The sequence below is a fragment of the Mycobacterium sp. genome (genome assembly GCF_002863225.1).
GTDB lineage: Bacteria > Actinomycetota > Actinomycetes > Mycobacteriales > Mycobacteriaceae > Mycobacterium.
Window position 1 is genome coordinate 115344 of sequence record NZ_PKEK01000051.1, and the last position, 54879, is coordinate 170222.

61 protein-coding genes and 1 pseudogene (2 of these 62 running past the window's edge) are annotated in these 54879 nt (G+C 66.8%); 24 read left to right on the forward strand and 38 right to left on the reverse strand.

Annotation, left to right across the window (positions count from 1 at the left end; translation table 11 throughout):
• Positions 1-566, forward strand: partial view of an acyl-CoA dehydrogenase family protein gene (locus tag CYU59_RS17705; RefSeq protein ID WP_293000773.1) — the final stretch only. Its footprint begins 571 nt before the window's first position; 566 of the gene's 1137 nt are visible here — the last part of the coding sequence; its start codon lies beyond the left edge, outside the window; it ends in the stop codon at positions 564-566.
• Here the strand turns inward: CYU59_RS17705 and CYU59_RS17710 are convergent.
• The gene (locus CYU59_RS17710; RefSeq protein ID WP_293000775.1) at positions 563-2758 is read right to left on the reverse strand and encodes an MMPL family transporter; all 2196 of its coding nucleotides are present in this window, start codon (positions 2756-2758) and stop codon (positions 563-565) included. The genes CYU59_RS17705 and CYU59_RS17710 overlap by 4 nt on opposite strands.
• A gap of 74 nt (positions 2759-2832) precedes the next feature.
• On the opposite strand from CYU59_RS17710, the gene CYU59_RS17715 reads away from it, so the two are divergent.
• From CYU59_RS17715 to CYU59_RS17735, 5 genes are read left to right on the forward strand one after another with little or no spacing between them, the layout of a single operon-like run.
• Positions 2833-3684, forward strand: a complete 852-nt coding sequence (locus CYU59_RS17715) for an LLM class F420-dependent oxidoreductase (protein WP_293000777.1) — start codon at positions 2833-2835, stop codon at positions 3682-3684.
• Positions 3685-3704: 20 nt separating this feature from the next.
• Entirely contained in the window at positions 3705-4568 is an 864-nt protein-coding gene (locus CYU59_RS17720) for an LLM class F420-dependent oxidoreductase (protein ID WP_293000779.1), read from the forward strand.
• A gap of 21 nt (positions 4569-4589) precedes the next feature.
• Complete coding sequence (gene rfbB / locus CYU59_RS17725) at positions 4590-5585, forward strand: dTDP-glucose 4,6-dehydratase (protein ID WP_293000781.1); 996 nt, start codon at positions 4590-4592, stop codon at positions 5583-5585.
• Position 5586: 1 nt separating this feature from the next.
• Positions 5587-6189: a dTDP-4-dehydrorhamnose 3,5-epimerase gene (gene rfbC, locus CYU59_RS17730; RefSeq protein WP_293000783.1), complete on the forward strand. Its 603-nt coding sequence runs from the start codon at positions 5587-5589 to the stop codon at positions 6187-6189.
• Positions 6190-6236: 47 nt separating this feature from the next.
• Positions 6237-6464: a deoxyribodipyrimidine photolyase gene (locus CYU59_RS17735; protein ID WP_293000786.1), complete on the forward strand. Its 228-nt coding sequence runs from the start codon at positions 6237-6239 to the stop codon at positions 6462-6464.
• Positions 6465-6480: 16 nt separating this feature from the next.
• Here CYU59_RS17735 and CYU59_RS17740 read toward each other — a convergent pair whose 3' ends face one another.
• Entirely contained in the window at positions 6481-7866 is a 1386-nt protein-coding gene (locus CYU59_RS17740) for an HNH endonuclease signature motif containing protein (protein WP_293000788.1), read from the reverse strand.
• 116 nt (positions 7867-7982) lie between these two features.
• Positions 7983-8282: a PE family protein gene (locus CYU59_RS17745; protein WP_293000790.1), complete on the reverse strand. Its 300-nt coding sequence runs from the start codon at positions 8280-8282 to the stop codon at positions 7983-7985.
• 633 nt (positions 8283-8915) lie between these two features.
• Here CYU59_RS17745 and CYU59_RS17750 point away from each other — a divergent pair.
• From CYU59_RS17750 to CYU59_RS17760, 3 genes and pseudogenes are all read left to right on the forward strand, one after another.
• Positions 8916-10244: a PPE family protein gene (locus CYU59_RS17750; protein WP_293000792.1), complete on the forward strand. Its 1329-nt coding sequence runs from the start codon at positions 8916-8918 to the stop codon at positions 10242-10244.
• Positions 10245-10256: 12 nt separating this feature from the next.
• Entirely contained in the window at positions 10257-11654 is a 1398-nt protein-coding gene (locus CYU59_RS17755; protein WP_293000794.1) for a PPE family protein, read from the forward strand.
• 10 nt (positions 11655-11664) lie between these two features.
• Positions 11665-11988, forward strand: a pseudogene (locus CYU59_RS17760) (DUF732 domain-containing protein); the annotation flags it as partial.
• 110 nt (positions 11989-12098) lie between these two features.
• On the opposite strand, the gene CYU59_RS17765 reads toward CYU59_RS17760, so the two are convergent.
• On the reverse strand, positions 12099-12917 hold the full coding sequence (locus tag CYU59_RS17765) for an SAM-dependent methyltransferase (protein ID WP_293000798.1): 819 nt from the start codon (positions 12915-12917) through the stop codon (positions 12099-12101).
• Between the two features lie 7 nt (positions 12918-12924).
• A complete protein-coding gene (locus CYU59_RS17770; RefSeq protein WP_293000800.1) occupies positions 12925-13770 on the reverse strand; it encodes a helix-turn-helix transcriptional regulator in 846 nt (281 codons plus the stop codon).
• 94 nt (positions 13771-13864) lie between these two features.
• On the opposite strand from CYU59_RS17770, the gene CYU59_RS17775 reads away from it, so the two are divergent.
• From CYU59_RS17775 to mmsB, 3 genes are read left to right on the forward strand one after another with little or no spacing between them, the layout of a single operon-like run.
• The gene (locus tag CYU59_RS17775; RefSeq protein ID WP_293000802.1) at positions 13865-15385 is read left to right on the forward strand and encodes a CoA-acylating methylmalonate-semialdehyde dehydrogenase; all 1521 of its coding nucleotides are present in this window, start codon (positions 13865-13867) and stop codon (positions 15383-15385) included.
• A gap of 12 nt (positions 15386-15397) precedes the next feature.
• Positions 15398-16567: an acyl-CoA dehydrogenase family protein gene (locus CYU59_RS17780; protein ID WP_293001177.1), complete on the forward strand. Its 1170-nt coding sequence runs from the start codon at positions 15398-15400 to the stop codon at positions 16565-16567.
• Between the two features lie 11 nt (positions 16568-16578).
• Positions 16579-17460, forward strand: a complete 882-nt coding sequence (gene mmsB / locus CYU59_RS17785) for a 3-hydroxyisobutyrate dehydrogenase (RefSeq protein ID WP_293000804.1) — start codon at positions 16579-16581, stop codon at positions 17458-17460.
• Here mmsB and CYU59_RS17790 read toward each other — a convergent pair.
• Positions 17457-17969, reverse strand: coding sequence for a haloacid dehalogenase (locus CYU59_RS17790; RefSeq protein WP_293000806.1), 513 nt, complete (start codon positions 17967-17969; stop codon positions 17457-17459). The two genes, mmsB and CYU59_RS17790, sit on opposite strands and share 4 nt — an antisense overlap.
• A 92-nt stretch (positions 17970-18061) precedes the next feature.
• On the opposite strand from CYU59_RS17790, the gene CYU59_RS17795 reads away from it, so the two are divergent.
• Together CYU59_RS17795 and CYU59_RS17800 are read left to right on the forward strand one after the other, a co-directional pair.
• Positions 18062-18721, forward strand: a complete 660-nt coding sequence (locus CYU59_RS17795) for a response regulator transcription factor (protein ID WP_293000808.1) — start codon at positions 18062-18064, stop codon at positions 18719-18721.
• The gene (locus CYU59_RS17800; RefSeq protein ID WP_293000810.1) at positions 18718-19944 is read left to right on the forward strand and encodes a GAF domain-containing sensor histidine kinase; all 1227 of its coding nucleotides are present in this window, start codon (positions 18718-18720) and stop codon (positions 19942-19944) included. The genes CYU59_RS17795 and CYU59_RS17800 overlap by 4 nt, the downstream gene beginning before the upstream one ends.
• On the opposite strand, the gene CYU59_RS17805 is transcribed toward CYU59_RS17800, so the two are convergent.
• From CYU59_RS17805 to secY, 6 genes are read right to left on the reverse strand one after another with little or no spacing between them, the layout of a single operon-like run.
• Entirely contained in the window at positions 19941-20459 is a 519-nt protein-coding gene (locus CYU59_RS17805) for a MarR family transcriptional regulator (RefSeq protein WP_293000812.1), read from the reverse strand. The two genes, CYU59_RS17800 and CYU59_RS17805, sit on opposite strands and share 4 nt — an antisense overlap.
• A gap of 43 nt (positions 20460-20502) precedes the next feature.
• The gene (locus CYU59_RS17810; RefSeq protein ID WP_293000814.1) at positions 20503-21210 is read right to left on the reverse strand and encodes a zf-HC2 domain-containing protein; all 708 of its coding nucleotides are present in this window, start codon (positions 21208-21210) and stop codon (positions 20503-20505) included.
• The gene (locus CYU59_RS17815) at positions 21207-21740 is read right to left on the reverse strand and encodes a sigma-70 family RNA polymerase sigma factor (RefSeq protein WP_293000816.1); all 534 of its coding nucleotides are present in this window, start codon (positions 21738-21740) and stop codon (positions 21207-21209) included. Before CYU59_RS17815 ends, CYU59_RS17810 begins: the two co-directional genes overlap by 4 nt.
• A gap of 59 nt (positions 21741-21799) precedes the next feature.
• Entirely contained in the window at positions 21800-22600 is an 801-nt protein-coding gene (map, locus tag CYU59_RS17820) for a type I methionyl aminopeptidase (protein WP_293000818.1), read from the reverse strand.
• Positions 22601-22602: 2 nt separating this feature from the next.
• Positions 22603-23148, reverse strand: coding sequence for an adenylate kinase (locus tag CYU59_RS17825; RefSeq protein ID WP_293000820.1), 546 nt, complete (start codon positions 23146-23148; stop codon positions 22603-22605).
• Positions 23145-24470, reverse strand: a complete 1326-nt coding sequence (gene secY, locus CYU59_RS17830; RefSeq protein ID WP_293000822.1) for a preprotein translocase subunit SecY — start codon at positions 24468-24470, stop codon at positions 23145-23147. Before secY ends, CYU59_RS17825 begins: the two co-directional genes overlap by 4 nt.
• Positions 24471-24783: 313 nt before the next feature.
• Here secY and CYU59_RS17835 point away from each other — a divergent pair, with 313 nt between their 5' ends.
• Entirely contained in the window at positions 24784-25695 is a 912-nt protein-coding gene (locus CYU59_RS17835) for a class I SAM-dependent methyltransferase (RefSeq protein WP_293000824.1), read from the forward strand.
• A 12-nt stretch (positions 25696-25707) separates the two neighbouring features.
• Complete coding sequence (locus tag CYU59_RS17840; protein ID WP_293000826.1) at positions 25708-26628, forward strand: class I SAM-dependent methyltransferase; 921 nt, start codon at positions 25708-25710, stop codon at positions 26626-26628.
• Between the two features lie 7 nt (positions 26629-26635).
• On the opposite strand, the gene CYU59_RS17845 is transcribed toward CYU59_RS17840, so the two are convergent.
• On the reverse strand, positions 26636-27499 hold the full coding sequence (locus CYU59_RS17845; protein WP_293001179.1) for an AraC family transcriptional regulator: 864 nt from the start codon (positions 27497-27499) through the stop codon (positions 26636-26638).
• 77 nt (positions 27500-27576) lie between these two features.
• Here CYU59_RS17845 and CYU59_RS17850 point away from each other — a divergent pair, with 77 nt between their 5' ends.
• The 4 genes from CYU59_RS17850 to CYU59_RS17865 all read left to right on the forward strand — a co-directional run bounded on the left by CYU59_RS17850 (position 27577) and on the right by CYU59_RS17865 (position 31061).
• Complete coding sequence (locus CYU59_RS17850; RefSeq protein WP_293000828.1) at positions 27577-28233, forward strand: class I SAM-dependent methyltransferase; 657 nt, start codon at positions 27577-27579, stop codon at positions 28231-28233.
• Positions 28234-28297: 64 nt separating this feature from the next.
• On the forward strand, positions 28298-29230 hold the full coding sequence (locus CYU59_RS17855) for a class I SAM-dependent methyltransferase (RefSeq protein WP_293000830.1): 933 nt from the start codon (positions 28298-28300) through the stop codon (positions 29228-29230).
• A 9-nt stretch (positions 29231-29239) separates the two neighbouring features.
• Positions 29240-30139 carry a class I SAM-dependent methyltransferase gene (locus CYU59_RS17860; protein WP_293000832.1) on the forward strand — a complete coding sequence of 300 codons (900 nt, stop codon included), beginning with the start codon at positions 29240-29242 and terminating at the stop codon, positions 30137-30139.
• Positions 30140-30146: 7 nt separating this feature from the next.
• Positions 30147-31061: a class I SAM-dependent methyltransferase gene (locus tag CYU59_RS17865; RefSeq protein WP_293000834.1), complete on the forward strand. Its 915-nt coding sequence runs from the start codon at positions 30147-30149 to the stop codon at positions 31059-31061.
• 28 nt (positions 31062-31089) lie between these two features.
• Here the strand turns inward: CYU59_RS17865 and sppA are convergent, their stop codons facing one another.
• Positions 31090-32862 (reverse strand): signal peptide peptidase SppA, encoded by a 1773-nt coding sequence (sppA, locus tag CYU59_RS17870; RefSeq protein WP_293000836.1) that lies wholly within the window; start codon positions 32860-32862, stop codon positions 31090-31092.
• A gap of 38 nt (positions 32863-32900) precedes the next feature.
• Between sppA and CYU59_RS17875 the strand changes: the two genes are divergently transcribed.
• Both CYU59_RS17875 and CYU59_RS17880 read left to right on the forward strand, forming a co-directional pair.
• Positions 32901-33827, forward strand: coding sequence for an LLM class flavin-dependent oxidoreductase (locus CYU59_RS17875; RefSeq protein WP_293000838.1), 927 nt, complete (start codon positions 32901-32903; stop codon positions 33825-33827).
• Positions 33828-33940: 113 nt separating this feature from the next.
• Positions 33941-35173 carry a serine hydrolase domain-containing protein gene (locus tag CYU59_RS17880; protein ID WP_293001181.1) on the forward strand — a complete coding sequence of 411 codons (1233 nt, stop codon included), beginning with the start codon at positions 33941-33943 and terminating at the stop codon, positions 35171-35173.
• Positions 35174-35182: 9 nt separating this feature from the next.
• On the opposite strand, the gene rplO is transcribed toward CYU59_RS17880, so the two are convergent.
• The 11 genes from rplO to CYU59_RS17935 all read right to left on the reverse strand — a co-directional run bounded on the left by rplO (position 35183) and on the right by CYU59_RS17935 (position 40728).
• Positions 35183-35623 carry a 50S ribosomal protein L15 gene (gene rplO, locus CYU59_RS17885; RefSeq protein WP_293000840.1) on the reverse strand — a complete coding sequence of 147 codons (441 nt, stop codon included), beginning with the start codon at positions 35621-35623 and terminating at the stop codon, positions 35183-35185.
• Complete coding sequence (gene rpmD, locus CYU59_RS17890) at positions 35620-35835, reverse strand: 50S ribosomal protein L30 (protein WP_293000842.1); 216 nt, start codon at positions 35833-35835, stop codon at positions 35620-35622. Before rpmD ends, rplO begins: the two co-directional genes overlap by 4 nt.
• A 2-nt stretch (positions 35836-35837) precedes the next feature.
• Positions 35838-36512, reverse strand: a complete 675-nt coding sequence (gene rpsE / locus CYU59_RS17895; protein ID WP_293000844.1) for a 30S ribosomal protein S5 — start codon at positions 36510-36512, stop codon at positions 35838-35840.
• Between the two features lie 49 nt (positions 36513-36561).
• Complete coding sequence (gene rplR / locus CYU59_RS17900; protein WP_293000846.1) at positions 36562-36966, reverse strand: 50S ribosomal protein L18; 405 nt, start codon at positions 36964-36966, stop codon at positions 36562-36564.
• 2 nt (positions 36967-36968) lie between these two features.
• The gene (gene rplF, locus CYU59_RS17905) at positions 36969-37508 is read right to left on the reverse strand and encodes a 50S ribosomal protein L6 (protein WP_293000848.1); all 540 of its coding nucleotides are present in this window, start codon (positions 37506-37508) and stop codon (positions 36969-36971) included.
• Between the two features lie 14 nt (positions 37509-37522).
• Positions 37523-37921, reverse strand: a complete 399-nt coding sequence (gene rpsH, locus CYU59_RS17910; protein WP_293000850.1) for a 30S ribosomal protein S8 — start codon at positions 37919-37921, stop codon at positions 37523-37525.
• A gap of 189 nt (positions 37922-38110) precedes the next feature.
• Complete coding sequence (locus CYU59_RS17915) at positions 38111-38296, reverse strand: type Z 30S ribosomal protein S14 (protein WP_293000852.1); 186 nt, start codon at positions 38294-38296, stop codon at positions 38111-38113.
• 4 nt (positions 38297-38300) lie between these two features.
• Positions 38301-38870, reverse strand: a complete 570-nt coding sequence (rplE, locus tag CYU59_RS17920; protein ID WP_293000854.1) for a 50S ribosomal protein L5 — start codon at positions 38868-38870, stop codon at positions 38301-38303.
• Positions 38867-39190 carry a 50S ribosomal protein L24 gene (gene rplX, locus CYU59_RS17925; RefSeq protein WP_293000856.1) on the reverse strand — a complete coding sequence of 108 codons (324 nt, stop codon included), beginning with the start codon at positions 39188-39190 and terminating at the stop codon, positions 38867-38869. The genes rplE and rplX overlap by 4 nt, the downstream gene beginning before the upstream one ends.
• Positions 39191-39559: a 50S ribosomal protein L14 gene (gene rplN / locus CYU59_RS17930; RefSeq protein ID WP_045373371.1), complete on the reverse strand. Its 369-nt coding sequence runs from the start codon at positions 39557-39559 to the stop codon at positions 39191-39193.
• A 251-nt stretch (positions 39560-39810) separates the two neighbouring features.
• Positions 39811-40728 carry a DUF4436 domain-containing protein gene (locus CYU59_RS17935; RefSeq protein WP_293000865.1) on the reverse strand — a complete coding sequence of 306 codons (918 nt, stop codon included), beginning with the start codon at positions 40726-40728 and terminating at the stop codon, positions 39811-39813.
• A gap of 339 nt (positions 40729-41067) precedes the next feature.
• Between CYU59_RS17935 and pstS the strand changes: the two genes are divergently transcribed.
• A complete protein-coding gene (gene pstS, locus CYU59_RS17940; protein WP_293000867.1) occupies positions 41068-42165 on the forward strand; it encodes a phosphate ABC transporter substrate-binding protein PstS in 1098 nt (365 codons plus the stop codon).
• Between the two features lie 8 nt (positions 42166-42173).
• Here pstS and CYU59_RS17945 read toward each other — a convergent pair whose 3' ends face one another.
• The 6 genes from CYU59_RS17945 to CYU59_RS17970 all read right to left on the reverse strand — a co-directional run bounded on the left by CYU59_RS17945 (position 42174) and on the right by CYU59_RS17970 (position 50204).
• Positions 42174-43049 carry a formylglycine-generating enzyme family protein gene (locus CYU59_RS17945; protein ID WP_293000869.1) on the reverse strand — a complete coding sequence of 292 codons (876 nt, stop codon included), beginning with the start codon at positions 43047-43049 and terminating at the stop codon, positions 42174-42176.
• 4 nt (positions 43050-43053) lie between these two features.
• The gene (locus tag CYU59_RS17950; RefSeq protein ID WP_293000871.1) at positions 43054-43749 is read right to left on the reverse strand and encodes a hypothetical protein; all 696 of its coding nucleotides are present in this window, start codon (positions 43747-43749) and stop codon (positions 43054-43056) included.
• 105 nt (positions 43750-43854) lie between these two features.
• On the reverse strand, positions 43855-45441 hold the full coding sequence (locus CYU59_RS17955; protein ID WP_293000873.1) for a PPE family protein: 1587 nt from the start codon (positions 45439-45441) through the stop codon (positions 43855-43857).
• A 480-nt stretch (positions 45442-45921) separates the two neighbouring features.
• The gene (locus tag CYU59_RS17960) at positions 45922-48273 is read right to left on the reverse strand and encodes an arylsulfatase (protein WP_293000875.1); all 2352 of its coding nucleotides are present in this window, start codon (positions 48271-48273) and stop codon (positions 45922-45924) included.
• A 57-nt stretch (positions 48274-48330) separates the two neighbouring features.
• Positions 48331-49893 carry a PPE family protein gene (locus CYU59_RS17965; RefSeq protein WP_293000877.1) on the reverse strand — a complete coding sequence of 521 codons (1563 nt, stop codon included), beginning with the start codon at positions 49891-49893 and terminating at the stop codon, positions 48331-48333.
• Positions 49894-49895: 2 nt separating this feature from the next.
• A complete protein-coding gene (locus CYU59_RS17970) occupies positions 49896-50204 on the reverse strand; it encodes a PE family protein (protein ID WP_293000879.1) in 309 nt (102 codons plus the stop codon).
• A 742-nt stretch (positions 50205-50946) separates the two neighbouring features.
• On the opposite strand from CYU59_RS17970, the gene CYU59_RS17975 reads away from it, so the two are divergent.
• A complete protein-coding gene (locus tag CYU59_RS17975) occupies positions 50947-51849 on the forward strand; it encodes a bile acid:sodium symporter (protein WP_293000881.1) in 903 nt (300 codons plus the stop codon).
• Here the strand turns inward: CYU59_RS17975 and rpsQ are convergent, their stop codons facing one another.
• The 7 genes in view from rpsQ to rplB are tightly spaced (at most 21 nt apart) and all read right to left on the reverse strand, a layout consistent with a single transcriptional unit that may run on beyond the window.
• The gene (rpsQ, locus tag CYU59_RS17980) at positions 51850-52179 is read right to left on the reverse strand and encodes a 30S ribosomal protein S17 (protein WP_293000883.1); all 330 of its coding nucleotides are present in this window, start codon (positions 52177-52179) and stop codon (positions 51850-51852) included.
• Positions 52179-52421, reverse strand: coding sequence for a 50S ribosomal protein L29 (gene rpmC, locus CYU59_RS17985; RefSeq protein WP_293000885.1), 243 nt, complete (start codon positions 52419-52421; stop codon positions 52179-52181). Before rpmC ends, rpsQ begins: the two co-directional genes overlap by 1 nt.
• Positions 52421-52837 carry a 50S ribosomal protein L16 gene (rplP, locus tag CYU59_RS17990; RefSeq protein ID WP_293000887.1) on the reverse strand — a complete coding sequence of 139 codons (417 nt, stop codon included), beginning with the start codon at positions 52835-52837 and terminating at the stop codon, positions 52421-52423. The genes rpmC and rplP overlap by 1 nt, the downstream gene beginning before the upstream one ends.
• A gap of 2 nt (positions 52838-52839) precedes the next feature.
• Positions 52840-53685, reverse strand: coding sequence for a 30S ribosomal protein S3 (gene rpsC, locus CYU59_RS17995; RefSeq protein WP_293000889.1), 846 nt, complete (start codon positions 53683-53685; stop codon positions 52840-52842).
• Positions 53685-54269 (reverse strand): 50S ribosomal protein L22, encoded by a 585-nt coding sequence (gene rplV / locus CYU59_RS18000; RefSeq protein WP_293000891.1) that lies wholly within the window; start codon positions 54267-54269, stop codon positions 53685-53687. The genes rpsC and rplV overlap by 1 nt, the downstream gene beginning before the upstream one ends.
• A complete protein-coding gene (gene rpsS, locus CYU59_RS18005) occupies positions 54266-54547 on the reverse strand; it encodes a 30S ribosomal protein S19 (protein ID WP_006245110.1) in 282 nt (93 codons plus the stop codon). The genes rplV and rpsS overlap by 4 nt, the downstream gene beginning before the upstream one ends.
• A 21-nt stretch (positions 54548-54568) precedes the next feature.
• Positions 54569-54879 carry the end of a 50S ribosomal protein L2 gene (gene rplB, locus CYU59_RS18010; protein WP_293000921.1) on the reverse strand. Its footprint extends 529 nt past the window's final position, so only the last 311 of its 840 coding nucleotides appear in the window; the start codon falls outside the window, past its right edge; it ends in the stop codon at positions 54569-54571.

Here is a 54879-nt window from a genome sequence, read left to right on the forward strand (position 1 = left end):
GCCTGTCGGTCAGCCCGCTGTGGACCAGCCCGGCGCTGGGCGCCGCACAGACCCATGCGGTGAACTTCGAAAACGTCTTCGTGCCAAGCGATCTGTCGATGGTCAGCGACATCGAAGATCCCGACGGCCGCAACGAGAAGTCCGGTTACGTGCTGTTCGGTCTGATCATCACCGCCGGTTATGTCGGCGCCGCGACACGGCTGGCACTCAAACTCGTCGAGCGGCCCAACTTCACCGAGGCTGACTTCGTCGAACTGTTCTCCCCGATCGAGGGAGTGTGGCGGGCGTTGCGCATGGTCGCGGCCCGCTACGACGGCGGCGACCGCAGCGACGACTTGTTCGCCGACCTGTTGTGGATCCGGCTCGGTCTGCGTGACCAACTGCAGAGCAGTGTGGCCCGCCTGGTGTCGCGGGTCGGCGGTGTCGGATTCGCCACCGACCCCGAAGTCGCCTACCTGGTCGGGTGCATCAGCGCCTACTCGTTCCACCCGCCCAACCTGCGCGAGGCGGGCACCTTCCTGATCGACCACGAGTTGGCCGGCAAGATCGACCTGGCGCGCAGCTAGCTTTCGCTGATGCCCACGGCCGCATGAAGTTTGGCGAGCGGCCCGGGCGCCCACCAGTTCCATCTGCCGACCAGCTTCATGAACGCGGGCACCAGCACCATCCGGACCAGCGTGGCGTCGACGATCACGGCGAGCGCCAGGCCTATCCCGATCATCCGCATGAACGACACCTGCCCGGTGCTGAGCGCGGCGAAGACGATCACCATCAGCAGCGCGGCGGCGGTGATCACCCGGCCCGCGGTGGCGATGCCCATCGTCACCGCTTCGGCGTTGTCCTGCGGCCCCTGAGCGGATTTCAGCCAGTGCTCCCGGATGCGCGACAGCAGGAACACCTCGTAGTCCATCGACAGACCGAACGCGGTGGCGAACAGGAACACCAGCACGTCGGCGACCAGAGTGCCGGTCGCCGTGGTACCGAGCCCGCCGAGGTGGCCCTCCTGGAACACCCAGACCAGCGCGCCCAGCGTCGCCGACAGCGACAACGTGTTGAGCACCAACGCTTCCAGCGGCAGCACCAGGCTGCCGGTCAGCAGGAAGATCAACACGAAAGTCGTTGCGGCAACCAGCAATAGCACTATGGGCAATCGCCGGACGATCTCGTCGACCGAGTCCCGGTTCAGCTGGTCGGCTCCGGTGAACAACGCCTCGGCGCCGTGCGGCACCGGGACACCCCGGAGCTGGTCGATCGCCGTGCGGTACCGCGAGTCCAGCGACGAGCCTGGCACCGACACCGACAGCCACAGGCTGCCGTCTTTGGCTGCCGTCGGCGACATCGGCGGCCCGACATTGTTACCGGCGATAAACGAACCACCCGGCGCGGCAACGGCTTCCACGCCCGGGACGTTGGACAGCGCGGTCGCGTAGTCCGAGACGTCGCTGTCGCTCAGGTTGCGCGCGTCGGGGATCACGATCGACGTGGCCATCGCCGGGTCGGCCGGGAACTGGCTGCGCATGATGTCGCCGACCTGCCGGGACTGGGCCGTGGTCGGAAGGACCCGGTCGTCCGGAAGCCCGAAGCGGGCGCGGGCGAATGGAGACCCCAGCAGAAGCAGCAGCGCCACGACGGCCAGGGCGCAGGGCAACGCGTGGCGCATCACGAACGTCGCGACCCGGTAGAGCGCGCCGTGTCGGACGTCCGGGTCCGGTTTGGTGCGGCGGAACAGCGCCCGGATGTTCAGCGATTCGATCCGGTCGCCCAGCAGCTTGATCACCACGGGGGCGACCACGACGGCGTACAGCCCGGCCAGGGCCACCACCCCGCACCCGGCGTACGCCATCGAGCGCAGGAAGTACATCGGAAACACCGCGAGCGCGCTGACGGCGAGGAACACCGTGCATGCGGAGAACAGGATCGTCCGTCCCGCCGTGGCCACCGCCCGGCGCAACGCGAGGTCGCGATCCCCGAGGTCGAGGTACTCCTCGCGGTACCGGCTGATCAGCAACAGCGTGTAGTCGATGGCCAGCGCCAGGCCCATGGCGGTGGTGAGGTCGAGGGAGAAGATCGACACGTCGGCGAACAGCGTGATCACGCGCAGCATCCCGAGCGTGCCGACGATCGCCAACCCGCCCACCACCAAAGGCAGCAGGGCGGCGAACAGTCCACCGAACACCCACACCAGGACGATCAGCGACAGCGGCAACGTGATGGCCTCGGCGGCCAGCAGATCTTTTTCGGACTGGTCGTTGATCTCCGAGGCCACCGTCGCCGTCCCACCGGCCAGCACCTCGACTCCGTCGCGTCTACCGGTGAAACGGTCAGAGATCGTCTTCGCGTGCTTGGGTGCGTCGTTCTCCGATCCGGTGATACCGGTGATCACCAGACCCGTCTTGCCGTCCTTGCTGACCAGGCCGGCGCTTTGCGGGGTGCCGTCCCAGGGCGATTCGACGTCGTTGACGAATTCGGATCGGCGTAAGTCCTCGACGAGCTTGCGTCCGGCGGCCGCCGCTCCCGGGTCCTGCACGCTGCCCGGTGCACGCACCACCAGCGTCAGGTCCATGTCCCCCTGGCCGAATTTGGTGGTGAGAACTTTCATGCCGCGGGCCGACGGCGAGCTCGGATCCTGAAAGCCCGCAGCGCCAAGGTGTTCGGTGACGGTGGCGCCGAATGCCGCCGCGACGACGGTGAGCAGCAGCACGCCGGCAAGCACTCGCTTGGGGGCTGCGATAACCAGACGAGCCAGCAGCGAAAGCATCCAGGCGATGCTACCCAGGGCAACCCGCCGCCAAACCCGGAATAGCGGCGGTCGGGCGGTAGGTTGGAGCAACCATGACCGATTCAGCGACAGGCAAACCCGATCTCGGACGCTTCGGATCATTCGGACGCGGCGTCACACCCGCCCAGGCCAAGGACATCGAGGCGCTGGGCTTTGGATCCGTATGGGTGGGTGGTTCGCCGCCCGCCGAGCTGGCCTGGGTGGAACCCATTCTGGAGGCGACGACGACGCTGCAGGTCGCCACCGGCATCGTCAACATCTGGTCGGACAAGGCCGGACCCGTCGCCGAGTCGTTCCACCGGATCGACCGCGCCTATCCGGGCCGGTTCCTGCTCGGCATCGGCGTCGGGCATCCCGAGGCGATCGCCGAATACCGCAAGCCCTACGACGCGCTGGTGGAATACCTCGACCAACTCGACGAACACGGCGTGCCCGCCAACCGCCGCGTGGTCGCGGCACTGGGGCCGCAGGTGCTGAAGCTGTCGGGCCGTCGCAGCGCGGGCGCGCACCCGTACCTCACCACCCCCGAACACACCGCGCAGGCCCGCGAGCTGCTCGGGCCGTCGGCGTTTTTGGCGCCCGAGCACAAGGCCGTCCTGACCACGAACGGCGAAGAGGCCCGGGCCATCGGCCGCAAGGTGCTGCCGGTGTACTTCAATCTGGCCAACTACCGCAACAATTGGAAGCGGCTCGGGTTCACCGACGCCGAAACCACCTTCCCGGGCAGCGATCGACTGCTCGACGCGCTGATCGCGTACGGCACTCCGGAGGCGATCGCGGCGCGACTCAAGGAGCACCTGGACGCCGGCGCCGACCACGTGCCCGTGCAGATCTTGACCAAAGATGAAAACCTGGTGTCCGCGTTGGCCGAACTCGCCGGGCCGCTGGGACTGACACCGGCTTGACGAACCAGAGAGGGATGTAGATGACCGAGGGCGTTTCGCTCAAACCCGATCTGGGTCGTTTCGGCGTCTGGCTTCCCGGCAGATCCGTCAGCCCGGGCGTCGCGCAGCAGATCGAATCGCTGGGTTACGGCGCGGTGTGGGTGGGTGGATCCCCCGACGCCGATCTCAGTTGGGTGGAACCGGCCCTCGCCGAGACCGCCACGCTGCAACTGGCCACCGGCATCATCAACATCTGGTCGTCGCCGGCCGCCGAGGTGGCCGAGTCGTTCCGCCGCATCGAAAGCGCTTACCCCGGAAGGTTTTTGCTGGGCGTCGGGGTGGGCCATCCCGAGCACACCGACGAATACAAGAAGCCCTACGACGCACTGGTCGAGTATCTGGACGTGCTCGACGGCGCCTCGTTGCCGACCAGTCGGCGGGTGCTCGCGGCGCTGGGGCCCAAGGTGCTGGCGCTGTCCGCCGAGCGCAGCGCCGGTGCCCACCCGTACCTCACCACGCCCGAACACACCGCGAACGCCCGCGAACTCGTCGGCAACACGGTGTTCCTGGCCCCGGAGCACAAAGTCGTGTTGACCGAGAACGCCAACGAGGCCCGCGAGATCGGCCGGCGGACCGTCGAGTTCTACCTCGGCCTGAGCAACTATGTGAACAACTGGCGGCGGCTCGGCTTCGCCGACTCCGATGTCGAAAAACCCGGTAGTGACAGGCTGATTGACGCCGTGATCGCCCATGGCACGGTCGAGCAGATCGCCGCGCGCCTGGTCGAACACCTGGATGCGGGCGCCGATCACGTGGCGATCCAGGTGCTGGGTGGGCCCGACGGCAAGCTGCTCGGCGCGTTGGAAGCGTTGGCCGGACCGCTGGGGTTGACGCCTCCGCGCTGATTGCCGGGCTAGGGTTTCTGCATGCGGCTGCTGGTCACCGGTGGCGCTGGGTTCATCGGCGCCAACTTCGTGCACGCCTGCGTGCGCGATCACCCCGATGACGCGGTGACCGTGCTGGACGCCATGACCTACGCGGGCAGCCGCGAGTCGCTGGCGCCGGTGTCCGGTGACATCCGGGTGGTGCAGGGCGACATCACCGACGTCGACCTGGTTTCGCAGTTGGTCGGCGACAGCGACGCTGTGGTGCACTTCGCCGCCGAGACCCACAACGACAACTCACTGGCCGACCCGGCGCCGTTCCTGCGGGCCAACGTGATCGGGACGTTCACCATCCTGGAGGCGGTGCGCCGGCATGGAGTCCGGCTGCATCATGTGTCCACCGATGAGGTGTACGGCGATCTGGCGCTGGACGCCGCGGATCGTTTCACCGAATCCACCGCCTACAACCCGTCGAGCCCGTACTCGTCGACCAAGGCCGCCGCCGACATGCTGGTGCGTGCCTGGGTGCGCTCCTACGGGGTGCGCGCGACACTCTCCAACTGCTCCAACAACTATGGGCCGTATCAGCACGTGGAGAAGTTCATTCCCCGGCAGATCACCAATGTGCTGACCGGGCGACGTCCGAAGTTGTACGGCACTGGTGCCCATGTGCGGGACTGGATTCACGTCGACGACCACAACGTCGCGGTCCGCCGCATCCTCGACGACGGGCGCGCTGGGCAGACCTATCTGATCGGCGCCGACGGTGAGCGCGACAACCTGACGGTGCTGCGAACTCTGCTGGTGCTGATGGACCACGATCCCGACGACTTCGATCACGTGGTCGACCGCGCCGGCCACGACCTCCGTTACGCGATCGACCCTTCGCGGGTGCGCGACGAGTTAGGTTGGGTACCAGAGCATGTCGACTTCGACGAGGGCCTGCGCGCAACGATCGACTGGTATCGCGGCAACGAATCGTGGTGGCGGCCACTCAAAGACGCCGTCGAAGCGCGCTACGAAGAGCGGGGACAATGACGTGGACGTCCGCGAACTCGCCATCGCCGGCGCATGGGAGATCACTCCTGCAATGCATCCTGATTCGCGCGGCCTGTTCTTCGAATGGCTGACCGATCGGGAATTCACCGCCTTCGCCGGCTACCGGCTCGATGTTCGTCAGGCCAACTGCTCGGTGTCGGCGGCCGGCGTGCTGCGCGGGCTGCACTTCGCCGAGCTGCCGCCGAGCCAGGCCAAATACGTGACCTGCCTGTCCGGCTCGGTATTCGACGTGGTGGTCGACATCCGGGTGGGATCGCCGACGTTCGGCCGGTGGGACGCGGTGGTGCTCGATGACCGCAGCCACCAGTCGGTGTACATCTCCGAAGGGTTGGCGCACGGTTTTCTTGCACTGCAGGATAATTCGACCGTGATGTATCTGTGCTCGACGGAATACAGTCCGCAGCGCGAGCACACCATCGCCGCGACCGATCCGGCTTTGGCCATCGAATGGCCGAGTGGGCACGAGCTGGTGATTTCGGACCGGGACGCCTCGGCGCCGTCGCTGGCCGAGGTGCGTGCCGCCGGGCTCCTCCCGACGTGGGACGAGGCCCAGGCGTTCACGCGCCGCCTCCGGGGCGATTAGAGCCGGGCCGACCGGGGTACCTCCACTTCCTCATCGAGGAGGTCGCCATGCTCCACCAACTATTGCTGGCCAGCTATAGCCAGCCCGAGGCCGCGGGATTCATTCTGCGGGGCATCAAAGGCATTTTCGTCCTCATCGGCGGTTTCATCGCCGCCATCATCTGCGGCGTCATCGCTGCATTCAAGGGCCGCAACCCCTTCGGCTGGGGCATTCTCGGCTTCTTCTTCAGCATCATCACGCTGATCGTGGTGAGCGTGATCCCGTCCAAGAAGTAGTCGCGCGCCCGTCGTCCTAGAAGGGCGGCGGCTCGTCATTGGCGACGACGAGCCCGTCCTCGCCCGGTTGTCGGGCGGCCCGGTTGTGGCGTCGTTGGGCGGCAACGTAATTCGCGCGGTTCTGGGCGCGGGTGCGGCGGCGTTTCGGCATCATCGCGGTCCGGCTGACGCAGCGCATGCGGCCGGCAAGCTGCTCGAGCCCGCCTGTGGGCACACACAGCTGGGGGAACAGCATGGCGCTCCCCGGCGTGGTGACGTACGTCTGACCCGAGGGCGATGTCCAGATCAGGGTCCCGTCGGGAAGCTGTCGATCGCTCCAGCCCCAGAACGTCTTGATCAAATGATGAAGTCGGCACAGGGCTTTCAGATTGGACGCATGAGTAGCTCCGCCGTCGCCGTATGGCGTCGTGTGGTCGAGGTCGCAGGCGATGGCGGGCTGGTCGCAGCCGGGGAATCGGCATGTGAGGTCGCGGCAGCGGACGAAGTCGGCCAACGCGTGCGACGGCACGTAGCGGTTCTCCGGCGGCGCATCCCCGGGATGGATCAATGGCCGCCGCGTGGCAGATCGCGCGAGGTCGGCGAGGAGTTCGGCGGGGATCAGCGCGTCGCTGCCGATCAGCGAGCCCGGCGTCGATTCGGTGCCGTCGAGCGCGGTCTGTTCGGCGATCACATGGATCACGACCGGGCTGGGCACCGGCGCCGTGGCGGCGGGGCAATGTGGTTGTCCGCAAAGGCAACTCAGCCGGTTGGCCCCGACGGCCATGGCGCCCATGGCATCAGCGCGGCGCTGGTTACGCGTACGCGGATCGTCGGCACACACCGTGGCGGCCAAGGCATCCAGGCGCGCATCGACGGCGTGGGCGTCAGTGGTGATCAGGCGCCCGAACACCTCGGTGAGGCCGGCCTCGTCGCCCCAGATGGCGAACTCGCGATCGCCGCGACTCTCCCGTCGACGCCGGACCGCATCACGATCTGCGCGCGCCACGACCTGGTCGACGTATCCTCCGAGCCGCCCCTGGGTGATGCCACGCCATCGCGCGAGCCTGACCGCCAACGACGCATCGACCGCGGCCAGCAGGTCAGGGTCGGTGATCAGATCGGTCCGATAGACGATCGTCTTGAACGTCCGGTAATCGATGTCGCCGGCTACCAGTAGCGCTCCCACCCGGGGCAACCGCAACCGCATCGCCCGGGAGTATTCGAGGTAGCTCGTCGCCAAGCCGCGGGTGATGCTCAACGCCGCAGCCACTTCCGCGGTGATCGCCTCTTGCGTGTCGGTGCACCACGTCTCACGCTCACCTACTTCGCGCAACCGCATGGCGTCGAGTTCTCCGATGACAGCCAGCCGCTCACCGGCCGCGCGATTCTCCGACCGCACCGCGGCTTGAAGCCGCTCAATCACTGGACCAGACTCGAACATACATTCGATGCTAGATAAAGGGTCTGACAACTATGCCCGTCAAAGCAATCGGCCGGACACCACCAGGGTGTCCGGCCGACAGATGAAGATTGGTGGTACTAGCCCGCGGATGCGGCGTTCGCGGCCTCGGTGGCTGCGTACGAACCGGCGCTGGTCCCGAGCGTGTTGACGAACTGCTCGTGGATCGCCTGGGCCTGCGCGGCGACGGCCTGGTACAGCTGCGCGTGCGCGGCGAACTGCGCGGCAGTCAGCGCCGACACCTCGTCGGCGGCGGCCGGCACTACACCGGTGGTGGGCGCAGCGGCAGCGGCATTCTGCGCGGAGAACGACGAGCCGATCCCGCCGAGGGCGGTTGCCGCCGAGCTCAGGGCTTCGGGCTGGGTGGTCACGAATGACATGGCATGTCTCCTCAGGTGCGAACTCCACGCGGTCGGCGGAGTGGATAACCGTGGCTTGTGGCCAAGACTGTATGACCAACTATGCCGGAAGACGACGCGACGGGTCCAGGTTCGATGGCCATGTCGGCGACGTCGCGTCCGTCACTTGCCGCAGAAAGGGCTGTGAGCTGGTAAAACGCCCGGTCTTGGAGATGCGGGCGCATACGGCATCGCGCGGCCGAAATTAAGAATCTTCCGGTGCAGAAACGCTGGTCCGCGAGTCCGGCATTTTGGATGTCCAGATTTTTAATCTAGGCCACCGTGCGTTCACTGCGGACCTTCGCGCCGGCCACCACCGCCTGAACGGACCTTTCTGCAGCTCATCAGCGCTTTTTCAGGTCAAATTCATCACTTCGGCGTCCACCCTGTGAGGCGCCTGACCGGTGGTGTCGGGGTCGGCCGAGCGGCGTTGGCGCAAGCCGGTTTTCGCGAACGTCGATAACCTTCCATCTGCGAAAAGATCCAGGCAGCTGCCAGCCGGTTTGTACTGAATTGCCAGCTGTCTCGGGCGTTTCGTCAAGCCAACCACCGCTCAGCGCTAGGACAGCGCGAAGCACTCACTGACGACCCACCCACCCGGAGCGAGGGACACGCATGGTTTTCGATTTTGGGGCGTTGCCGCCGGAGATCAACTCCGGTCGGATTTACCTGGGACCAGGATCGGCGCCGCTACTGGCAGCCGCGACGGCCTGGAATGCACTGGCAGCCGAACTGCAGGCTACTGCGGCGTCGTACACGTCGACCATCACCGAATTGTCGACCAGCTGGCAGGGGCCGTCGTCGCAGGCCGCAGCCAGCGCCGCAGCGCCCTACACCGAATGGCTGAGCAACACCTCTGCCCAGGCCGAACAGACCGCAGCCCAGGCGCAGGCCGCGGCCGCGGCCTACGAGGCGGCGTTCGCCGCGAGCATCCCGCCGCCGGTGATCGAGGCCAACCGGGCGCTGCTGGCCGCGTTGGTCGCCACCAACTTCCTGGGTATCAACACCCCGGCGATCGCTGCCACTGAGGCCGCCTACGCCGAGTTCTGGGCGCAGGACGCGGGCGCAATGTACGCGTACTCAGGTGCGGCGTCTACCGCCAGCCAGCTGACGCCGTTCACCGAGGCGCCGCAGACCACCAACGCCAGCGGCCAGGCGAGTCAAGCGGCGTCGACTGCCCAGGCGGCGGCCGCGCAGCCGGCTGACGCAGCCAGCGACCTCTTGGCGTATCTGACGCAGCTGAACACCCAGCTGGGGACGCTGAACACCGACATCTTGAACTTCGGCACGCAGTTGACGAATGCGCAAACCGCGTTCATCAACTCGCTGGGCATACCCGCTCTCACGGCGTCGCTGCCACCGGACGTGACGGGCGGGCTGTCCAGCATCTCGAAGTTCTTCACTGCCATCAACGGCAGCATCAGCACGTTCCTCTCCGGGCCGTTCACCCCGCTGGGGTATACCGGCGGTGTACTCAGGAGCTTCTACCAGGCCTCGATCAGCATCCCGAACCTCGGAGTCGGCATTCAGGGCATCGGCCCGCTGATCCACCCGACCCCAATCACGGGAGCGCTGTCGCCGCTGCTGCACAGCGGATTGCTGAGCGGCTCCACCCAGGGTTACGCCCCGGCAACGGCTTTGGCGGGCCGGGCCAGCACCATCGGCGCCTTGTCGGTGCCGCAGAATTGGGCGGCCGCGACGCCGGCCGTCCGTTCGGTTGCCGCCGAGATGGAAGCCAGCGCGGTCGACGCGGCCCCGGAGATGGGCCTCGCTCAGCCCGGCATGTTCGGCCAGACGGCGCTGTCCAGCCTCGCCGGCCGGGCCATCGGCGGCTCTGCCACCCGGGCGGCTGTCGGCCAGGGCTACCGCGTTCCCGGCGCGGTGGCGGCCGACGAAATCGCCACCACCGCCACCATCATCGTCATCCCGCCGAGCGCGGAATAAGGAGATTCAGCAATGGTTTTCGATTTCGCAGCGCAACCGCCGGAGCTCATCTCCGCCAAGATCTACTCCGGTCCCGGTGGGGAGTCGTTGCAGACTGCCGCGGCGGCCTGGGATGCCCTGGCCGGTGAACTGCAGTCGGTGGCAACGCAATTCGAGTCGACGATTGCCGGCCTGGTGGGTGGCGAATGGACCGGTCCGTCGGCGGAGGCCGCGGCCGCAGCCGCGCAGCCGTACGTGGCGTGGTTGGGGACGACCGCGGGACAGGCCGAGCAGACCGCCGGCCAGGCCCGCGCCGCGGCCAGCGCCTACGAGGCGGCACTGGCGGCGACCGTGCCGCCGGCCGAGATCGTGGCGAACCGCGCCCAGCTTCTGCAACTGGTGCCGGCCAACATCTTTGGTCAATACAACGCGGCGATCGCGGCCCTCGAAGCCGAGTACGCCCAGTTCTGGGCCCAGGACGTCGCCGCCATCACCGGCTACTCCGCATCGGCGCAGTCGGCGACCACCGGGTTGGGCTCTTTCACCGAAGCGCCGCAGACCACCAACGCCGCCGGGACGACAGCACAGGCCGCCGCCACCCAGGCCGCCGCGGTGGCTCCGTTGGACCCGTCGGGAATCCTCACCGCAATCGAGACCAACCTGAACTCGTTCTCGACGGCACTGACCAGTTTCAACAACACCTATACGAACTTCTTCACCAACGCGTTCAACCTGATTCCGGGCGGCTCGGGAGTGTCGTCGGCGTACCAGAGCTTGTTGACGTTCGCGAACAACGTGGGTAGCCAGGCCACCTACACCAACGTCGTCAACAGCACCCAGAGCCTAGGCATCTCGCAGTGGAAGAACTTCTTCATCTACCAGCCGTGGAGCCACGGCATCGGCCTGGGCTCGCTGGGCGCGGGCCTGTCGTCCCCCGGCCACCTCGGCGGGCTCGGCATCAAGGCAGCGTCGGCGGCGGTCGGCGGAGCGCACACCATCGGCAAGCTGTCCGTGCCGCCGAGCTGGGCGGGCGCCACACCGGCGATCAGGCTGGCCGCCACGTCGCTGCCGGACGGGGCTTTTGCCGCGACGGCGGCTCCGACGATGGAGGTCCCGCTCAGCGCGCTGAACCAGGCCAGCCTGGGCAGCCTGGCGGGTGGCGCACTGGGCAGCCCGGCATCCCGCGTCGTCAGCTCGACCGGGGTTCGGGCCAAGGTCACCGCGCCCCGCAAGCAGGGTCCTATCCCGCTCGACAAGGTGATCGCGAAGCTGCAGGAGTCGCCGGACGAGGTGCAGCACTGGAACGTCGACGAAGCCGGGCTCGACGATCTGGTCGCCAAGCTCTCGACCAAGCCGGGCATCCACGCCGTGCACCTGACCGACGGCAAAGCCACCGCAGCGGTCGCCAAGGCCGCAACCGAAGCCGGATAGAGGGGATCCAATGAAACAGCTACTGGCCCTACTCGGGGTATCGCTCGGACTGGTACTCGCCGCGCCGGCGCATGCCGAGCCTGGCATCGACGAGCCGGCCGGCGACGAGAACAACGGGTCGTTCATATCTGACCTGAAGAAGGTGGGAATCGGCTTCTCCGACGAAGGCCAAGCCGTCAGCGCCGGCCAGGCCGTGTGCGGAGCACTGCACAACGGCATGGGCGGCCTGCACCTGATCCAGCACCTGCAGGAGAGCAATCCGTCCCTCACCGAGAGCGGCGCCGCTCAGTTCGCCACGATCTCGGCGAAGGCGTACTGCCCGAAGCAGCTCGAGGACGAGAAGGAGCCCGGCAAGAAGTACCTGAAGGGCAACGCCCCGGGCAAGGGCACCGGAGAAGACGAGACCACCGTCATGAAAGGCGGCGGCGGCGGTGGTGGGGGCGGCTAGGCCTTGACCGCCTGCACGAAATAGCCACGCGGAGCGTTGGGTACGTCAGCCGGAACCGGCGGGCGTGCCCAACGTTTCCATGTGTGGCCGGGAACGGCCAAGTCGGTGACGGTCGCGGTCCAGCCGTGGCGCCCGACGAGGTCCGCCGGGGTGTCGCTGCTGAAAACCCATGGGGCGCCCAGTTTTTCCATGTAAGCGAGAGTGGTCGCAGAGAACGGCGCCTGCAGCAACGCCGTTCCGATCACGTCGTAGAGCAGCACCGAACCGGACGCGGACAGCCCGGCAATGCGCGCGAACAGCCGCTCGACATCGGGCGCAGGCAGGTACTGCAGCAGTCCTTCAACCGTCCAGACGGTCGGCGATGTGCTGTCGAATCCTTGTGAGACAAGCGCTTTCGTCCAGTCGTCGGCAAGATCGACGCCGACCGCGACACGTCGGCAGCGCGGACGTTCTCCGGCCAGCCGCTCGTCTTTGGCCGCGATCACCTGCGGTTGGTCGATTTCGAAGACCGTAGTGCCGCCGGGCCACGGCAGCCGAAAAGACCGCGCGTCCATGCCCGCGGCCAGGATCACCACCTGCGACACCCCGGGCATCCGCAGTAGGGCCTCGTCGTACAGCTTGGTGCGCACCACGATTGCCGCCGACGCCGGCCCCGTCTCCGCGGTCGCCTCGGCGAGCAATTGCCGGCCGTCGGCACCGGCCAGCCGGTCGGCAAAGGGGTCGTCGAAGAGCGCATCGTCGCGCCGGGATTCCTCGGCGCGCATTGCCGCGACGAGCAGGCCCGTCGCCGCTACCGCATGTTTGGCGTTGTCCATCTCTCGATCATGGGCACGCCTCAGCCGGCGGTCTTGGATATTTGTGCCGCTGGACGACGGGTACATGGCTTGGCAGCACGAGCCGCTGCTCGGTGTACTGAGTCGGCGTCATCCCGGCAAATGCCCGGAATTCCCGGACGAAGTGGGCCTGATCGAAGTAGCCGACCTCGGCTGCCACCTGGGACCCGTTCATCGTGCCGAGCAGTCGAAGCGCCGCCTGTAGCCGGCGTATTCGCGCAAATGCCTTGGGCGACAGGCCGACTTCGGCGCGAAACACGGCGATCAACCGCTTGGTGGTCATGCCGACCAGGTCGCGGATGTCGGCCATCCGGACCGAGGGGTTGGCTTCGATCGCAGCGACCGCGGCCGCAACCGCGGGGTGCCGTCGCACCGACGACCAGGGCCGTGACAACAGGAAGGCCTCCAGGATGGCGAACCGGGCCACCCTCGTCGGCGCTCCGATCAGCCGCTCGTGCAATTCGGCGCCGGCGCGACCCCAGATGTCGTCGAGCCCCGCGTAATCGTTTTCCAAGTCACTCAAGGGGATTCCGAGAAACGGGTACGCGCCGCCGGGCCGGAAGTGGATCGCCATCGCCGGCTCGTCGGCGGCCATCTCCGACACATACGAATCGGTGTGCGAGCCGGTGACGAACGCCGGCGGGACGTTGAGCTTCGTGACGCCGTCGGCGGCGTAGAAATCCACCCGCTGCCGCTGCCCGACGTCGATGATGACGGTGACCGCCCCGCGCGGCAGCGCCCGGCTGCGATACCGAACCGGGGCGTGCCAGTGCCCGATGATCTCGGTGTGGTCGGCGAGCACCGATCGCGGGCGATGGATGGAGACGCCGTTCACCAGAGCGACGATAACGCAGCCGCTTGCCACCGGCGGACCCGGTTACTAGGATATCCTAGTAACCATCGCGCTTATCTATGTCCGAGGGACAACCATGACTCAGAAGATTCCGCACTTCATCGACGGGCGTCGGAGCGATCTCGCGTCCACCAGAACCGCCGACGTCCTGAACCCGAGCACCGGCGAGGTGCAGGCGCAGGTGCTGCTGGCGTCGGCGGCCGACGTCGACACCGCGGTGGCCTCCGCCAAGAAGGCACAGCGCGAATGGGCGGCGTTCAATCCGCAGCGGCGGGCCCGGGTGATGATGAGGTTCGTCGATCTGGTCAACCAGAACGTCGACGAGCTGGCCGAGCTGCTCTCCCTGGAGCACGGCAAGACGGTCCCCGACTCCAAGGGCGACATCCAGCGCGGTATCGAGGTCATCGAGTTCTCGATCGGCATTCCGCATCTGCTCAAGGGTGAGTTCACCGAGGGCGCCGGCACCGGCATCGACGTCTATTCCATTCGCCAGCCACTCGGCGTGGTCGCGGGCATCACCCCGTTCAACTTCCCGGCGATGATCCCGTTGTGGAAGGCCGGGCCCGCACTGGCATGCGGAAATGCCTTCATTCTCAAGCCTTCTGAGCGCGACCCTTCGGTGCCGCTGCGGCTGGCGGAGCTGTTCCTCGAAGCCGGACTGCCGGCCGGGGTGTTCCAGGTGGTCCAGGGCGACAAGGAAGCCGTCGACGCGATCCTGCATCACCCCGACATCGAAGCGGTCGGCTTCGTCGGCAGCTCCGACATCGCGCAGTACATCTACGAGACCTCGGCCGCCAACGGTAAGCGGTCGCAGTGCTTCGGCGGCGCGAAGAACCACATGGTGATCCTTCCCGACGCCGACCTCGACCAGGCGGTCGACGCGCTGATCGGCGCCGGCTACGGCAGCGCGGGTGAGCGGTGCATGGCGATCAGCGTCGCGGTGCCGGTGGGCGAAGAAACTGCGAATCGGTTGCGCAACAGGCTGGTTGAGCGAATCAACCAGTTGCGGGTGGGCCACAGTCTCGACCCCAAGGCCGACTACGGTCCGCTGGTCACCGAGGCCGCGCTCAAGCGGGTGCGTGACTACATCGGTCAAGGCGTCGAGGCCGGCGCCGACCTGGTGGTCGACGGTCGCGAACGCGCCACCGACGAACTCACTTTCGACGACCAGAGCCTGGAGAAGGGTTTCTTCATCGGACCCACCCTGTTCGACCACGTCACCACCGACATGTCGATCTACACCGACGAGATCTTCGGCCCGGTGCTGTGCATCGTCCGGGCGCACGACTACGAAGACGCGCTGCGACTGCCCTCCGAGCACGAATACGGCAACGGGGTGGCCATTTTCACCCGCGACGGCGACGCCGCCCGTGACTTCGTGTCCCGCGTCCAGGTGGGCATGGTCGGTGTCAACGTGCCGATCCCGGTGCCGGTGGCCTACCACACCTTCGGCGGCTGGAAGCGGTCCGGCTTCGGCGATCTCAACCAGCACGGCCCCGCGTCGATCCAGTTCTACACCAAGACCAAAACCGTCACCGAGCGCTGGCCGTCCGGTATCAAAGACGGAGCCGAATTCAGCATCCCGACGATGAAGTAGGCGGCGATGCAATTGTTCGGTCTGGATGACGACGAACGGGTCATCACCGAGACGGCCGCCGCGTTCGCCGCCAAGAAGCTGGCCCCGCACGCCCTGGAATGGGATGCCACACAACACTTTCCGGTCGACGAGCTGCGGGAGGCGGCGAGTCTCGGGATGGCGGCGATCTACTGTCGTGACGACGTCGGCGGCAGTGCGCTGCGCCGGCTCGACGGGGTGCGCATCTTCGAGCAGCTGGCCGTCGCCGACCCGACCACCGCGGCCTTCCTGTCGATCCACAACATGTGCGCCTGGATGATCGACGCGTTCGGCACCGACGAACAGCGCAAGGACTGGATACCGCGACTGGCCACGATGGACGCCATCGCCAGTTACTGCCTGACCGAACCGGGTGCCGGCTCGGACGCCAGTGCATTGAGCACCAAGGCCGTCAAGCAGGGTGGCGACTTCGTGCTCGACGGCGTCAAGCAGTTCATCTCCGGCGCGGGCGCCTCGGATGTCTACGTGGTCATGGCCCGGACCGGTGGTAGCGAAAAGCCCGGGCCGCGCGGCATCTCGGCGTTCATCGTCGAAAAAGGCACGCCCGGGCTGAGTTTCGGCGCGCACGAGGAGAAGATGGGCTGGAACGCACAGCCCACCGCGCAGGTCGTTCTCGACGGGGTGCGAGTACCCGCGGACGCCATGCTCGGCGGCGTCGACGGCGAGGGTGGCGGATTCGGTATCGCGATGAACGGCCTCAACGGCGGCCGGATCAACATCGCGGCGTGCTCGTTGGGCGGCGCGCAAGCCGCCTACGACAAAGCCGCCAGCTACGTCGCCCACCGGGAAGCGTTCGGCGCTCCCCTGCTCGACGAGCCCACCATCCGCTTCACCCTTGCCGACATGGCGACCGCGCTGGAGACGTCACGACTGATGCTGTGGCGGGCGGCCGCAGCGTTGGACGACAACGCCGACGACAAAGTGCGGCTGTGCGCGATGGCCAAAAGGTATGTCACCGATGCGTGTTACGAGGTGGCGGACCAGGCTCTGCAACTGCACGGCGGCTACGGCTATCTGCGCGAGTACGGTCTGGAGAAGATCGTGCGCGACCTCAGGGTGCACCGCATTCTCGAGGGCACCAACGAGATCATGCGGGTGGTCATCGGCCGAGCCGAGGCCGCCCGAGTCCGCGCCAGCGCCTAGGTAGGGGCCAGATGACTGACACATTCACTGTCGCGTTCTTGGGACTGGGCCACATGGGCGGCCCCATGTCGAAGAACCTGGTCGACGCGGGCCACACCGTGCGCGGCTTCGACCCGGTGCCCGCCGCCGTGGAGGCCGCGACCGCCAACGGCGTCGAGGTGTTGAGCAGCGGCGCCGCCGCCGCCGACGGGGCGGACGTGGTGATCACGATGCTGCCGAATGGCGACCTGGTGAAGCGCTGCTACGCCGAGATCCTGCCGGCCGCCGGCACCGGAACGTTGTTCATCGACAGCTCAACCATTTCCGTCGACGATGCCCGCGAGGTCAATGCGCTGGCCGGTTCCCACGGTGTGGTCCAGTTGGACGCCCCGGTGTCCGGCGGAGTCAAGGGAGCGATCGCGGGCACGCTGGCCTTCATGGTCGGCGGCGACGGAGTGGCGTTGGAGCGGGCGCGGCCGGTGCTGGAACCGATGGCGGGCAAGATCATTCACTGCGGCGGCGCCGGAGCCGGCCAGGCCGCGAAGGTCTGCAACAACATGGTGCTGGCCGTGCATCAGATCGCCATCGGCGAGGCGTTCGTGCTGGCCGAGAACCTCGGACTGTCGGCGCAGGCGCTGTTCGACGTGATCACCGGCGCGACCGGGAACTGCTGGGCGGTGCACACCAATTGCCCAGTGCCCGGCCCGGTTCCGACGTCGCCGGCCAACAACGACTTCAAGCCCGGCTTCGCCACGGTGCTGATGAACAAAGACCTCGGCCTCGCGATGGACGCGGTCGCCTCGACCGGCTCGACCGCGCCGCTGGGCACGCACGCCGCCGACCTCTACGCCAAGTTCGCAACGACCAACGGCGACAAGGATTTCAGCGCGATCATCGAGACACTTCGAAGCTAAGCGGCCTGGCGGATCCACCAGCGGCGGTGAGCCTGCTGGCAACTGGCCGCCGACAGCAAATGGGCGACATCCACCGCGGGAAACCCCGTCGCTGCCTCGGCGGGCACGCCCGCACCGGTGACGGCCAGCGCATCGCGCGGGGTGATGCCCATCTCCCACAGCGCCAGCCGGTACAACTCGCTCCGACAACCCAGTCCCCCATCGGATTCGGGTAGGTCGTCGATGGTCACGATGGTCTCGACGAGACCGTCGCCGAGAAGTTGGCGCACCATGGTCTCCACCTGGGCGCGCGGCCGGGCGCTCACCACGCTGACCCAGATACCGGCGACGAAGAGACTCATGACCGCGTCGATCAAATCCGTCCTGGCCGACTCGTCGTGGTCGCAATCGATGTCGGCCAGCGCGGAATCGGCGTCGACGATCACCGCCCGTAGTCGATCGGCTTCGGTCCGGGTTTCCCGATCCCACCAGAACGTCCGGGCTGGACGAGTCGATCCATTGGCTCGCACGTCAGACAGGGTGCCCCGAACCACCGCGGTCTAGCCTCCCCCATTAGGGGGATTCTGATGATCAGACACCTGCCTACTCCTAGGGTGTTGCCATGATTTCTGCGCCGGTGCGCGTCGTACTCGTCGATGACCACGAGATGGTGATCGAGGGCCTCAAAGCGATGCTGACCGCCTTCAAGGATCGGGTGCAGGTGGTCGGGCAGGCGGTGGGCGTCGACCGCGCCGTCGAGGTCGTCGACGAATTGCAACCCGACGTCGTGCTGTCCGATGTCCGGATGCAGGGCTCCAGCGGACTCGACTTGTGCAAGATGCTGCTCGAGCGGCGGGCGGACCGCAAAGTGGTGATGCTGTCGGTCTACGACGACGAGCAGTACCTCTACCAGGCGCTCCGGGTGGGTGCCAGCGGCTACCTGCTCAAGAGCATCAACAGCGACGAGTTGGTCCGCCAGCTGGAATTGGCGCACCGGGGCGATACCGTGATCGACCCCGGGATGGCGGCGCGCGCGGCCGACACCGCGGCCCGGATGCAGCGCGACGAGTTCTGGCCGGGTGCCCGGCAGGGGCTGACCCAGCGCGAGAGCGAGATCTTGTCCTGCATGGTCAACGGGCTGTCCAATCGCAGGATCGCCGGCAAGCTGGTGATCGGCGAGGAGACGGTCAAGAGTCACCTGCGCTCGATCTACCGCAAATTGGGGGTCAACGACCGCACCGGCGCGGTGGCGACGGCTCTGCGCGAAGGCATCTACCAGTGAGCGCCGCGTCGCGGCGCGGCTCCAACGCCGTCCACGACCTCGTCGACACCGATCGCGAACTGGCGCTGCTGCGCGAACTGATCCAGGCCGCCTCCAGCGGACCCGGGGTCGAGCCGCTGGCCGCCGCCGCGGCGCGGATGATCACCGCGGCCACCGGAGCGGACGTCTGCTTCGTGCACGTGCTCGACGACGGCGACCGCTCGCTGACGCTGGCCGGCGCGACCCCGCCGTTCGACGCCTCGGTGGGAAAGATCCGGCTGCCGTTGGGATCCGGCATCTCCGGCTGGGTGGCCCGTCATCGTGAACCGGTCGTGATCACCGACGACAAGGAAGCCGATCCGCGCTATCTGCCGATCCAGTCGCTGCGTGGACGCGACTTCACCTCGATGGTGTCGATGCCGATGGAGACCGATCCGGGCGGGCTGGTCGGCGTGCTGAACGTGCACACGGTCGCACGCCGCGAATTCACCGACGGCGACGTCGAACTCCTGCGGGTGATCGGCCGACTCATCGCCGGCGCCATGCACCAGGCGCGGCTGCACCGGCAGCTGGTGGCCAGGGAGCGCGCCCACGAGCTGTTCGTCGAGCAGGTGATCGAGGCGCAGGAGATCGAGCGCCGCCGGGTCGCCGGCGACATCCACGACGGCATCTCGCAGCGCCTGATCACGCTGTTCTACCGGCTCGACGCGGCGGCGCGGGCGATCGGCACCGACGCCGGCGAGGCCTCCACCCAACTCGCCGAAGCCCGCGAGCTGGTCGGCCTGACGTTGGGCGAGGCGCGGGCGGCGATCAGCGGGCTGCGCCCGCCGGTGCTCGACGATCTGGGTCTGGCCGGCGGCCTGGCCAGCCTGGCCCGGTCGATCCCGCACCTGGACACTGAACTCGACCTGGCCGACGTCCGGCTACCCGAACACATCGAGATCGCGTTGTACCGCATCGCCCAGGAAGGCCTGCAGAACATCGTCAAACACGCCAACGCGTCGGTGGCACGGCTGAGATTCACCGTCGACGCCGAATCCACCGCCCGACTCGAAATCGTGGACAACGGAATAGGTTTCGACACCTTCGAGAATCCGTTGGGCAGTGACGAGATGGGCGGCTACGGCGTGCTGTCGATGTCCGAACGTGCCGAGCTGGTCGGTGGCACGCTGAACATCCGGTCGCGGCCCGGCTCCGGGACGGCCGTCACCGCGACGATCCCGTTGCCCTCACCGATCGACTAGAAATCGCCGGCGCTCTGCCGCAGCGTCTCGATCGACGACACCAGCGCCCGTGATTCGGGCTCGGAGATGCCGATGTCGGCGAACACCTGCTCGTTGAGCGTGACGGTGGCATCCTCGACGGTCGATCGGCCCAGATCGGTGATCTGCACCAGCGTGGTCCGTCCGTCGGTCGGGTGCGGCACCCGCTCGACCAGCTTGTTGGCCTCGAGCCGGCGGATGGCGTGCGTGACGCTGGTGACGTGCACCTGGAGCCGGTCGGACGCCTTGGTGATCGGCAACGCCCCGCTGCGGCTGAACGCCAGCAGGCGCAGGAGCTCGAATCGCGAGAAGCTCAAATCATAAGGCCGCAAAGCATTTTCAACGCGGGCGAGCAGAATCTGGTGCGCCCGCATCACCGAGGTCACCGCGACCATGCCCTCGGCGACACCGCCCCATCCGGCGCGCTCCCAGTTGGCCCGCGCGACGGCGATCGGGTCGCGGTTGTCCGCTCTGCCGCGATCACTGGATGAGGCCACGCCTTTTCATACCAGCCCAGGGACAACGACGCGCGCGTCGGGGCTACAACGAACGCTGCAGCAGCACTGCCCCGGTGTCTGCGTAAACCACTTGCACCGCGGCAATCTGGTCGACCGGGGTGGAGATGCTGCCGGCGGTGTTCGCGGTGTGACCCGGTTCGGCCACCCAGGTCGCCAACTGGGTGTGGCTGCCGTCGCGGCCCACAACGACCATCGCCAGCCGGTCGTGATGGGCATTCACCGGAGCCAGGCAGACGCATCGAAGGTCGATGGCAGTGCCCCAATGTTGGCCGCTGAGAGCGACTGTCGAGGTCAATGCCGTGGTGCCGACCTGAGCCATCGGTTGCGCGGACACGCTCGCCTGCGGAGGCGGAGCCGTCGGCGAATGGCCCAACACGCCCACCAGAACGGTGATCGCCAACAGAACCGAGGCCGCCGCCCCCAACGACCAGGCCACCACACGCGAGCGACGGCGGCGTCGGCGAACCGCAAACATCAAGCCCGGCAACATGTTCGGCGGCGTATCGAGGTCTTGGACAGTGTCCATGGCGACCACCGCGTCGTGGTCGAGCCTGCCCAGAAGTGCCGGCATGCCGCTGATCTCGTCGACGGCCACCCGGCAGGACGCACACTCCGTCAGGTGCGATTCGAAGGCCGACCGGTCGGCGGCCGTCAACGACCCGAGCACGTAAGCCGCGTCCCACGTCGCGAATTCATCGCCCGGCGGACTGAAACCGTGGGTCGTGTTCATCGTGTTACCCCCATCTCCTGCATCGTCAGTCGCAACGCCCGCACTGCATAGTGCAGCCGCGACTTCACTGTCCCCTCCGCTATGCCGAGGTCGGCGGCGATCTGAGCCGTCGTCCAGCCCCGGTAGTAGGCCCGCTCGACGACCGCCCGGTGATCCGCTGACATCTGCGCCATCGCGTCGGCGATCAGTAGCCGGTCCACCGCCGCGTCCACCTCGTCGGGAGCGGCCCGCTCCGGCACGCCCGGTTCGTCCAGCGAGCCGCCGGCGGTCCGGAACCGGGCGCTGCGCGTCTCGTCGATCACGATGTTGCGCGCCACGGTGTAGAGCCAGGCCCGCGGCGGGCGGTCCGGGTTTGCGATCACCTCCGGGTGCTGCCACGCCCGCAACAACGTCTCTTGCACCACGTCCTCCGCGCGGCTGGCGTCGCCGGTCAGCCGCAGTACGAAACGCCACAGCGGCGCGGCATGCTCCTGATACAGCGACGTCATCAACGCGGTTTCGGCATCAGTGGTGCCGGTGGCTCGACTCATCCGAACACCTCCCGGTCACCAGCTTCCCGCTGATGACACGAACCCGGTGTCTGTTCGGTTCAGCCGAGTGTCAGGATGCGGGGCCCGTCGTCGGTGGCCGCCACCGTGTGCTCCCAGTGCGCCGCGCGGGAGCCGTCGGTCGTGACCACCGTCCACTCGTCGTCGAGCACCTTGGTCTTGCGGGTGCCCAGGGTCAGCATCGGCTCGATCGCCAGCACCGATCCGGCGGCCAGCAGCGGGCCGCGGCCGGGAGCGCCTTCGTTGGGCAGGAACGGGTCCATGTGCATCTGCCGGCCGATGCCGTGCCCGCCGTAGCCCTCGACGATGCCGAACTTGCGCCCGTAGCGGGCTTCGGCGGCGTGAGTGCCGGTCTCGATGGCATGCGAGACGTCGGTCAGCCGGTTGCCCGGGATCATCGCGGCGATCCCGGCTTCCATGGACTCCTTGGTGGCCTGCGAGAGCAGCTCGTCGGCGGGAATCAGCGGCCCGACCCCGAAGGTGATCGCGGCGTCGCCGTGCCAGCCGTCCAGGATCGCGCCGCAGTCGACGGAGACCAGGTCACCGGCGGCGAGTTCGTCGGCCGCCGACGGGATCCCATGCACGACGCGGTCATTGACCGAGGAGCAGATCGACGCCGGGTAGCCGTGGTAGCCGAGAAACGACGGCGTGGCGCCGGCGTCGCGGATCACCGCCTCGGCGATCTGGTCGAGGTCGTGGGTGGTGGCTCCGGGTACGGCGGCTTCTCGTGCCGCCGCCAGCGCCGCGGCGACCACGGCACCGGCCGCGGCCATCGCGTCGAGTTCTGCGGCGCTGCGCTGGGCCACCACCTTGCGGGTGCGCAGGCCGGCCAGGCCGATCACCGCTACTTCCCGAGCGCCTGCAACGCGCGGGCGAACACCTCGTCGACCTCACCCACGGCGTCGACGGTCTTCAGTTCATCGGTGTAGTACTCGATCAGCGGCGCGGTCTCGTCGCGGTAGACCTTCATCCGGTTGAGGATGATCTCGTCGGTGTCGTCGGCCCGGCCGCGAGCCTTGAGCCGCTCCAACAGGACTTCCTCGGAAACCCGGAACTCCAGGACCGCGTCGAGCTGGGTGCCGCGACGCTCGAGCATGTCGTGCAGCGCCTTGGCCTGCTGCACCGAGCGCGGGTAGCCGTCCAGGATGAAACCGTTGTCGGTGTCGGGGTTGCTCAGCCGGTCGTCGACGAGCTCGTTGGTCAGCTCGGACGGCACCAGGTCGCCGGCGTCCAGGTAGCGCTTGGCTTCCAGGCCCAGCTCGGTGCCGTTGCCGATGTTCTCGCGGAACAGGTCACCGGTGGACAGATGCGGGATCTCGAGCTTTTCGGCCAGCTTGACCGCTTGCGTCCCCTTGCCGGCCCCGGGCGGCCCCAGCAACACGACTCTCACTTGAGGAACCCTTCGTAGTTGCGCTGCATCAGCTGACTTTCGATCTGCTTCACCGTATCCAATGCGACACCGATCGCGATCAGCACCGCAGTACCGCCGAACGGCAGGTTCTGCACCGATCCGCCGTTGCCGATCTGCAGGAACAGGTTGGGCAGCACCGCGATCACGCCGAGGTAGATCGACCCGGGCAGGGTGATCCGGCTCAGGACGTAGCGCAGGTAGTCGGCGGTCGGCTTGCCCGGCCGGATACCGGGGATGAACCCACCGAACTTCTTCATCTCGTCGGCGCGCTCGTCGGGGTTGAACGTGATCGACACGTAGAAGTACGTGAAGAAGATGATCAGGCTGAAGTAGATGCCGATGTAGACCGGGCTGCCGGGGTTCGACAGGTAGTTGCTGACGAACTTGTCCCACCAGCTGTTGCCCATCCCCCCGCTGCCGCTGCGGATCAGCTGGGTGATCAGGTGCGGGATGTAGATCAGCGACGACGCGAAGATCACCGGGATGACACCGGCCTGGTTGACCTTCAGCGGCAGATACGTCGAGGTGCCGCCGTACATCCGCCGGCCGACCATCCGCTTGGCGTACTGCACTGGGATGCGGCGCTGACCCTGCTCGACGAAGACCACGCCGACGACGATGATCAGCGCGGCCACACAGACCGTGGCCAGCACCACTCCACCGCGGCTGTCCAGGATGCTCTTGCCCTCACCCGGTATGCGCGCGGCGATGCCCGCGAAGATCAGCAGCGACATGCCGTTGCCGATGCCGCGTTCGGTGACCAGCTCGCCCATCCACATCACCAGCGCCGCACCGGCCGTCATCACCAGCACGATGACGACCAGGGTGAAGATGCTCTGGTTGGCGATGATCTCCAGGCTGCAGCCCTGCAGCAGCCCGCCGTTGGCGGCCAGCGCCACGATGCTGGTGGCCTGCAGGACGGCCAGCGCGATCGCCAGGTAGCGGGTGTACTGCGTCATCTTGGCCTGGCCGGACTGGCCCTCTTTGCGGAGCTCCTCGAACCGCGGGATCACCACGGTGAGCAGCTGCACGATGATGCTCGCGGTGATGTAGGGCATCACGCCGACGGCGAACACGGTCAGCTGAAGCAGCGCCCCGCCGGAGAACAGGTTGATCAACGAGTAGATCTGCGCGGAGTCCCCGCCGCTGATCTGCGCGAGGCACTTCTGCACGTTGGGATAGTTCACACCGGGAGACGGCACCGTGGCGCCGAGCCGGTACAGCACCACGATGCCCAGCGTGACCAGGATCTTCCGTCTCAGGTCGACTGTTCGCAGCGATGAGATGAAAGCCGAAAGCACTCTTCCTCCTGCGCAGCCGAGCTCTGGTCGCGGCATGCCTACTGGCTGGTGTATCCAGCACCGAAATGTCCTGGATGGTCTAGCGTCGCGCGCCTGGCACATGCAGGCAGGACGTGGACACGCGCGCGTCAGACAGTCTACGAGACTAACAGCGCATGAAGCGCCCGCCCGCAAATGGGTGGACTGCGATCGGCTGGTGGGGGCCGTCCCCGCTCGCAGCCCTTACACAGTTACGGCGCGTAAGGTTTCATTGGCTCTTTACCTTGGCTAAATATCAATCGACTACAGCTGAGTGTTGACAGAGAGGGTGATCATGACGCGCAGCGATACCGACACTTGGGATCTGGCCTCCAGCGTGGGCGCCACCGCGACGATGGTCGCGGCGGCTCGAGCACTGGCCACCGAGGACACCGACCCCATCATCAACGATCCGTTCGCCGCTCCCCTGGTGCGTGCGGTGGGCATCGAGTTCTTCACCCGTGTGGTCGACGGCGACGTCGATCCGGCGGATGCGGGCGAGAACGGCAGCACCGAGTTGCAGAACGAGACCGACTCGATGGCGGTCCGCACCCGGTTCTTCGACGAGTTCTTCACCAACGCGGCCGCGGCCGGCATCGAGCAGTCGGTGATCCTGGCCGCCGGCCTGGATTCCCGGGCCTACCGGCTGGATTGGCCGGCCGGCAGCGTCGTCTACGAAGTCGACCAGCCTCAGGTCGTCACGTTCAAAACCCAGACCATGGCGGGACTCGGCGCCGAGCCGGTGGCCGAACGCCGCACGGTCAGCATCGACCTGCGCGAGGACTGGCCGGCCGCCTTGCGCGCCAGCGGCTTCGACCCGACCAGGCCGTCGGCGTGGAGTGCCGAAGGGTTGCTGATGTATCTGCCACCCGACGCCCAGGACCGGCTCTTCGACCACATCACTGCGCTCAGCGCCCCCGGCAGCCAGATCGCCACCGAATACCACCCGGTCACTGGACCGACGATGACCGAACGCGGTAAAGCGATGAGCGACCGGTGGGCCAGCATCGGCTGCGACGTCGACCTGTCCGGGTTGTTCTACGAGGGCGAGCGCAACAACGTCGCCGACTACCTCACCGGCCACGGCTGGGACGTGCTGAAGCGCAACCGCCGGGACCTGTTCGGCGAGTACGGCCGCGTCTTCCCGGACGACTCCGCGCACGCCGCCTTCCGGGACATCGTGTCCGTCATCGCAACTCGCCGATAGGAGGTTCCCCAGATGAGCACGAACGACACCATCCGACACGACGGTGACAGCTGGGATCTGGCGTCCAGCGTCGGCGCCACGGCCACGGCGGTGGCCGCCCGGCGCGCCATGGCGTCCAAGGGACCCAACCCGTTGATCGACGATCCGTTCGCCGAGCCGTTGGTCAGAGCCGTCGGCGTGGAAGCCTTCATCAAGATGGTCGACGGCGAGATCGAACTCGGCGACGACGATCCGGCCTTCACCTCGCAACGACTGGCCGAGGGAATGGCCGTCCGGACCCGGTTCTTCGACAACTTCTTCGCCGAGTCCGGCGCCGCGGGTGTGCGCCAGGCCGTCATCTTGGCCGCCGGGCTCGACACCCGTGCCTACCGGCTGAACTGGCCGGCGGGCACCACGGTCTTCGAGGTCGACCAGCCGCAGGTGATCGACTTCAAGAGCCGCACGCTGGCCGACCTGGGCGCGGCCCCGACCGCGGACCGAAAAGCGGTGGCCGTCGACCTCCGCGACGACTGGGTTGCAGCGTTGCGGGACAACGGGTTCAACTCGCAGCGGCCGACGGCCTGGATCGCCGAAGGGCTGCTGGGCTACCTGCCGCCGGACGCGCAGGACCGGTTGTTCGACACCATCACCACAGTCAGCTTCAGCGGCAGCCGGATCGGCACCGGTTACGTCCCGGACATCCGCGATCGAATCGCCAAGCGGGGCAACGAGATCAGTGATCGCTGGCGCAAGCTCGGGTTGAACCTGAACTGGTCTGAACTGGTCTATGACGGCGAGCGTAACGACGCCGTGGAGTACCTGGCCGAGCGCGGCTGGCAGACGACCGTGCACACCACGCCGGAGCTGTACGCCGCCAACGGTTTCGAGTTCCCGGATGCGCCGTCGATGGTCGTCTTCGGCGACATCAGGTACGTCTCGGCCGAACTGCCGTGACGCCGACCTAGTTGCGCGCCAACCCGCTGTAGTCACGCCAGCTGCGTGGCGAGGCGCCGTGCTTGCGGCGGAACAACCGGCTGAAATAGCCCGGATCCGGGATGCCTACTCGCATCGCGACTTCCTGGATGGCGATGTCACTGTCGGTCAACAACTTCCGTGCTTCCGCCATCCGGCGTTCGATGATCCACTCTTGCACGGTGCGGCCGGTTCGGCGGCGCACCACGGTGGTCAGATGCCCGGCCGTCATACCGACCTCGTGGGCGACATCCCGCAGTGACAGCGGCTCATTGTGCCGTCGGTCGATGATCGCGAAGACCTCCGCGAGCATGGGTTCGCCGCTGCGGCGCAGGTCGCCGACGACATCTCCGGCCAGCCGTACGACGTCGATCAGCAGCAGAGTGAGACTTGCCAAGGCGGCCTGCTGGTAGCCCTCGCGGTGTTCGGCGAGTTCGGACTCGATCGATTCGATCGCCGAATCCCAGTTCGGCCGGCGAGCTTTCGGCAAATCCAGCCGTAGTAGTCCACCGGATTGCCCGTGCAGGAACGGGAACAGCAGGGGATGCGTCCGCCAGGTCGGCCAGGGCGACTGCGCATCCTCACCCAGCGCGGCCGGATCGAACAGCACCCCAATTCCACCGTCGAGGTCGCCGAGCTTCTGCGGGTCGAGCACCTCCCCGGCCGCCACCACGTACACCGACCCGACCGCCGGCCGGTACCACAATGCCGGGAAATCGTGGATGTGGCGGCCGTGGTTGCGCACCTGGCCGCCTCGGCGGATCACCGACAACGGCGGCGTGTGCGGGTCGGTGCGGTACTGGTAGACAGGCACTCCGCTGCGGTGCCGGATCAGCCTCGTCGGCGCGGCCATCTCTTCAGGCATTGAACCGAAGATAGTCCAAGTATCGTCAAAGATCACTCAAACCTGTTCAGCCCCGGTATCCGAGGATGAATGACATGACCAAACATCATCCTCACGACTACATGCCCGCCGCCCAGCACGACGCCCTGCTGCCCGCCTACGATGTGCTGTCACGCGCGCTGGGCATCGGCAGAATTCACCGGACGCTGGTGGAGCAGGCCGAACTCGCCGACGGTCATCGGGTGCTGGAGATCGGCAGCGGAACCGGCAACCTCACCCTGCGCGCCAAGCGTTCGCGACCCGCGGCGGACGTGGTCGGCGTGGACCCCGACCCGCTCGCCCTGGCTCGCGCGCGACGAAAGATCGACCATCAGAACGGGATTCGCTTCGACCACGGCTACGCCCAACAGCTACCGTACGCCGACGCCGAATTCGACCGGGTGCTGTCGTCGTTGATGCTGCACCACCTCGACAGCCAGGCAAAAGCCGCCGCGGCGGCCGAGGCGTTCCGGGTGCTGCGTCCCGGCGGCCGCCTACACGTGGTCGACGTCGACGCCGACGCGACCGAGCCGCACGGCCCGCTCGGGCGGTTCCTTGCGCGACGCCGGCACGCCGCCGCGCACTTCGGCGAATCGATCCCAGACCTGCTCAGCACGGCCGGATTCGACTGCACCGAGGCCGGCACACGACGGCACCCCGTCATCGGACACCTCGCGTTCTACCGCGCGACCCGGCCCCGTTAACCCGCGATGGTAGCCTCGTTATATTGGCTAAATAACCACTCGGCCTCGAGGCGAAGGGACGGCGATGGCACGCACCGACGACGACACCTGGGACCTGGCATCGAGCGTCGGCGCGACCGCGACGATGGTCGCGTCGGCCCGCGCGATGGCCACCAAGGCCGATCAGCCACTGATCAACGACCCGTACGCCGAACCGTTGGTCAAGGCGGTGGGCCTCGACCTGTTCACCAAGCTGGCGACCGGCGAGTTGTCCCCCGCCGACCTCGAGGAGGACGGCGCGGCGCCCAGCGCCCAGCGAATGACCGACAACATGGCGGTCCGCACGAAGTTCTTCGACGAGTTCTTCATCGAAGCGACGGCCGCGGGCATCAGTCAGGCGGTGATCCTGGCGTCCGGGCTCGACTCGCGGGCCTACCGCCTACCCTGGCCCGACGGCACCGTCGTCTACGAGATCGACCAGCCACAGGTCATCGAATTCAAGTCGCGCACGCTGGCCGAGCTGGGCGCGGAGCCGACCGCGCAGCGGCGCACGGTGGCCATCGATCTGCGCGACGACTGGCCGGCGGCGCTGAAGGCCGCAGGCTTCGACCCCGGCCTGCCCAGCGCCTGGAGCGCCGAGGGCCTGCTGGGCTACCTCCCGCCCGATGCGCAGGATCGACTGTTGGACACCATCACCGCGCTCAGCGCCCCGGGAAGCCGGATCGCCACCGAGAGCGGACCGTCCCGTGACGAAGCCCACCGGGAGCGGATCCGGGCGCGGATGCAGCTGGTGGCCGAGCGCTGGCGTAAACACGGACTCGATCTGGACATGACGCAGTTGGTCTACGACGGCGACCGCAACGAAGCGTCGCCGTACCTGGCCGATCTGGGCTGGCAGATGGGCGGGAGCACCATCCGAGAGTTGTTCGCCGCCAATGGTCTTGAGCCGCTGCTCGAAGATGATTTGCCGTTCGCCGACCGGCTCTACGTCAGCGGAACGCTGGTCGGCAAGAACTAGGAGGCACCGATGCCACGCACCGACGACGACAGCTGGGACCTGGCCTCCAGCGTCGGCGCGACCGCGACGATGGTCGCCGCCGCCCGTGCGCTGGCGTCACAGGGCCCCGAGCCGTTGCTCGACGACCCGTTCGCCGGTCCGCTGGTGCGCGCCGTGGGCATGGCTCCGTTCATCCGACTGATCGACGGCGACGTCGACGATGACGGCCCGGGCCTGAACCGCGAGGCACGGGCCCAGCAAATGACAGTGCGCACAAGGTTCTTCGACGACTTTTTCGTCACCGCCAGCCAGGAGGGAATCCGGCAGGCGGTCATTCTCGCCTCCGGCCTGGACACCCGGGCCTACCGACTGCCGTGGTCGGCGGGCACCGTCGTCTACGAGGTCGACCAACCGCAGGTCATCGAATTCAAGACCACGACCCTGGCCGGTCTCGGAGCGGACCCGACCGCCGAACGCCGAACTGTCGCCGTCGATCTCCGTGAAGACTGGCCAACGGCACTGCGCGAGCACGGTTTCGACACCAGCCAGCCGACCGCGTGGAGCGCCGAGGGGCTGCTCCCCTATCTACCTGCCGACGCCCAGGACCGACTGTTCGACAACATCGCCGCTCTCAGCGCCACCGGCAGCCGGCTCGCGACCGAGAACATCTCCGACCCGGATGCGTTCTCCGGGGAGAAGTTGCAGCGCCTCGGCGACCGGTGGCGGCGAGCCGGATTCGACCTGAATCCGGCCGATCTGTTCTACCAAGGCGAACGCAACGTCGTGATCGACTATCTGACCGAGCACGGCTGGCGGGTCGAGAATCATCCCGCCCTCGCGTTGTACGAACGCAATGGATTCCCCTTCCCGGACGACGAATCGATGACGGTGTTCCGGGAAATGAGTTACGTCGCAGCGACCCGGACATAGGACGGCAATGACACGCACCGATGACGACAGCTGGGATCTGGCTTCCAGCGTGGGTGCCACCGCGACCATGGTCGCCGCTGGTCGCGCCATGGCGACCAACGATGCCAGGGCCCTGATCAACGATCCGTACGCCGAGCCGTTGGTGCGGGCGGTCGGGCTGGACTTTTTCGTCAAGATGATCGACGGTGAACTCGATCTTTCGCTGCAGCCGAATTCGTCGCCGGACCGCATGCAGGCCATCGCCGACGGAATGGGCTTGCGCACCAAGTACTTCGACGACTATCTACTGGCCGCCGCCGACACCGGCATACGGCAGGTGGTGATTCTGGCTTCCGGTCTGGACGCCCGCGCCTACCGGCTGGATTGGCCCGCCGGCACCGTGGTGTACGAGATCGACCAGCCACAGGTGATCGAGTTCAAGACACGCACGCTCGCCGACCTGGGCGCGGCGCCCACCGCGACGCGTCGCACCGTCGCCATCGACTTGCGCGGCGACTGGCCGGCCGCACTGCGGGACGCCGGACTGGACACCAGCGCGCCGACGGCCTGGCTGGCCGAGGGCCTGCTGATCTACCTGCCGCCAGAAGCTCAGGATCGGTTGTTCGACAACATCACCGCGTTGAGCGCGCCGGGTAGCACCGTCGCCACCGAATACGTGCCGGGCATCGTCGATTTCGACGTCGACAAGGCACGCGAGATGATGGCCCCGTTCCGCCAGCACGGCGTCGACATCGACATGCCCTCGCTGATCTACACCGGCCAGCGCAACCACGTCGTCGATTACCTGCGCGCTAAGTCGTGGGACGTCGTCGACACGTCACGCGCGGACCTCTTCACCGCCAACGGCCGCGCCGTGCCCAAACCGGAGAACGACGATCCGCTGGGCGAAATCATCTACATCAGCGCAACATTCGCCGGCTAGCAGCGGGACTGCTCAGAAGCTGGACTGGTCAGAAGCTGGACTGGCCCAGCCACAGCACATTCGCTCCGGTCAGCGACCGCTCGGCCTGTGCGACGAGGCCGGCCACCGACGCGGTGATCAACCCGCCCAACGCATCCGGCAGCGACGCCGCCGCGGGTTGCGACGAGGCACGCGGCCGAAGCAACTCCCACACCGACGAGCCCGGATAGCCGACGAGGCGCACCTTGTCGTCTTCGTCCAGCCCGGCCAGCACTTTGGCCTTGCGCACCGCGGTCCGCAATCCGCCGAGCTCGTCGACCAGGCCGTGCTCGAGCGCGTCGGCACCGGTCCAGACCCGGCCGCGAGCCACCGCGTCGACCGCGTCGACACTGAGGTTGCGACCCTCTGCCACCCGCTCGACGAAGTCGGTGTAGAACAGGTCGGCTTCGGCTTCGACCTGCGCCTGCTGCTCCGCCGTGAACGGCGCGTTGATCGACCAGGCGTCGGCATTGGCGTTGGTACGCACCGCATCTGAGCCCACACCCAGCCGGTCCTTCAGGTCGCGCGCGATCAGCTTTCCGGTGATGACGCCGATCGAGCCGGTGATCGTTCCCGCGTTGGCGACAATCGCGTCGGCGCACATCGAGACGTAGTAGCCGCCCGAGGCAGCGACCGCACCCATCGACGCCACCACCGGCTTGCCGCGCTCACGGGCCTTCTTGACCTCCCGCCAGATGGTCTCCGACGCGGTGACCGAACCACCCGGCGAGTCGACCCGCAGCACGATCGCCGACACCGAATCGTCGTGCGCCGCCTCGCGCAGCGCCGCCGCGATGGTGTCGCCACCGGCGTTCGACGAGCCGAGCGGCACCCGCGAGCCGCCGCGTCCGCTGACGATCGGCCCGGCGACGGTGACAACGGCGATCGTCGACTTGGGCCCGCGCCCAGGCATCGACGGCCCACCCGGACCGGTGGCCCGCGCGTAGCGACTGACGAACAGCCGCGGCGGGGCGTCCTTGTCGTCGGCATCGCTCGAGATGCCTTCGCTGTCAGCCAGTTCCGCGATACGCGCGTACGCCTCGTCGCGGAAGCCGACCCGGTCGATCAGTCCTGACTCGACGGCGACGTCGCGCAGCAGCGGCGCACGGTCGGCCAGACTGTCCAGGCTGTCCTGGCTGATCTTGCGCGACTCGGCGATCGCCTGCCACACCTGGCCGCGAAGGCTTTCCAGTAGCCGGGTGTCGGCTTCCCGATGCGCGTCGGTGTAGCCGGCCTGAGTGAAAAGGTTTGCCGCGGACTTGTATTCACCGCGTGCGACGAACTGCGCTTCGATGCCGGCTTTGTCCAGCGCGTCACGCAGGAACAACGCGTTGGTCGCGAACCCGATCAGCCCGACAGTGCCCGAGGGCTGCATCCACACTTCCCCGAACGCCGATGCCAGGTAGTACGACAACGTGCCCGGGTACGTCTCGGACCAGGCCAGCGACGGCTTCTTGGCGGAGAACGCCGCGATGGCCTCGCGCAACTCCTGAACCGGGCCGGCCGCGGCGGCCGGGAGCTGGACCTGAGCGATCAGCCCCGCGACCCGAGGGTCCTCGGCGGCACGGTGCAGGGCGGCGACGGCCTCGCGTAACACCAGGGGACGTCCACCGCCGGTGATGATCGCCAGCGGATCCAGGCCACTGGTCTCCGGCGGCGCGACCCGAAGGTCGAGTTCGAGCACGCAGCCATTGGGAACGCCACGGTGGCGGGCGGTGTCCACCCGGCGGGCCAGCGCGCGGACGTCGTCGATGCCCGGCGGATCGGGCAGGAAGGAGAACATGCAACGAGCCTACCGATGGCGCGCCGTACCGTGATGGGGTGCGATTCTCGATCTCCATTCCTCAGCTCGACACCACCGGTTTCGACTCAGCCGGCGTGCGCGACTATCTGGCCCGGGCCGAGGAGCTCGGCTTCGAAGCCGGCTGGGTGCTCGAGCAGATCATCGGCCCGACGCCGCTGATCGCGCCGCTGGAACTGCTGGCCTACGCCGCCGCCTGCACAACGCGGCTGCGCCTCGGTGTGGCGGTGCTGGTCTCGTCCCTGCACGATCCACTGCAGTTGGCGTCGTCGATCACCGCCGTGGACCGACTCAGTCACGGCAGGCTTGATGTCGGGGTGGCGCCCGGTGGTGGGGGGCGCAGATTCGCCGCGTTCGGGGTGGACGACAAGACGTTCGTGAGTAGCTTCACCGAGGGGCTCGAGCTGATGAAGGCGGCGTGGTCGGACAACCCGCGGGTGACGTTCGACGGCCGCTTCCGGCAGGTCGACGATCTGCCGATTCAGCCCAAACCCGTGCAGCGGCCGCATCCACCGATCTGGTTCGGCGGCCGGGCGCCCAAGGCACTGGCCCGCGCTGTGCGCCACGGCGATGCGTTTCTCGGTGCGGGTTCGTCGACCACCGCCGCGTTCGCCGAGGTGGTCCAGACCCTGCGGCGCGAGTTGGCCGAGCAGAACCGGGATTCCGCAGATTTTCCGATCGGGAAGCGGGTCTATCTGATGATCGACGACGACCCGGCTCGTGCGCGTGAGCAGGTGCTCGACGGGCTGCACCGCATCTACGGCGGGATGCCCGGAATCGACGACGTGCCGTTGTCCGGCACCGTCGACGATGTGGTGTCCGGTCTGCACGAGGTCATCGATGCCGGCGCCGAGACGATTCTGCTCAACCCGGTCGGCGGCACCGTCGCCGAGGACCGCGAGCAGATGGAACGGCTTGCCGCAGAAGTCATTCCGCAACTGAACTGAGTCACACCGGCCTCGTCGGTCGCTCTCCCGGTCGACGCTCCGTGACCACGGTTTCGACAATGGGTGCTTCCGAACCGACGGTGCCGATGTGGCGTGTGGTGTATAACCACTCAATGGTCCTCAAGGTCGCGGTGTCGCCGGACTTGGTCGGCGGCGACGTCGCGGAGGGATACGGCAAGGTCGCCGACGCTTTTCGGGCCAACTTCGCGGCCGGCCGTGAGGTCGGCGCCGCCGTCGCGGTGTATCGCGACGGCATCAAAGTGGTCGACATGTGGGGTGGATACCGCAACGGGTTGACCAAGACGCCGTGGCAGCACGACACCATGGTCAACATGTTCTCGACAACCAAAGGTGTTGCCGCCCTTGCCCTTGCGGTAGCCGTGTCACGCGGCCTGTTCGGCTACGACGACAAGGTGACCGACCATTGGCCGGAATTCGCCCAGGCCGGCAAGGCCGAGGTGACCGTGCGCCAACTGCTGGCTCACCAAGCTGGACTCTGCGTGCTGAAACCAGCGCCGACTGTGCAGGACGTCGCCGACCCGGCACGGCTTTCGGCACTGCTCGCGGCCCAGAAACCGGTGTGGCCGCCGGGAACCCGGCACGGGTACCACGCGATCACGCTGGGCTGGTACGAATCCGAGCTCATCCGTCGTACCGACCCGGCCGGTCGTACCCTGGGCCGCTTCTTCGCCGACGAAGTCGCCGGCCCGCTCGGGCTGGATCTCCATATCGGACTTCCAGACTCCGTGTCCCGCGATCGGGTTGCGCACCTGCACAATTGGCGCCGCGCGGAATCGCTGCTGCACCTGCACACCCTGCCGGCCCCGCTGGTGGCCGCATCGTTCAACCCGGCCGGTCTGCTCGCGCGGGCAGGGACTCTTCCGCGCGGCGTCGTACCGTGGGACGGCGACTACAACCGCGACGACGTGCGCGCCATCGAGATCCCGTCAGCCAACGGAATCGGGACCGCGAAGGCGGTCGCCAAGCTCTACAGTGCGGCGACGGCCGGCGAGGGGGCCCTCGGCCTCACGACAGACGTGCTCGACGAACTCATGGCCGAGCCCGCGACGCCGAGCCGCGGGTTGCGGGACAAGGTGTTGCGCGTCAACGTGGTGTACTCGCTCGGACTGTCGAAACCGGCCCCGCTGTGCGAATTCGGATCATCCGACAGGGCTTTCGGCACACCGGGTTACGGCGGCTCGTTCGGGTTCGCCGATCCCGACACGGGCATCGGTTTCGCGTACGTGATGAACCGGCTCGGCTTTCACCTCACCAGCGATCCGCGCGAACTCGCGCTGCGCCAAGCGTTGTTCCGCGACGTGCTGGGCGCACGACCGCAGAAGTAGCGAGGGCGTCTACAGCTCGGTCGCCGAGCCGCCCGCCGCGGAGATCTTCTCTCGCGCGCTGCCGCTGAACTTGTGCGCGGTGATGTCCACCTTGACCGACAGTTTCCCGTCGCCGAGAACCTTGACGAGCGTGTTCTTGCGAACCGCCCCCTTGGCCACCAACTCGTTCAGACCGACCGAACCGCCCTCGGGGAACAGACGATTGAGGTCGCCGACGTTGACGACTTCGTACTCGGTGCGGAACCGGTTGCGGAACCCCTTCAGCTTGGGCAGCCGCATGTGGATCGGCATCTGCCCACCTTCGAAGGTGGCCGGCACGTTCTTGCGAGCCTTTGTGCCCTTGGTTCCGCGGCCGGCGGTCTTACCCTTGGAGCCCTCACCGCGGCCGACCCGGGTGCGCTTGGTCTTCGACCCGGGCGCGGGGCGCAGGTCGTGCAGTTTGATGGTCACTTGCTACCTCCCTCGGCCGGCTCGACCTCGATGAGGTGATGGACGGCCTTGATCAGCCCGCGGGTCTGCGCGTCATCGTCGCGGATGACGGACTGTCGGATCTTCCGAAGACCAAGGGTACGAAGGCTTTCCCGCTGCTTCCAGCGGGCGCCGATCACGCCACGCACCTGGGTGATCTTCAGCTGAGTCGGTTGTGTTGCTTTCGCGGCCATGACTATGCGCTTCCTTCACGGGCGGCGCTGGCGGCCAGCGCATCACTTTCGCGGCGGGCGCGCAGCATGCCGGCCGGAGCGACGTCCTCCAACGGCAGACCGCGGCGAGCGGCGACCTCTTCGGGACGCTGTAGCAGCTTGAGCGCGGCGACCGTCGCGTGCACCACGTTGATCGCGTTGTCGCTGCCCAGCGACTTGGCCAGAACGTCGCGCACGCCAGCGCATTCCAGCACCGCGCGAACGGCGCCGCCGGCGATCACACCGGTACCGGGGCTGGCCGGCCGCAGCAGCACCACACCGGCGGCGGCCTCACCCTGCACCGGGTGGACGACCGTGCCACCGATCAGCGGCACGCGGAAGAATCCTTTGCGGGCTTCTTCGACGCCCTTGGCGATCGCGGCGGGTACTTCCTTGGCCTTGCCGTAACCGACACCGACCATGCCGTTGCCGTCGCCGACGATGACCAGCGCGGTGAAGCTGAAGCGCCGACCACCCTTGACCACCTTGGAGACTCGGTTGATGGTGACAACCCGCTCCAGGTAATTGCTCTTGTCGCCGTCGCGGTCACGACCGCCGCGGCCGCCACCGTCCCGGCGGCCCCGGTTGTCACGATTGTCGCGACGGTCGTCACGGCCCTCGTTCGTGGGGCCGGCCGATCCAGCCGGTTGCTCCGCCATTATGCGGTCCTTCCGCTCAGGTTTGATTCCGCAAGATTGCTGCTTGCCATCAGAATTCCAATCCACCTTCACGGGCGGCGTCGGCCAGTGCCGCGATCCGCCCGCCGTAGGTGTAGCCACCGCGGTCGAACACCACGGTGTTGATGCCCGCGGCCTTGGCCCGCTCGGCGATCAACTGGCCGACCCGCACGCTGTGGGCCTTCTTGTCGCCGTCGACGCCACGGACGTCCGCCTCGATCGAGGAGGCGGCGGCCACGGTGGTGCCGGTGAGGTCGTCGACCAGTTGCACGTGGATGTGCCGCGACGAGCGGTGCACCACCAGGCGCGGACGCTCCGCGGTGCCCGAGATCTTCTTACGCAGCCGCGCGTGACGACGCAGCCGCTGCTTGCGCCGGACGGCAGACACGCTCTGCGCAGGCGGCTTCTGGGTGGTCCCAGCTTGTGTTTGCGCCATGACTACTTACCTGTCTTTCCGACCTTGCGGCGGATCTGCTCGCCTTCGTAGCGGATTCCCTTGCCCTTGTAGGGATCGCTCTTGCGGAGGCGGCGGATGTTGGCCGCGATCTGGCCGACTTTTTGCTTGTCGATACCCGAGACCGAGAACTTGGTGGGCGTCTCGACCGCGAAGGTCACGCCCTCGGGCGCGGTGATCAGCACCGGGTGGCTGTAGCCCAGAGCGAACTCGAGGTTGCTGCCCTTGGCCACCACGCGATAGCCGACGCCGAAGATCTCCATCTTGATGGTGTAGCCCTGCGTCACACCGGTGACCAGATTGGACACCAGGGTGCGGGACAGCCCGTGCAACGAACGGTTGTGCCGGTCGTCGTCCGGACGGGTGATCACGATGGCGCCATCGTCGTTGCGCGCCACGGTGATCGGCTCGGACACCTTCAGATCGAGGGTGCCCTTGGGTCCCTTCACCGAGACCTGCTGGCCGTCGATGGAAACCTCGACCCCGGACGGGATCAGGATCGGTTGCTTACCAATACGCGACATGTGTCAGTCCCCTCTCACCACACGTACGCGAGGACTTCGCCGCCCACGCCCTGTCTGGCTGCCTGACGGTCAGTGAGCAGACCCGAGGAGGTCGAGATGATCGCCACGCCCAGGCCGCCGAGTACGCGCGGCAGATTGGTCGACTTGGCGTACACCCGCAGACCCGGCTTCGACACGCGGCGCAGGCCGGCGATGCTGCGTTCCCGGCTCGGCCCGTACTTGAGCTGAACCTTCAGCGCCTTGCCGACTCGCGCGTCCTCAGTCTGGTAGTCGGTGATGTAGCCCTCGCGCTTGAGGATCTCGGCGATGTTCGCCTTGATCTTCGAGTGCGGCAGCGTCACCTCATCGTGGTACGCCGAGTTAGCGTTGCGCAGACGCGTCAAGAAGTCTGCGATCGGATCGGTCATAGTCATCGAGCGCTGCTCCTCTTCATCGCTACGCTCTGCATCGTCGTCATCGCGGTCATCGAGCGCTGCTCCTCTTCATCGCTACGCTCTGCATCGTCGTCATCGCGGTCATCGAACGCTGTTACCTTCCTCGCGGCGGTTCCCCAACCGGGGCCTGCCGCAACCTATTCCAATGAGTCGTTTGCTCGGTGCTGGTTACCAGCTGCTCTTTGCCACACCGGGCAGCTCGCCCGCATGTGCCATCTCCCGCAGGCAGATCCTGCACAGCCCGAACTTGCGGAAGACCGCGTGCGGGCGGCCGCACTTGTTGCAGCGGGTGTAGCCGCGCACCTTGAACTTCGGCTTGCGCTGGCTCTTGTTGATCAGTGCTTTCTTGGCCATGTGATCAGTTCTCCTTGAACGGAAAGCCCAGGCCGCGCAACAGCGCTCGGCCTTCGTCGTCATTGGTCGCCGAAGTGACGACGGTGATGTCCATGCCGCGGGGACGGTCGATCTTGTCCACGTCGATCTCGTGGAACACCGACTGCTCGTTCAGCCCGAAGGTGTAGTTGCCCGAACCGTCGAACTGCTTGGGCGACAACCCGCGGAAGTCGCGGATACGCGGCAGGGCGATCGACACGAGCCGGTCGAGGAACTCCCACATCCGGTCACCGCGCAGGGTCACCCGGGCGCCGATCGGCATGCCTTCACGAAGCTTGAACTGCGCGATCGACTTGCGGGCCTTGCGGATCTCCGGCCGCTGACCGGTGATCAGCGCCAAGTCGCTGACCGCGCCGTTGATCAGCTTGGCGTCACGGGCGGCGTCGCCGACACCCATGTTCACCACAACCTTGACCACGCCCGGGATCTGCATCACGTTGGCGTAGCCGAATTCTTTGCTCAGCGCCTCACGGATCTCGTCGCGGTAGCGCGTCTTGAGCCGGGGCTGAACCTTCTGCTGCTCGGTCGTCGTCATGCCGTGATGTCCTTGCCGTTGCGCTTGGAGATGCGGACCCGCTTACCCGACTCCTCGTCGACCCGGTAACCGATCCGGGTGGGGTTGCCGTCGGAGTCGACCACCATCACGTTGGACACGTGGATGAGGGCTTCCTGGGTGACGATGCCGCCGGACTGCGCCCCGCGCTCGTTGGTCGAGACCGCGGTGTGCTTCTTGATCCGGTTGACACCCTGCACCAGCACCTTGTTGCGGGCCGGGAAAGCTTGGATCACTTTGCCTTTGGCGCCTTTGTCCTTACCCGAGATGACGAGGACGGTGTCGCCCTTGTGCACCTTCATTTACAGCACCTCCGGGGCCAGCGAGACGATTTTCATGAAGCGCTTCTCGCGCAGCTCGCGGCCGACCGGGCCGAAGATGCGGGTTCCACGCGGGTCGTTGTCGGGCTTGATGATGACGGCCGCGTTCTCGTCGAACTTGATATAGCTGCCGTCCGGGCGGCGACGCTCCTTGACGGTACGCACGACGACGGCCTTGACCACATCACCACGCTTGACGTTGCCGCCGGGGATGGCGTCTTTGACCGTCGCGACGATGACGTCGCCGATACCGGCGTAACGCCGCGACGAGCCGCCGAGCACCCGGATGCACAAGATCTCCTTGGCACCCGTGTTGTCGGCCACCTTCAGCCGCGATTCCTGCTGAATCACTCGATCTCCTGCCCTGGTTCACGTATGCACGCCCACGCGTGACCGGGCCGGAGGACACTAAAAGGCAGAGTCCACCAGACCTGTCTTGCATGGTCTTTGTCGTCGAAAGGCACGCGGGGCTGACGGTAATACTCGAGATGCCAGCCGAGGTCTGCCCACGGCAACCCCTAGAGTCTAGGTGAAGTCGTTCTCAGAGCCAAATTCCTGGTCAACCGGGGTTACCGGCGGCCACGGCCGTCCGGCACGCCGTCTCAGTCGCCTTGCCGGACGTAAGAGTAGATGTAGAGCGCCATCGCCGTGGCCAGTGCGAGCAGCACCCATTGCACCAGAGCCTGGTCGATCATCGAGCCCGGCGGCGGCGCGCCGGGAAGGATATTGCGCAGCGGGACGATCGCGAACAGGTTGGCCGCGTACCAGGTCGCGAATGGCGGCACGAACTTCCGCCGGCCCATCGCCATCGGAATGGCCACCACCAGCGCGAGCGTCGGCAGGCTGATCAGGACCAGGATGATGCCCAGGTCGAAGATCAGCGGCCCTTTGGCCCGGTGCAGCGTGACCACGACGTTGCTGGTGTTGTGGCTGCCGGCTTCGCTGGTGTCACTGTTGCGCCGGACGGTGGCGTCCCAGCCGTCCATCGATCCGGTGACCTGCACGTGGGCGGGGAGCCGCTTGCGCTGGGCACCGTTGCCGACGAAGACGTCCGCGGAGATCGGCTCGGTGCGGTAGGAGTCGAAGGGCCAGTTGCCCGGATCGCCGTGCGCCGGGATCGTCGTGCTGACCTGAGCCGGCGCTTTCCCCTTCGGAAACTGCAGATCGCCCAGATCGTTGGGCGGATAGAGCCGAACGGCGATGTCGGTGTTCAACTCGTCGAAGCGTTTGTCCTCGAGCGACTCGCCCGGATAGATCAGCACGTTGACGGTCAGGCGGTTCGTCGTGGACTTGAGCTCCTCGAGCCTGATCTGCACGACGGTCTCGTCGGCACCGGCCTGGCTCAGGTCCAGCTGCGGGAGCGGGCCCTCGGACTTCTGCAGCAAGTGGACGCCGAACAGCGACAGACCGTAGGCGGCGACCACCGCCATCATGATCGCGACCCCGATCACGATGCGTGGCCGCTGCCGTTCCTGCGTCGGCGGTGGCGCCGAGACCGACGACGGGGTCTGGACGGTCATCGCCGGCCGTCGTTCGGTGGATTCGGGGCCACGCGCCGCACGCGGACGGGGCCGGGACGGTGGACGTCAGCCGGTCGGGGCAACACGGTCGTCAGGTTAGCGAACAAGGGTGTCCGAAGCGCGCCGAAAGTGGGATCGTGCACAGGGTGCCCGACTCTTGTCACCCGCTGTCCACCCGGCAGTAACTCGCAGTTCTCCGAATACAAACAGAAAACATGAATTCGCCCATGGGACGGGACAGTTCGGCTGTCGAGCGGTTAATCTAACGGCGGCTCACGGGGTCGAATCGTGCGCCGAAAATCTCAACGATCGTTCGATGTCCGGGGTGAGGCAACCAACATGAAGCACAACCGAATGGCCGCGGCCGTGAGTTTGCTGGCCGCGGGCGCCACGGTGCTGTCGGGATGCGAGGTCCCGCACACCAGCATGGCGTACGCGAGCGAGGTCGTGACCTGCGGCGGCAAGTCGACGATTTCGGCCAGCGGGTCCACCGCTCAGACCAACGCGATGAAGCGGTTCGTCGAGGCGTACAGCAAGTCCTGCCCCGGACACGGCCTGAACTACACGGCCAACGGCTCCGGTGCCGGGATCGCCGACTTCCTCTCCGGCAAAAGCGATTTCGCGGGTTCAGACACCCCGCTGAGTGAGGACCAGTACGACGCCGCCAAGCAGCGTTGCGGCGGGGCCGAGGCGTGGAACCTCCCGGTGGTGTTCGGTCCGCTGGCCGTCACCTACAACCTCCCGGTCGACTTCCTGGTGCTCGACGCGCAGACGCTGGCCGGCATCTTCAACGGCAGCATCACCCGCTGGGACGACCCACAGATCACCTCGCTCAACGCGTCTATGCCGCCCGAGGAGATTCACGTCGTGCACCGCAGCGACAACTCCGGCAGCACCGCCAACTTCCAGGCCTACCTGCAAGCCGCGGCCGGCGGAGTCTGGAAACAGGGCACCGGCAAGGCGTTCAAAGGCGGGGTCGGAACCGGCGCGAAGGGCAACGACGGCACTTCGGCGATGGTGAAGAACACCGAAGGGGCGATCACCTACAACGAGTTGTCGTTCGCGATGGACGAAGGCCTGTTCGCGGCCGAGATCAAGACGCCGGCCAGTCGCAAGACCCGGCGGCCGGTACGGATCGGCACCGATTCGGTGGGCAAGACCATCGCCGGCGCCAAGGTCATCGGCAAGGGCAACAACCTCGTGCTCGATCTCTCGTCGTTCTACAACCCGAGCCAGGATGACGTCTACCCGATCGTGATGGCGACCTACGAGATCGTCTGCTCGAAGTATCCCGATCCGCAGACCGGTGTCGCGGTCAAAGCCGCCCTGCAGGCCACGCTCGGGCCCGGCCAGATCGACCTGGACAAGCACGGTTACATCCCGCTGCCACCCGAATTCCAGTCGAAAGTGATGTCAGCGGCCAACGCCATGAGCTGACCGAGCGGCTAGGGCAGATCGCCCGCGCACCGGAATCCGATGTGGGTGGTCGAGGTGTCCTGCGACTGCGGCGAGCGCGCCGCGGGCCGGTAGCGGTGGCAGTACTCCGGGGCACAAAGGTGTGAACCGCCTTTGAGGGTCTGCGTCACGGTCGGGTCGGCGGGTCCGGTTGGCGCACAACAACTCTTGGGCGGCTGATCGAGCCGATGGTGGGCGGAGAACTCGGTGGTCGTCCATTCCCAGACATTGCCGATCATGTCGAACAGTCCGAACCCGTTGGGCGGGAACGCCGCCACCGGCGACGTGCCGGGCCATCCGTCGTTGCGATAGGGAAAGCTGCCCTGCCAGGTGTTGGCCATCGGTGTGCCGCCCGGCTTCTCCTGGTCACCCCAGGCATAGGTGGTGTCGGCTCCCCCGCGCGCGGCGTATTCCCACTCGGCTTCGGTCGGTAACCGGCGACCGGCCCAGCGGGCATACGCGGCCGCATCGGGATAGGCCACCTGCACCACCGGGTGATCGGCCCGACCGTCGACACCGCTGCCCGGGCCGAACGGGTGGCGCCAGCTGGCACCCGGCACCCAGATCCACCACTGCCGCCAGTCCCGTAAGTCGACCGGACCGGGCGTGGGCTGGAAAACCATTGCGCCAGGCTGGAGTTCAGCCGGATCCGCTCCTGGATACAGCTTCGGGTCGATGGGTTGCTCGGCCACTGTGACATAGCTTGTCGCGCCGATGAATTCGGCGAACTGCGCGTTGGTCACCGGGTGCCGCTCGATCGCGAAGGCGTCGACCGCCACGGTGTGGATCGGTGCTTCCTCGGGGTAGAAGCTGGTCGAGCCCATCCGGAACGACCCGGGTGGCAGTGCGACGAGCTCGGTCGGCATGAGTTCAGGGTATGACGACCGCGAAGTCCTGCGTGAGGGTGGTTTTCGCGGCGCCGAACCCCGGGGTGTCGAGCGGGCCCTCGATGTGAATGGCGACCAGGTAGTCGGCGGTGTTGGTCCAGATGTGGGTGAGCCGGTCAGCGAACTCCACGGTGCCCGACGGTTCTACGAACGTCCCTACCAGCTTTTGACTGCTGTACCCGCAGAATTTGGCGCCCAGGGTCTGGACCTGAAAGTCGGACCTCGAGTGCGCCAATTTGGCCGCATAGTCGGAAAACGCCCGGGCGGGATCGAGTTTCGTCGCGACGATGGTCACGGTTCCGGTCATCCCGTCGGGGCCGCCGAGCGTCAAAGCCAGATCCCGCTGCCCGGGTTCGCTGGTCCAGCCGTCGGGAACGGTGACGGTGATCCGCGGTGCGGCCGAATCGTCAACCTGCGCCACGGTGCCGAGGCCGTCCCCACCCGGCGCCGGAAAGCAGACGAACGCGTTGGGCGGGACCGGTTGTCGCAGCGTCGTCTCGATCCCCGGAGCCGGCCTGCCCTGGTGCGTCGGGGGTTGACGTGACGGCGACACCACCGACCCACCTGTCCAGGCGGCCACTCCGTCGATGTTTCTGACGCACCCCGGCAGCGCGGCGATCGTCAGCAGACCGGCGGCGCCCAGCGCTGCCCAGCGGACTCTCGACGGCGGTTCAGTCACGCGAGAAGGCTAGCGCCTGCGCGACAAGGCCGTGGGTGAACGGCCATCACCCATCGCCGCGCTGACGGCGTCTGCAGATCGAACACCGTTGAGGCGCAGTCATACTCAGTCCCGCTCGGGCCCGCTGTCCGTTGCTTGGTGCGACCAGGCGCTCGGCAGCAACGGAAGAGTGGGTCCGCCGCCGAAATCGTCGCTGGGTAACGTCGCCAACCCCGCCGCCTGCCCGGCGGCGGCTTTGTGCACCGTCCCGGCCAACCCGAGCGGCCCCGCGCCACCCTCGGAGGATGCCGTCGGCTGATCTCCCGGGGGCGCGGTCCAGTCCGGATCGACCCCGACATCCATGAACGCGTCGGCGTAGTCGTCTTGGCGTGCCTGCCGCTGCTGCTTCCTGCGCGCCCGGCGCTTCGCAGCCGCGGCATCGGCCACCGCGGCGGACTCGGCCGGCGCCTGCAGTCGTTCGCTCGCGCTGGCGCTGTTCTTACCCCCGAAGTCGAATCCGATGCCAGGACCACCACCGAAACCGATCAGGTAGGGCAGGCCGAAACCGCCGCCGGGCGGCGGGGCCGGTGGCGCCGACGGCGTCGGAGCGCTCGGTGCGGTACCGGACGCGGTAGCGGCCGCCGGGGCCGGAGCAGGTGTCGGCGCCGCAGATACGGCGGCCACGGCCAGGGAGCCGGCGTGCACCGGCGGTGCCAGCGCAACGGCGGCCGGGACCGCCACGGGATCGAGGGCGCTCAGACCTGACACGTCGAAGGGGATCGCGCCGACTACCGCGGCGATGGCTGCCACGGACGAAAGGCTGGACAGCAGAGGCAGGAAAGGGGCGGTCAGGTAGACGGGTATGAGGATGTGCGCAGCCAGTAGCGCCGGCAGAAACTGGAAGATGGCTTGCAGCGGATTGGTGAACAACACTTCGACGAATTGCTCGAGACCCTGCAGGATTTCCAGGTAGTTCAGCAGCACATCGATCGGTGGCGCGGTGAAGATGTTGATCGGGTTGAACACCGAATACGGCACCCCGTTCAGGGTGTAATTCCCTGGGTCCCAGATGATCCCGTTTTGCTGCAGCAACCAGGCGACGAGGTCGTCCAGCGGGGTCACCAGGTAAGGCGGATTCGGCGGCAACGTCGCGGCGGGTCCGGCCGCCGTATCCGATTTCACGATCACCGGGGCCGGGCCGGTCTGCGGCGTCGACGCCACCGCCGAGCCCACCACCGATTGATAGGTGCTCATCGTGGTGGCTGCCTGAATCCACATCCGCGCATAGTCGGCTTCGTTCAGCGCAATCGGAATGGTGTTGATACCAAAGAAGTTGGTCGCCGTGAGCACTCCGTGCGCCACATGGTTGGCGGCCAGCTCCGGGACCGTCGGCATCGCCGCCAGCGCCGCGGTGTAGGCCGTCGCGGCTGTCTCGTGCTGGGCCGCGGCCGCCGCGCTGTTGGCGCCGGCCTGAGTCAGCCACGCGGCGAAGGGGGCGTTCGCGGCGGCGAACGAGTCCGCACTCGGGCCTTGCCAGGCGTCGGCCTGCACCTGTGCCACCAGCGCGGTGAGTTCCGCTGCGATCGCGGAATATTCAGCGCTGAGCGAGTTCCACGCACCCGCCGCCGCCAGCAACGCCCCAGGACCCGGACCGCTGCTCAACAGCGTCGAATGAACCTCTGGGGGCGCGGCTATCCAAATGGGCGCCGTCACCGTCAGTCGCCCGGATCGAAGGGGTACCGGGACCCCGACGCGTCCGCGGTGCGCGTGCTCAACGCCCCGGCATTCGAACAAGCAGCGGCGAACTTTTCAGACTGAACGCGGATCGTCATGACAGTCACTCCTCACGCTGGCCGGGTCGCAGAATCGGGCGGATCTGTCGATCAGATTGGCAATGACGACGGATGCGTTCAAGCCCGGCATCGGGCGGGGCCAGCCCCCGGTTTGCATCCGACAGCGACGCAATTCAGGCCCAACTCATATCTAATTACTATGGAAATAGCGGCAATTCAGCCTCTTTGCGGCTGCCATAGCGAACCGTTGTTCGGCCACGATCACGGCTTCGAATCTCGCTGGTTTCTGCTCGGCCAACGGCTACCGAGGCCGAAACTCGATCAATTATGCACTGACTGATCGCAATTGGTGACACAGGCACCCGCCGTCGTTAGCTTCTGACAAGCCGGGTGCGGTGCGTCAGTCACACGAAAAGGCCAGTGCCAATTCCTTTTCCACGTCGTGATACGGGCGACCGGAGACGTCGACGGTGACCTGTGCGATGGTGCCGCCGGTGAACGCGAATGGCGCCTTGTAGCGGCTGGACACCGCCGAGCCGCCATTGCGCCCCACCGTGATGCCGGCACCGGCCAGCCCGAATGTCCCCGGGTGCGACTGAACTCCGGTCAGCGAGCCCACATTCGCGTCGTCGATGAACAGCGTGACGTCACCGAGCGGCGTGTGGCTGTTCTCGACCGTGCCGGTGCGGGCGTAGCGGACGCCGAAGACGTGCCGGCCCAGCGGCACCGCCCCCGACGACGCAACCTCCTGCTGGCGCTCGCCGAGGAAGTTGTAGACGTAGTGCAGCCGTCCGTCCTGGATGAAGAGCACGTGTCCACCGTGGGCGCCGCCGTGCTTGAACAGCACGCCTTCGGCTCCGGTGGTGTCGAGGGTGGCGTCGGCCAGCACCGCGAACGAGCGGCCGCGAATCTCCACCGAGGCGCCGGTCGCTACCTCTGCACAGTCGGGGTAATAAATGTAGCTGTCCCGCTCCCTCGACAGAGACGGCCGTTGCCGCGTCAACGTCTCGAATATGTTGAGGTCCGACAGGGGCAGACCGTTGTACTTGCCCGCCTCCGAGAACCACAGTGCCTTGAGCTCTTCCAGTTTGTCGGGGTGCTCGGCGGCCAAGTCGTGACACTGGCTGCGATCGGCCTCGATGTGGAACAGTTCCCAGCGGTCGTCGTCGAAGTGCCCCCAGCCCGCGGGTGTTGCGGCGTGCACGGTGTTGGCGAACCATCCGTCGTGCCAGATCCCTCGCGTACCCAGCATCGTGTAGAACTGGGTCTCCTTGCCGGTATCGGCGGATGAATCCAGCAGCGCCGCTTTGAAGCTCACTCCGTCCAAGGGCTTTTGCGCGATGCCCTTGACGGTGTCCGGCGCCTCGATGTTCAGCAGGTCGTAGACAGTCGGGGTGATGTCGGAAACGTTGACGTAGTTGTCCCGGACTTCGCCGTGGGCCGTAATCCCGTTGGGCCACGACACAATTGCGGTGTCGGCGATGCCACCCTCGTGCGACGCATAGCGTTTGTAGAGCTTGTACGGGGTGTTGAAGGCCATCGCCCACCCGATTGGATAGTGATTGTAGGTCTGCGGGCCCCCGAGCTTGTCGAACACCTTCATGCTCTCTTCGACGGTGTCGATGTAGCCGTTGAAGAACTTGCCCTCGTTCACCGACCCGTTGGGGCCGCCTTCGCCGCTGGCACCGTTGTCGGAGATCACCACGATCAAGGTGTTGTCCAGCTGGCCTGATTCCTCGAGATAATCCAGGATCCGCCCGATTTGAGCGTCGGTGTAGCTCAGGAACCCGGCGAACACCTCCGCCATCCTGCTGAACAAGCGCTTCTCGTCGTCATCGAGCGAGTCCCAAGGCCGTACGGTGTCTTGCAGCGGCCATGGCTGACCGTCGGGTCCCTTGACGTCGAGGTAGGGGTTGACCGGCGACAGCTCGGTGTCGGGCGGCACGATGCCGAGCGACTTCTGGCGCTCCAACACGATCTCGCGGTAGCGCTCGTAACCCATGTCGAACCTGCCGGCATAACGGTCGGCCCACTCTTGGAAGACATGATGCGGCGCGTGACCGGCGCCCGGGCAGACATAGCTGAACCACGGCTTGTCGGGCGCGATCACCTTGGCGTCGCGGATGAACTCAATCGTCTTGTCCGCGAGGTCCTTCGACAGGTGGTAGCCCTCTTCCGGGGTGGCGGGCGGGTTCACCGGGTGGTTGTCGTACACCAGGTCCGGGTACCACTGATCGGTCTCACCGCCCATGAATCCGTAGAACCGTTCGAAGCCTCGCGATGTCGGCCAGTGTCGCTTGGTCGAGGCCACGTTGGACTCTTCAAGAGGGGTCAGGTGCCATTTGCCGACGCAGTAGGTGTTGTAACCCCGTTCGGCCAATACCTCTGACAGTAAGGCGGTTTCGAAGGGAATCCGGCCGTTGGAATTGGGGAAACCCTCGGTGAACTCCTCGATCATCGCCATGCCGACGGTGGTGGCGTTGCGTCCGGTCAACAGGGACGCCCGGGTGGGCGAACACAACGCGGTGGTGTGGAACTGCGAGAGCCGCACACCGCGGTCGGCGATCCGCGACATCGCCGGCATCTCGACCAGGCCACCGAAACAGTCCCAGGTGGCGATGCCGGTGTCGTCCCACACCAGATACATGACATTGGGTGCGTCCGCCGGCGCGGTGGGCGCAGCGTACGGACCCCAATCTGGTTCCGAATCGCGGATATCCAGTTCGATTTTGCCGTTGAACTCGGTAGCCATCGCTGGCCTCACTCTCGTAGTGGACCCCCGGGACTACCGATGCAGATTACACCGCCGTCAGTTGTCCTGACCCTGTTCGGCGGTCCAGGTATGCGGCAGCATCGGGACGCTCGGTCCGCCACCGAAATCGTCGCTCTCCAGCGTGGCCAATCCCGTCGCATGGTCGCTGGATTTCTGCACGGTGCCGGCGAACCCGAGCGATCCGCCACCGCTGTCGGACGCCACCGGGCCGGGCTGCGACGGATCCGCCCAATCCGGATCCACCTCGTAATCCATTGTGGCGTCGGCATAGTCATACTTGCGGGCCTGCTGGGTCCGCCGCCTGCGCGTCCGTCGTCGAGCGGCTTCGGCCGCGGCAACCTCAGCCGACTCGCCCGGCGCTTTGAGCCGCGCACTGGCAGCGACGCCGGCCTTGGCTCCGGAGTCGAAGTTGATCGGCGGACCGCCGCCGGTGAAAACCGCGTACGGGATAGCCAGCCCGTGCGCGGCGGCAGGTGGCGGAGTCGGTGATGCCGGCGCCGAACCTCCGGCAGCGCTGGGCGCTGGCGCAGCAGAGACGGACGGAGCAGGGGCCGTGGGCGCCACCGTCGCTGCGGCGAGCGGGGTCGAGGCGATCACGGGGGCGATCGGCAGCGCGGCTATCGGCGGGAGCGGCGGAAGGAAGGGCTGGAAGAGCGAAGGGTCGATCAGGCCCACCACAGCGGCCACGGAGGCCACCGCTGCTGCGGCGGCGGCCGGCAGGGTCGTGAGGGTGGAACTGGCCGCGACCGCGGCGGCGACCACCGGATGCGCCACCAGGAATGCGATGATGTTGGCCGGTGTCAGGCTCGCCAGCGCCGCTTGAGGATTGGTGGCCAGCAACTGGGCGAAGGTCTCGAGTTCCTGAACGAGCGTGACCGTGTTCTTCACCCAGTACAGCTGCGTCAACGGGTCGGTGTACGCCGAATAGGGCAAGCCGTTGATGGTGCCGGCGCTCGGATCCCAGGTGATGCCGCGGGCCTGCAGGAACTGCACGATGATCTGATCCAGCGGCGTTTCGGTTGCGGCAGACGGCGACGCCGTCGAGTTGGTTTGACTGTCCGCCTTGAGAATTGGCGGCGCCGGCTCGGTCACCGGTGTCGCCGCAACAGCAGATCCGGCGACCGCCTGATACGTGCCCATGGTGGCGGCGGCCTGAATCCACATGCGCGCGTAGTCCGCTTCGTTCAACGCGATCGGAATGGTGTTGATCCCGAAGAAGTTGGTTGCCACCAACACGCCGTGCACCACGTGGTTGGTGGCCAGCTCCGGCAGGGTCGGCATTGCGGCCAATGCGGCGGTGTGGGCCGCGGCCAGAGTCTCGTGCTGAGCGGCGGCGGCGGCGCTGTTCGCGCTGGCTTGGTTGAGCCAGGTCAGGTACGGCGCGTTCGCGGCGATGAACGACTCTGCACTCGGTCCCTGCCATGCGCCGGCCTGCACCTGGGCGAGCAGCACGGTGAGTTCGTCTGCCACATCGGTGTATTCGGTGCTCAACGAAGTCCAAGCGCCGGCCGCTTGCAGCAGCGGGCCGGCCCCGGGACCGCTACTCAACAGCGTCGAGTGCACCTCCGGCGGTGCGGCGATCCAGATCGGCGCGGTCACCGTCAGCCCACCGAGAAGAGGTATGACGAGGACCCCGCCGCGTCGCCTGCGGCGTAGCTGGTACCCGACTCCCCCACTCCGAGCCCCGCGCGCCCGAGTTCTTCGGCACCCTGAGCGGCAACCGCCGCGTGCAATCCACCGCGGACGCTGAATTCCGCGGCGCTCTGCAGCGACACCGGATCTGCGGCGGGCGGGACGACGGCGGTGATCAGCGGTGCCGCAGCGGCGTGCGCGGACGCCAAACGAGCGGTCAATGCCTCTACCCCGGAACAAGCAGCGGCCAAGCCTTCGGGAACGACGCGCAAAGTCATTATTGCCACTCCTTCGATGGTTTGGTCGGGGCTGACACAGGGAGCATTGGAAATCTATCCAATTAGGGTGCGACCGCCTGAGATGGACAACCGGGCCGCCGGCGCACCGGAGCTCGTTGTACCAACCGCACTTCCAGCGGACTGAGTGCGAAAAATGCTGAGCTGCAGGCTATTTCAGATACCAACTTGGCATATGTACTGCTCAGGGCGCTACTGTCTACACTTTTTTGAATCACGGTGGTTTTGATATCGCCTCCGCGTCAACGTGTTTCAGAAATTGAAGTATTTCGGTTCGAATGGTCGTCACGACCCCCGGAAAGCGACCCGGTGTGCTCGGGTGTCCGCGGCGGTTTCCCTCATGGTGATTCGAGCCGAAGCCCGCCGCCGCCAACATCGTTCGCACCGGCTCCCGGCGGATGGCCCGCCTCAGCCTGCCGGGCCGGAGATGCCTCTGTTCAAGCTCAAAAGCTCAGTGGCGCAGAGTATTTGACATGGCCGCTCGTTACAGAAACGCAGCCGCCACGGACGGAGGCGGGCCGCGGGCCAGAGGTGCCCGCGTAGTCACCGTCATCGCCGTCATGCCGAGCACCCACAGCGGCTCACGCCCCGCCGTTACGCCCGTCGACGACACACGTCGTAGAGTCCCGTGGTATCCAGGTAGGCAAGCTAACTAGCTGCCGCATAGTGTGCTGCCGCCCTGCGCCGACCCTGCCCGAGATACGGGCCGAACTCTTGGAGCGTCATGGACAACCGGTTCTTCCCGCTCGTGGTCGTGCCCGTCATGCTGGCCCTCGGGCTGACGCTGACGGTCGCCGACTTCCGCCGCGCGGCCTCGCTGCGCCGACCCCTGGCGGTGGCCTTGCTGTGCCAGGCCCTGGTGCTGCCCGGGCTCTGCCTCTTGATCGCCGAGGCGTTCCACTTGAAGCCCGAACTGGCGGTCGGACTCCTGTTGATGTCCGCGGCGCCCGGCGGTCTGATGGCGAACATCATGAGCCACCTGGTCAACGGCGACTTGGCGGTCAACCTGACGCTCACCGCGATCAACGCCGTGCTGTCGGTCTTCACCCTGCCCGCGACGGTGGCGTTCTCGATGTTCTGGTTTCTGGACAAGGGCCGATTCATCCCGCTGCAAGCGGACAAGTTCCTTGGGGTGTTCGGGCTGATTCTGATACCGACGGCGATCGGCGTCGCCATTCGTCACCGGTACCCGGCATTGGCGGAACGGCTGAAGAAGCCGGTTCGGATCGCGGCGGCGGTGCTGCTGGTGGCGGTCAGCCTCGGGGCGATTGCCAGCGGCAAGACGACGATATGGAGCAACCTCGGCGCCCTCGTCGGAGCCGTCGTGGCATTCTGTGTGGTCAGCCTGACCGTCGGCTACCTGGCACCGCGCCGATTGAACTTGGCGCCGCGGCAGTCTATCGCCGTCAGCCTGGAGATCGGACTGCACAACGCCATGCTGGCGATGGGCATCGCATTGAGTCCGCAACTTCTGAATAGCGTCGAAATCGCTACGCCCGCAGCTGTTTACGGATCGATTGCACCGCTGATCGCGCTGGCGTTCGTCTTCACCGTCCGCCGACTGGATCCCGCTTACCGGAAAGCAGCCAGCCCCGACGAAACCGTCGGGGCGGACGCCGCCGTCTGACTACTTGGCCTTTTCCAGGATCTCGACGAGGCGCCAGCGCTTGGTGGCCGACGTCGGACGAGTCTCCATCAGCGAGACGCGGTCGCCGATGCCGGCATCGCCGTGCTCGTCGTGCGCCTTGACCTTCTTGGTGGTCCGGATGATCTTGCCGTACAGCGGGTGACGCATGCGGTCTTCCAGCTCGACCACGATGGTCTTCTGCATCTTGTCGCTGACCACATAACCGATGCGCGTCTTGCGTTGACCCCGCGGCTTGGGTGTGGCCGGAGTGCGCTTGGGCCCCTTGGCGCCAGCGTCTTTCGCGGGGGCGGACTTGTTCGCCTCAGCCATTACGACTCACCACTTTCTGCACCGAGCGGCCCAGAAGCCAGGCCGAGTTCACGTTCACGTAGCACGGTGTAGATCCGTGCGATTTCCTGGCGGACCGTGCGGAGCCGGCGGTTGTTCGCGAGCTGGCCGGTCGCCATCTGGAAGCGCAGGTTGAACAATTCTTCCTTGAATTCGCGCAGCTTCTCGACCAGTTCTTCGTCGTTGAGCTCGCGCAGTTCGCCCGGCGAAGTTCCCACTGCCATCAGAACTGATCCTCTCGGGTGACGATGCGTGCCTTGATCGGCAGCTTGTGGATCGCACGGGTCAGTGCTTCCCGCGCGGTCTGCTCGTTGGGGTAGCTCAGCTCGAAGAGCACGCGACCCGGCTTGACGTTGGCGATCCACCACTCCGGCGAACCCTTACCCGACCCCATACGGGTTTCGGCGGGCTTCTTGGTCAGCGGGCGGTCCGGGAAGATGTTGATCCACACCTTGCCGCCACGCTTGATGTGCCGGTTGATCGCGATACGCGCGGACTCGATCTGGCGGTTGGTGACGTAGGCGTGCTCCAGTGCCTGGATGCCGTAGTCACCGAAGCTGACCGACGTTCCGCCGCTGGCGATCCCGCGCTGACGCGGGTGGTGCTGCTTGCGGTGTTTGACTCTGCGGGGAATCAACATAGTTAGCTCTCCGTACTCTGCGCCTCGGCGGCGGGCGCCTCGGCGGTGGGCGCCGCTGCCGGCGCGGACGAGGCCTCCTCGGCACTCGACGCAGCGCGCCCGGCCTCGGTGCTGGTCGCCGTCGTACCCGCGGATCCGCTGCGACGCGGGCGGGTGCCCGACGGACGCTCACGGCGCGGACGTTCGGCGCCGGCCGACGGTGCAACCAGCTCGCGCTTGCCACCGACGATGTCGCCCTTGTAAATCCAGACCTTCACGCCGATGCGGCCAAAGGTGGTCTTGGCCTCGTACAGGCCGTAGTCGATGTCGGCACGCAGCGTGTGCAGCGGCACCCGACCTTCGCGGTAGAACTCCGAGCGGCTCATCTCGGCGCCGCCCAGACGGCCCGAGCACTGCACCCGGATGCCCTTGACGTTGGGCTGACGCATCGCCGACTGGATCGCCTTGCGCATCGCACGGCGGAACGCCACCCGGTTGCTGAGCTGCTCGGCAACGCCTTGGGCAACCAATTGCGCTGTCGACTCGGGGTTCTTCACCTCGAGGATGTTCAGCTGGACCTGCTTGCCGGTCAGCTTCTCCAGGTCGGCGCGGATGCGGTCGGCCTCGGTGCCGCGGCGACCGATGACGATGCCCGGACGGGCGGTGTGGATGTCCACCCGAACCCGGTCGCGGGTGCGCTCGATCTCCACGTCGGCGATGCCGGCGCGCTCCAAGCCGGTCGACAGCAGCTTGCGGATCGCCACGTCTTCCTTGATGTAGTCCGCGTATTGCTTGTCGGCGTACCACCGGGATTTCCACTCGGTGGTGATGCCGAGCCGGAATCCGTGCGGATTGATCTTCTGGCCCACTACTCCGAGCCCTCCTTCGATTCCGAAGTCGCTTCAGGAGCAGCGGACTTCGCGGCGGTTGCCTTCTTGGGGGACGCCTTCTTGGCCGGCGCCTTGTCGGCGGTTGCTTTCTTGGCCGGCGCCTTGTCGGCGGCAGCCTTCTTGGCGGGTGCGGTGCCCGCGGCCTTGCTGGCCTGCGCGCGCCGGGCGCGGGTCGCGCTCGCGGACTGCGAACCCCGCCCGTCCTTGCTCGGGCGGCTTTCGACGATCACCGTGATGTGGCTGGTGCGCTTACGGATACGAAACGCGCGGCCCTGGGCGCGCGGACGGATCCGCTTGGCGGTCGGACCGCCGTCGGCGTAGACCGTGGCCACCACGAGGGTCGCCGGGTCGAGCCCATTGTTGTTCTGCGCGTTGGCCGCAGCGCTCGCGATGACCTTGGCCACCGGCTCGCTGGCCGCCTGGGGCGCCCAGCGCAGGATGTCCAGCGCTTCGGTCACCGACTTACCGCGGACCAGGTCGATCACCCGGCGCGCCTTGGTCGGCGACACCCGCACGAATCGTGCGACGGCGGTCGCCGACGGGAATTCAGTAGCCGTGCTCATCGCCGCTTGGCCTTCCGGTCGTCTTTGATGTGTCCCTTGAAGGTGCGCGTCGGTGCGAACTCACCCAGTTTGTGGCCCACCATCGACTCGGTGACGAACACCGGCACGTGCTTGCGACCGTCGTGGACGGCGAAGGTGTGGCCGATGAAGTCGGGAATGATGGTCGAACGGCGAGACCAGGTCTTGATGACCTGCTTGGTGTTCTTCTCGTTCTGGACGTCGACCTTCTTGAGCAGATGGTCGTCGACGAACGGACCCTTTTTGAGGCTGCGTGGCATGTCTGTTTCTCCTGGCTGCCGCTAGCGAGACTTCTTGCCGGTGCGCCGGCGTCGGACGATGAGCTTGTCGCTGGGCTTGCTGCCCTTACGGGTACGACCCTCGGGCTTACCCCAGGGGCTGACCGGGTGACGACCACCGGAGGTCTTACCCTCACCACCACCGTGCGGGTGGTCGACCGGGTTCATCACGACACCACGGACGGTGGGGCGCTTGCCCTTCCAGCGCATCCGGCCGGCTTTACCCCAGTTGATGTTGGCCTGCTCGGCGTTACCCACCTCGCCGACAGTGGCGCGGCAGCGCACGTCGACCCGACGGATTTCACCGCTGGGCA

Excerpts from the sequence above, each read along its gene's own strand:
- CYU59_RS17710 (WP_293000775.1), bottom strand. The coding sequence starts at position 2,758 with ATGCTTTCGCTGCTGGCTCGTCTGGTTATCGCAGCCCCCAAGCGAGTG.
- CYU59_RS17715 (WP_293000777.1), top strand. The coding sequence starts at position 2,833 with ATGACCGATTCAGCGACAGGCAAACCCGATCTCGGACGCTTCGGATCA.
- CYU59_RS17720 (WP_293000779.1), top strand. The coding sequence starts at position 3,705 with ATGACCGAGGGCGTTTCGCTCAAACCCGATCTGGGTCGTTTCGGCGTC.
- rfbB (WP_293000781.1), top strand. The coding sequence starts at position 4,590 with ATGCGGCTGCTGGTCACCGGTGGCGCTGGGTTCATCGGCGCCAACTTC.
- CYU59_RS17735 (WP_293000786.1), top strand. The coding sequence starts at position 6,237 with ATGCTCCACCAACTATTGCTGGCCAGCTATAGCCAGCCCGAGGCCGCG.
- CYU59_RS17745 (WP_293000790.1), bottom strand. The coding sequence starts at position 8,282 with ATGTCATTCGTGACCACCCAGCCCGAAGCCCTGAGCTCGGCGGCAACC.
- CYU59_RS17750 (WP_293000792.1), top strand. The coding sequence starts at position 8,916 with ATGGTTTTCGATTTTGGGGCGTTGCCGCCGGAGATCAACTCCGGTCGG.
- CYU59_RS17755 (WP_293000794.1), top strand. The coding sequence starts at position 10,257 with ATGGTTTTCGATTTCGCAGCGCAACCGCCGGAGCTCATCTCCGCCAAG.
- CYU59_RS17765 (WP_293000798.1), bottom strand. The coding sequence starts at position 12,917 with ATGGACAACGCCAAACATGCGGTAGCGGCGACGGGCCTGCTCGTCGCG.
- CYU59_RS17775 (WP_293000802.1), top strand. The coding sequence starts at position 13,865 with ATGACTCAGAAGATTCCGCACTTCATCGACGGGCGTCGGAGCGATCTC.
- mmsB (WP_293000804.1), top strand. The coding sequence starts at position 16,579 with ATGACTGACACATTCACTGTCGCGTTCTTGGGACTGGGCCACATGGGC.
- CYU59_RS17795 (WP_293000808.1), top strand. The coding sequence starts at position 18,062 with ATGATTTCTGCGCCGGTGCGCGTCGTACTCGTCGATGACCACGAGATG.
- CYU59_RS17810 (WP_293000814.1), bottom strand. The coding sequence starts at position 21,210 with ATGAACACGACCCACGGTTTCAGTCCGCCGGGCGATGAATTCGCGACG.
- CYU59_RS17815 (WP_293000816.1), bottom strand. The coding sequence starts at position 21,740 with ATGAGTCGAGCCACCGGCACCACTGATGCCGAAACCGCGTTGATGACG.
- CYU59_RS17835 (WP_293000824.1), top strand. The coding sequence starts at position 24,784 with ATGACGCGCAGCGATACCGACACTTGGGATCTGGCCTCCAGCGTGGGC.
- CYU59_RS17840 (WP_293000826.1), top strand. The coding sequence starts at position 25,708 with ATGAGCACGAACGACACCATCCGACACGACGGTGACAGCTGGGATCTG.
- CYU59_RS17845 (WP_293001179.1), bottom strand. The coding sequence starts at position 27,499 with ATGGCCGCGCCGACGAGGCTGATCCGGCACCGCAGCGGAGTGCCTGTC.
- CYU59_RS17850 (WP_293000828.1), top strand. The coding sequence starts at position 27,577 with ATGAATGACATGACCAAACATCATCCTCACGACTACATGCCCGCCGCC.
- CYU59_RS17855 (WP_293000830.1), top strand. The coding sequence starts at position 28,298 with ATGGCACGCACCGACGACGACACCTGGGACCTGGCATCGAGCGTCGGC.
- CYU59_RS17860 (WP_293000832.1), top strand. The coding sequence starts at position 29,240 with ATGCCACGCACCGACGACGACAGCTGGGACCTGGCCTCCAGCGTCGGC.
- CYU59_RS17865 (WP_293000834.1), top strand. The coding sequence starts at position 30,147 with ATGACACGCACCGATGACGACAGCTGGGATCTGGCTTCCAGCGTGGGT.
- sppA (WP_293000836.1), bottom strand. The coding sequence starts at position 32,862 with ATGTTCTCCTTCCTGCCCGATCCGCCGGGCATCGACGACGTCCGCGCG.
- CYU59_RS17880 (WP_293001181.1), top strand. The coding sequence starts at position 33,941 with ATGGTCCTCAAGGTCGCGGTGTCGCCGGACTTGGTCGGCGGCGACGTC.
- rpmD (WP_293000842.1), bottom strand. The coding sequence starts at position 35,835 with ATGGCCGCGAAAGCAACACAACCGACTCAGCTGAAGATCACCCAGGTG.
- rpsE (WP_293000844.1), bottom strand. The coding sequence starts at position 36,512 with ATGGCGGAGCAACCGGCTGGATCGGCCGGCCCCACGAACGAGGGCCGT.
- rplR (WP_293000846.1), bottom strand. The coding sequence starts at position 36,966 with ATGGCGCAAACACAAGCTGGGACCACCCAGAAGCCGCCTGCGCAGAGC.
- rplF (WP_293000848.1), bottom strand. The coding sequence starts at position 37,508 with ATGTCGCGTATTGGTAAGCAACCGATCCTGATCCCGTCCGGGGTCGAG.
- rpsH (WP_293000850.1), bottom strand. The coding sequence starts at position 37,921 with ATGACTATGACCGATCCGATCGCAGACTTCTTGACGCGTCTGCGCAAC.
- CYU59_RS17915 (WP_293000852.1), bottom strand. The coding sequence starts at position 38,296 with ATGGCCAAGAAAGCACTGATCAACAAGAGCCAGCGCAAGCCGAAGTTC.
- rplE (WP_293000854.1), bottom strand. The coding sequence starts at position 38,870 with ATGACGACGACCGAGCAGCAGAAGGTTCAGCCCCGGCTCAAGACGCGC.
- rplX (WP_293000856.1), bottom strand. The coding sequence starts at position 39,190 with ATGAAGGTGCACAAGGGCGACACCGTCCTCGTCATCTCGGGTAAGGAC.
- CYU59_RS17935 (WP_293000865.1), bottom strand. The coding sequence starts at position 40,728 with ATGACCGTCCAGACCCCGTCGTCGGTCTCGGCGCCACCGCCGACGCAG.
- pstS (WP_293000867.1), top strand. The coding sequence starts at position 41,068 with ATGAAGCACAACCGAATGGCCGCGGCCGTGAGTTTGCTGGCCGCGGGC.
- CYU59_RS17945 (WP_293000869.1), bottom strand. The coding sequence starts at position 43,049 with ATGCCGACCGAGCTCGTCGCACTGCCACCCGGGTCGTTCCGGATGGGC.
- CYU59_RS17960 (WP_293000875.1), bottom strand. The coding sequence starts at position 48,273 with ATGGCTACCGAGTTCAACGGCAAAATCGAACTGGATATCCGCGATTCG.
- CYU59_RS17970 (WP_293000879.1), bottom strand. The coding sequence starts at position 50,204 with ATGACTTTGCGCGTCGTTCCCGAAGGCTTGGCCGCTGCTTGTTCCGGG.
- CYU59_RS17975 (WP_293000881.1), top strand. The coding sequence starts at position 50,947 with ATGGACAACCGGTTCTTCCCGCTCGTGGTCGTGCCCGTCATGCTGGCC.
- rpsQ (WP_293000883.1), bottom strand. The coding sequence starts at position 52,179 with ATGGCTGAGGCGAACAAGTCCGCCCCCGCGAAAGACGCTGGCGCCAAG.
- rpmC (WP_293000885.1), bottom strand. The coding sequence starts at position 52,421 with ATGGCAGTGGGAACTTCGCCGGGCGAACTGCGCGAGCTCAACGACGAA.
- rplP (WP_293000887.1), bottom strand. The coding sequence starts at position 52,837 with ATGTTGATTCCCCGCAGAGTCAAACACCGCAAGCAGCACCACCCGCGT.
- rplV (WP_293000891.1), bottom strand. The coding sequence starts at position 54,269 with ATGAGCACGGCTACTGAATTCCCGTCGGCGACCGCCGTCGCACGATTC.
- rpsS (WP_006245110.1), bottom strand. The coding sequence starts at position 54,547 with ATGCCACGCAGCCTCAAAAAGGGTCCGTTCGTCGACGACCATCTGCTC.